Below are 57,671 nucleotides of genomic sequence, written 5' to 3'. Positions count from 1 at the left end.
CTGAATGTTGAAGTAAGCAAACGTTTGTTAAATGATCGATTAAAAGTTTCAGTTGGAAGTAATTTTGGCTTAGATGGCGAAACAAGACAAAATGAGAATATGACAAACATTGCAGGAGATATAACAATCGATTATAGCTTATCTCGCGATGGACGATATATGTTGAGAGCCTACCGAAAAGATGAATACCAAGTTGCATTACAAGGACAAATTGTAGAAACAGGAGTTGGTTTTATCATCACATTAGATTATGATAAATTCAAAGAAATTTTCGAGAAAAAAAGAAAAAACAGAATGCATAGAGCAAATAGAAAAACACAAAATAAAGAAGTGAAGCCATGAAAAAATCAATCCTAAGCTATATAAAAATTATTATTTGTTCAGGTACTTTATTAGGTGTTTATTCTTGTAGTAACACACGTTTTCTAAAAGAGGGCGAAATGCTTTACACAGGTTCAAAATTAACTATTGAAGGTGATTCATTAAACAAAACTGATAAAGCTGAATTAAAAAGTGAACTCGAAAAAAATATTATTCCAAAACCAAACTCAAGCTTTTTAGGACTTCGTCCTCGTTTGTATATTTACAATATAACGAGCGAACCTAAAAAACAAAAAGGACTAAAATATTGGTTAAAATATAAAGTTGGACAAAAACCTGTTTTATTGAGTGATGTGGACATCGAATTCAATAAAAAAATTATGGTTAATTATTCCGAAAACAAAGGTTATTTCAATGCTAAAGCGCAAGGAGATACAATTGATCATGATAAAAAAGTGGAAGTAAATTATGTTTTACAACCGCAAAAACGCTATTACATTAATCATGTTAATTTCCCTAAGGATACAACTTTAGCTATTAACAAAGAAATTACTAAAACAGCCGCAAAGACTTTATTAAAAGACAAAAAACCTTTCGATTTAGATGTTATAAAAGCAGAACGTGAACGAATTGATGCACGATTAAAAGAAAATGGATATTATTTCTTTCATCCTGACAACATTATTGTGCAAGCAGATAGTACAGTTACAAAGAAACAAGATGTAGAACTTTTTGTAAAACTAAAAGACAAAACACCCGAACTAGCCAAGCAACAATATAGCATAGATAAGGTGATTGTTTTTCCAGATTATAACATTCGAGAAGAACGAAGAGGATTATATAAAATGCCAATGGAGAATGATTCTCTAGCAAAATATGAGCAAAATGGATTTTACATGGTAGATTCTAAAAAGACTTTTAAACCAAAAGTTTTTGATCGCGCTTTGTATTTCAAAACTGGAGATATTTACAACCGAGCGAACCATAATTTAACATTGAATCGATTAATCAATATGGGCGTTTTCAAATTCGTGAAAAATGATTTCATTATTTCAGATTCTATCAACCATAAATTTGATGTTTATTATACTTTAACTCCACGCGAATTTCAATCTTTACGATTAGAAGTTTTAGGACGAACAAATTCTGCAAATTATGGTGGTGGTGAATTAAATTTAAACTGGACACATCGTAATATTTTCAAAGGTGCAGAACAGCTTAAAATGGCTTTATATGGCGCGCTAGATATGCAATTAGGCGGACAAAAAGATGCCAATAATATTTTCAGAGCAGGTTTCAACACTCAACTTTCAATTCCGAGAATCGTTGCACCTTTCAAATTTCATTCGTCAAGTGCTTTTGTTCCAAGAACCAATATTGAGATTGGATACGAATATCAGAACAGATCTAGATTATATACTTTACACAATTTCAATACTTCTTTTGGTTATGCATGGAAAGAAAATGCGCAGAAAGAACATAATCTAAAAGTTTTTAATGCCACTTTAGTCTTTCCTGAGAATGTGACAAATGAATACAATGGTAAAATTTACGATTCGATCGGAAATATTATTAACCCTAGTTTAAAACGTGTGGTAGACAAACAATTAATTTTTGGACCGCAATATTCTTATACCTACACCACAACCATGTTACCATTAAAAAGTACGTTTTATTACCGTGGTTTAGTAGATTTGGCAGGAAATTTAACAGGATTAATTACTGGAGCAAATGCAAAAAAAGACAAACAAAAAGAAATCTTCAACATACCTTTCAGTCAATATGCAAAAATGGAACACGACTTCCGTTTTTATCATAAATTTTCAGAGAAATCATCCATTGCAACACGCTTTATTGGCGGAATAGCATATCCCTATGGAAACTCTGAATTTGTTCCTTATTCCAAACAGTTTTTTGTTGGAGGAAGTAATAGTATTCGTGCATTTAGAGCGCGTACATTAGGACCAGGAAGTTATGATCCTCACAATCAAAATTCGAATTTCTTTTTTGATCAATCAGGAGATATTAAGCTTGAACTAAATGCTGAATTTAGACAAAATATATTCAGTTTTTTTAATCTAGCTTTGTTTGTTGATGCAGGAAACATTTGGTTAATTAATGAAGATGAAACACGTCCAGGATCTAAATTCTCAAAAGATTTCATGAGTGAAATTGCTGTTGGAGCAGGTTTAGGGCTTCGTCTTGATTTTAATATCCTAATTTTAAGATTAGACTTAGCTACTCCTTTACGCATTCCTTATTATGAAAAAAACGACCGTTGGACATTTAATAAAATCGATTTTAGTGATAAAGAATGGCGAAAAGATAATTTGATTTTAAACATCGCTATTGGTTATCCATTCTAAATTTTATTATAAAAAAAGAGCGTCAAATGACGCTCTTTTTTTATAATAATTCTAATGATTTATTTCAAATCAAAACGGTCTGCATTCATCACTTTGTTCCAAGCTTTAACAAAATCATGTACAAATTTTTCTTGTGAATCTGCTGTTGCATAAACTTCAGCTACAGCACGCAATTCTGAATTAGAACCGAATACTAAATCGGCACGAGTTCCTGTCCATTTTGGAGCGCCAGTTTTACGATCAGATCCCATGTAAAGTTCTTTTGTTTCATCTGTTGCTTTCCAAACTATTCCCATATCCAATAAATTTACAAAGAAATCATTTGTCAACTGACCTGGACGATCTGTAAAAATACCATGTTTAGAACCATCATAATTTGCATTCAACGCACGCATTCCTCCAACTAAAACAGTTAATTCTGGTGCTGTCAATGTCAACAATTGAGCTTTATCGATTACGAATTCTTCTGTAGGTACATTTCTTCTTACATTTTTACGGTAATTTCTAACACCATCAGCAATTGGCTCTAAGTATGCAACAGATTCTACATCAGTTTCTTCTTGCGTAGCATCTCCACGTCCCGCAGCAAATGGAACAGAAATCGTAAATCCAGCCTCTTCTGCTGCTTTTTCAATCGCTGCATTTCCTCCTAAAACAATTAAATCTGCAATAGAAACTTGTTTTGATGAATTAGATAAGTTGAATTCTTCTTGAATTTTTTCTAAAGTTGTTAAAACTTTATTCAATTGAATTGGATTATTACATTCCCAATTTTTCATTGGTTCTAAACGTATACGTGCACCATTTGCTCCTCCACGCTTGTCTGATCCACGGAATGATGAAGCCGAAGCCCAAGCTGTTGAAACTAATTCAGAAATACTCAATCCTGATGTTAAAATTTTAGATTTCAAATCAGCAATATCATTTTCATCAACTAATTCGTAAGTGATTGCTGGAATCGGATCTTGCCAAATAAATACTTCTTTCGGTACATCTGGACCTAAATAACGAGAATGTGGTCCCATATCACGGTGTGTTAGTTTGAACCACGCTTTACGGAAGGCATCTTCAAATTCTTCTGGATTATCTAAGAATCGACGTCCTATTTTTTCATAAACAGGATCCATTCTCAATGCAATATCCGAAGTTAACATTGTTGGTCTCAATTTTTTTGAAGCATCATGTGCATGTGGAATAATTTCTCCAACATCTTTCGCAACCCATTGATGAGCTCCTGCAGGAGATTTTGATAATTCCCATTCAAATCCAAATAAATAGCTTAAAAATAAATTTGACCATTCTGTTGGTTTACTTGACCAAGTTACTTCAAGTCCTGATGTAATAGTATCTGCTCCGTTTCCTGTTCCATATGAGTTTTTCCAACCTAATCCTTGCAATTCTAAACCTGCAGCTTCTGGTTCTGGTCCCACATGATCTGCAGGAGCAGCTCCATGTGTTTTCCCAAAAGTATGTCCTCCAGCAATTAAAGCCAATGTCTCTTCATCATTCATCGCCATTCGAGAAAATGTATCACGAATATCTCTTGCTGAAGCTAATGGATCTGGATTTCCATCTGGTCCTTCTGGGTTTACATATATCAATCCCATTTGTACCGCAGCCAAAGGATTTTCTAAATCTCTATCACCTGTATAACGGCTATTTGGACCATCACTTTCTTCTAACCATATTTTTTCAGATCCCCAATAAACGTCCATGTCTGGTTCCCAAACATCAGCACGACCACCGGCAAAACCTAGTGTTTTGAATCCCATAGATTCTAAAGCAACATTTCCTGTTAAAATAATTAAATCGGCCCAAGAAATTTTACGCCCATATTTTTGTTTGATTGGCCAAATTAAGCGACGAGCCTTATCCAACGATGCATTGTCTGGCCAAGAGTTAAGTGGTGCAAAACGTTGTTGCCCTTCTCCTCCTCCACCGCGACCATCTTGTACACGATAAGTACCAGCACTATGCCATGCCATACGAATGAAAAATGGTCCGTAATGTCCAAAATCTGCAGGCCACCAATCTTGAGAATCTGTCATCAAAGCCTTTAAATCTGCTTTTACAGCTTCTAAATCTAATGTTTTGAATTCTTCTGCATAATTAAAATCTTCACCCATTGGGTTCGATTTATTTGAGTGCTGGCGTAAGATATCCACTTTTAATTGGTTTGGCCACCAATCTTGATTTTGTGTTCCTTCTCCTGCAACTGGTTTAGTCATTGTTCCATTATGAAAAGGACATTTAGAAATGTCTCCTCCTTGATTTTCCATATTACTAATTTTTTATATTTTATATTTCACTATCCTTTTGTAAATATCATAAATATAATCATTTGTAGCATCAATTAAAAATCAAATTGTTTTATCAATCGATAAATTTATCTTATAAATAATATAAATTAAATAGTTATTTATTATATCTTATCAAACAAAATGTCCTATCCCATTATATAAAAATGATAAAATGACATTTCATCACCTAATGCTCCTCATTTCTGGTATGGATATAATCTATCCACCAATCGTCTAATAAATCGAGAATAGGAAGTAATGTTTTACCTAATTCACTCAATTTATATTCTACACGTGGTGGACTTTCAGCATATGTTTTTCGACAAATGATTCCATCGCGTTCTAATTCTCGTAATTGAATTGTTAAAGTTGTTTGTGCCATATTTTCCATCTCACGGCGCAATTCGCCAAAACGTTTTGAACAATCAGTAGAAATCGCTTTTATAATAAGCGCTTTCCATTTTCCTCCAATTATTTTAAAGATTCCATTTGTATCACAACAACAACTATATTTTTTTATTTTTTTTTCTTCCATAATGTCTTCATAACGAATATTAGTACAAAAAAAGATACTAAGTACAGTATTTGTAACTACTTGATTTATTGAAAATACAACATTAAATTTAACCAATTCAATCAACAAAAAAAGTAAATAATGACATTAAAACTAAACGAAATTTTCAAAATATTTATCCTATCCATTGGTATTTTTTTATTTGTATTAGATCTTTTTATTATCAATGTTTCTTTACCAAGTATTCAGAAGAGTTTACATTTATCAAACAGCAAAACACAATGGATCATTATTTTATATATCATCGGTTATGCGAGTTTACTCATCAATGCAGGAAAAATGGGAACTTCCTTTGGGCGAAAAAAACTATACCTCATCGGAATGATTGGTTTTACCTTTTCGTCATTTGTCTGTGGAATATCGAGTAATTTCTATTTACTTCTAGGTGGACGATTATTACAAGGAATAAGTTCTGGCTTGATGGTTCCACAAGGAATCTCGTTAATTACAATGCTTTTCGAGAATCAACAAAAAAGAACAATTGCTCTTGGAATGTATGGAAGTATAGCGGGAATAGCTTCTGTTTTAGGGCAATTTTTAGGTGGTATTTTACCCGATTTGAATTGGATTGAAGAAAGTTGGCGTTTGATATTTTTGGTTAATATTCCGATAGGTTTAATGGCGATTGCAGCAACAGCTTTTTTGATTTCGAAAGATAAAAACCTCATCAAAGAAAAGGTTTTTGGAAAAGAAATGATTCAATTATTTATTCTACTTATCTTGATTATCTATCCATTAATCGTAGGACCAGAACTAAACTGGCCATGGTGGACACTTTGTTTAGTCATCTTATCACTTTTAATAGGAATAGCATTTATCCAAATACAAAAAAAACGTTTTCAAAAACACTTGCCTTCTCTTATAGATTTTTCTCTGTTCAACAATCGTATTTATAATTTGGGATTATTAGCTGCATTGGCTTATTATATGGTGCAAGATGCATATTTTATTATCAATTCCAATTACTTACAGAATATCCGCGATTTTACGCCAACCATGACAGGAATCGCATTTGTATACCAAGGAATTGGTTATGTAATAGCAAGTCTTATCGTAAGTCGTTGGGTTGATAAAATGGGACGATGGATTATTTTAGTTGGTTTAACCTTTATGGTATTTGGTCTTGTAGCACATATTTATATGTTCAACCAAGTTCATATCACAGTTACAGAAGTACATCTGGTATTTTTCTTCTACGGAATAGGATGCGGAACCGTTCTTCCATCCTTAATGACATTAGCACTTCGTGATTTGAACAAATCATTAATAGGAATTGGTTCTGCTTTATATCTTACAGTACAACAAATAGCCATTTGTCTAGGAATTGCATTTATAGTTGGTTTATATTTCAATCACAACAAACAATCATTTTTAAACTTTAATCAATTATCAGGAGCTTATGGCTATGCAACTTTGGTATCTATTATTTTATTAATCTGTGTAGGCTATATTATCAACAAATTATTTTCAAAAACGAAAGATCAAACAATCACTAAATCCTAACTATTAAAAACTTTAAATTAGTTTTCATCTTCTTTCATCTTTCTCTAAAAGGGGAATATTATCCCCTTGAGAAAGAAAGTAGATGATTCCAAGTGAATACAAAACTTATTATTCCAACAATCTTAATCATTAACAAACAAATTAAAAACATCTCGTATATCATCTACTTTATTATTGCTATTTATTCTTCTTCACCACTATTTTTCATAGCTGTCAAAAGATTATAAGCGCCTTTCGATACATAAATTTTCCCTGTATTTTGAGGAGATTTTATTTCAATCTTTTTATTGGCGGCTATTCCTATTTCAACTGGAACCAAACGGAATTGATTTTTATTTTGTCTTTCGAATACATAATCTTTTCCTTCGAACTGAACGACAGCTTCCTCTGGCAGAACATTTGCATTAAGAGAATTCACTTGCAATTCGATATTAAAATACATATTCGCTGTTAATCGAGTTCCGTTTGCATTTGTAATTCGAGCAAAAACATCTACTGTTCCATCTTCATTCACTTGATTTGAAATAGACGTAATCTGTGCATCCAATTTCTGATCTGGTTTAGCATTCGTATACGCTTTTAGGAATTGACCAAGCTGAATGCTACTCAAATCTTTTTCAAATACTTTGATATTTAACAAAGAACGATCAGGATTGATAATTTCTAACATCGCATCTGCAGGAGAAACATATTGCCCTGTATTGGCATAAACCTGACTAACCATTCCACTTATCGGCGCATAAACATTGATTGTACGTTTGATATTACTCAAAGAAACGGAAGAAGGATTAATATTCATTAACCTAAGTTTTTGCTCCAACGAACTTTTCTTCACCATTAGCGATTGACGAGTTGCCTTTGCTTGTTGCATTACTTTATCGCTTGCTGCTTGCTCAGCATTCAAATCTTTTTGACGAACATAATCGGCGCTCGCCTGCTCCAACAATGCTTTTGTTGTTAAATAATCTTCTTGCATTTGGATATATTGTGGATCTTCCAAAACAACCAAAACTTGTCCTTTGTTCACATAATTTCCGGGGATTAATGCAATTCGTTTTACATAACCTCCAAAAGCATTCGTTATCGAAATTGTATTTTCTGGAGTTACAGCTGTTCTCGCATTTAGACGAATAGTAGCTGGTAAATTCTGATGCTGTAAGGAAGCTGTATCAAGTACAAAATTTTTCAATTGAGCATCTGTCAATTTTAATATAGATGTAGAAACCGTTGTTTCTTGTGCAACTTCATTTTTTGTTTCTTCTTTGTTACAACTCATCACAACAAGAGAAGTACAAAGCATTAAGATATATTTTTTCATATTAATTTTCGGTATAAAAAGTCATTGCGGCATAAGCCTGATTACATAAATTCTTTGCTTCTAAAAACTTTGTTTTTACTTCGATGATTTGATTATTCAAAATCACCCAATCCAAAAAATTAATCTCACCTTCCAGCAATTGTCGATTAATTGTTTTTTGCAAATCATGAGCAGCAGGAAGTTGACTTTGCTCAAAATCAGCTACAATTTCTTCGTAGGTTTTTACTTTATTTTTCAAAATATCAAAATCTTGCTCCAACTTTGTTTGTTGTAAAGAATAAGCTTGTTTTGCTAAATCAATTTTAACTTTTGACGCTTCGATAGACGAATTAATTCCTCTATTAAACAAAGGTAAACCGACTCCTATTTGAAATGAATTGTAACGATTTTGATTCAAATCAGAAAAACTTTGGTTTGAATAACCAACCGTTAAAACGGGAATTTTTTTCGATTTTTCAACTTCAGTTTCCAAAGTTGATAATTGAATATTCTCTTCTGCTAACTTTAATAACGGATGAGTATTCGAGATCGGCAAGAACGAAATTTCAATCCAATTTATTCCTTCTTTAGTTGGATAAATTTTGAGTGAAGAATTGGTTAAAAACTGAATTTGTCTCGAATCATTTTCCAATTCATTTTCGACTAATTTTAATTGATTTTGAATCGACTTTAGCTGAATAATTGCTGTTGAAACCTCACTACGATTCGATTCTCCTTTCTTCAATCGTAAATTCGCTTTCTTCAAAAACGCTTCATATATCGTTTCATTTTCTTTCAATAAATCATATTGCGATTCTGTATTTTGCATATTCACATACAAAGCAGCCAATCGTTGTTTTATCTCAACCTTTGTCAACTTTTCAGTTGCTTTCGAAGCATTTATAAATTGTTCATTCAACGCTTTTTGACGAGTAAAAACCACTGGAAATTGAAACGATTGCGAAATACTAAACTTATTATCAAATTTACCCGAATTCACTTGTCCTAATTCTGTAGAAATATCCAAAGGAGAAAGCGAGCGATTAGCAAATACATTTTTCTCGTGATAAATGGTATTCAATTCAGCTTGTTTAATTTCAAGATTATTCGCTTCTGCTAATTTCAAGACTTCATCAAAACTTGTACGTTCTTGTGCATAAACTGTTGTTCCAAAGCAAGCGAAAAGCAATAAGAAAGCTGTTGGAATTGATTTATGATGAGTTGATTTCTTTTTAAAATGAATTTTTTCGAACATAACATATAATATTGGTAAAACAAAAAGGGTTAGAAAAGTTGCGCCCATCAATCCGCCGATAACAACCGTTGCCAACGGACGTTGCACTTCTGCTCCAGAACCATTACTAAGCGCCATTGGTAAAAAACCTAAAGAAGCTACAGCTGCTGTCATTAGCACAGGACGAAGTCGTGTTCGTGTTCCCATGATTACAATTCGAGTTGTGTTTTTTATTCCTTGTTCTCGTAAACGATTGTATTCAGAGATTAAAACAATTCCGTTTAAAACCGCAATTCCGAAAAGTGCAATAAATCCAACTCCAGCACTGATACTAAATGGCATATCGCGCGCAGCTAAAAATAATATTCCACCAATTGATGAAAGCGGAATAGCTGTGTAGATTAATAAACTTTCTTTGATAGATTTGAAAGCGAAAAATAATAAGACAAAAATCAAAACCAAGGCAACTGGAACAGCGATTCCTAAACGAGCTTTCGCATGATTTAGATTTTCAAATGCACCACCATAAGTTGTATAATATCCTGTAGGAAGTTTTATTTGTGCATCAACCTTTTGTTGCAACTCTTCTACAACACTTTCTATATCGCGTCCTTTTACATTAAAACCAACAACAATTCTGCGTTTAGCATCTTCGCGTTGAATTTGATTTGGCGTATTTTTATATTCTACTTTTGCCAATTGATTCAAAGGAATCTGAATTCCAGAAGCAGTAGGAATCAATAAATTTCGAATATCTTCTATATTCTCGCGTTTGTCTTGTGCAAGGCGAACAACCAAATCAAAACGTTTTTCACCTTCGAAAACCATTCCTGTCGATTGTCCTGCAAAAGCCATATTAATAATTCGGTTTGCTTCGTCAATACTCAATCCATATTGTCCTAATAAAGCGCGATCAAATTCTATTACAACTTGTGGAACGCCATTAATTGGTTCGATATACAAATCTTGCGCACCTTTTACACTATTGATTATTTTTCCTAATTTCTCAGCATTAGTAGCTAAACTATCTAGGTTTTCACCAAATATTTTTACCACTACATCTTGTCTTGCTCCTGTCATTAATTCATTGAAACGCATTTGAACAGGAAACTGAAATCCGGTAGAAAGTCCTGGAATCTCCTCTAAAGCTTGACTCATTTTATCAGATAATTCGGGGAACGTTTTTGCAGAAGTCCATTCTTTTTTAGGTTTCAATACAATAATCATATCCCCAGCATCCATTGGCATTGGCTCGGTAGGAATTTCACCACTTCCTATTTTGGTTACCACCATTTCAACCTCAGGAAAACGTTCTTTCAATATTTTCGCCGCTTTGTTTGTATATTCTATCGTTGTGGTAATATTACTTCCTGGTAAAATACGCGCTTCTACAGCAAAATCGCCTTCTTCTAAAGCTGGAATAAACTCTCCACCTAAACGAGACATCACAAAAACAGCAACCAAGAAAAGAGCAAGTACTACAGCTAAAATAATCGAACGAACTTTTAAGGCTTTGATTAAATATTTCTGATGAAAAACCTCAACCTTTGCCATTACACGATCAGACAAATTTGGTTTTACTTTTTTGTTTTTACTCAAGAATAAACTGGTCATCATTGGCACATAAGTCAAAGAAAGAATAAAAGCGCCAATCAATGCAAATGCAACTGTTTGTGCCATTGGTTTGAACATTTTTCCTTCTATTCCTTGTAAAGTAAAAATTGGTAAATAAACAATCAGAATTATAATTTGACCAAACACAGCCGAATTCACCATCTTTTTAGCTGAAGTTCCTACGGTTTGATCCATTTCTGTTTGAGTTAATTTATTCTTCAACCCAAATTTTTTGTGATGTGCCAATTGATGCATCGCGGCTTCAACAATAATTACAGCGCCATCCACTATCAATCCGAAATCTAATGCACCTAAACTCATTAAATTACCTCCAACTCCAAAAATATTCATCATAATAATGGCGAATAACAAAGCCAAAGGAATCACAGAAGCTACAATAAATCCTGCACGTAAATTTCCTAAGAAAAGAACCAACACAAAGACAACAATCAAAGCTCCTTCAAGCAAATTGGTTTCAACTGTATGTATGGTATTATCCACCATTTTTTTACGATCCAAGAAAGGCTCTATTACCACACCTTCGGGCAACGTCTTTTTTATTTCTTCGATACGTTCTTGTACATTTTTTACAACCTCGTTACTATTTGCGCCCTTCAACATCATCACAATAGCTCCAGAAACCTCTCCAGTGTCATTATAAGTCATCGCACCATAGCGTGTTGCAAATCCAATTTTTACATCAGCAACATCTTTCAATAGAATTGGAGTCGCACTTTGTGAACGTTTAACCAAAATATTCTCAATATCTTCTGTTTTACCAATCAAACCTTCAGATCGAATAAATAAAGATGTTGGTCCTTTTTCGATATAAGCTCCTCCTGTATTTTGATTATTTTCGCTCAATGCATCAAACAGATCATTGATTGTTAAATTAAAAGATTGTAAACGTTGTGGATCGATTGCAATTTCATATTGTTTTAGTTTTCCTCCAAAACTACTCACATCGGCAACTCCAGGAACACCCAACAGTTGACGACGAACAATCCAATCTTGTATTGTTCGTAATTCGATTTCATCGTACTGATCTTCATAACCTTCGGCAGGACGAACTACATATTGATAAATTTCGCCCAAACCTGTAGAAATTGGACCAAGTTGAGGTTCTCCAATTCCATCTGGAATCTCGTTCTGAACTTGTATCAAGCGTTCGCTTACTTGTTGTCGAGCCCAATAAACATCTGTGTTATCATCAAAAACTATGGTTACTAATGATAATCCAAAACGAGAAAAACTACGAATTTCTGTAATTCCACCAATATTTGAATTGGCTTGTTCGATAGGAAAAGTCACTAAACGCTCGATATCTTCTGCACTAAATGAAGGCGCTACAGTGATAATTTGAACCTGATTAGATGTGATATCAGGTTGTGCATCAATAGGTAATTTTGTTGCATCGTAGATTCCAAATATCAACAATGTCAACGAAAACAAACCCACGATAAATTTATTCTTGATTGAAAAATCAATAATTTTATTTAACATCGTAAAATTGTATAGATTAAAAATATGCTAGATACAACTTGTAAATAGCTGAAATGAGACAAACTGGTAAAAATCAATTTGTCTTAAAATCTAAAAAAATTACGCTTGTTTAGGCGGTTGCCAAATGGAATCTAAATAACGTGTACACAAGAAATCTTCATTAAAATACTTGATAGATGTTGTTGAAATCTCTTTGTCTAAATGTAAAATATTAAATAATTTTATTGGAGCGAAAAAAAAGTCTATGTGAACAAATTCCACTTTCATGAAAGGTAATTTTTGATCAGTTTCCCAATCTTCGTCAATTTCATGTCCACCATAATGATGAACTAAGAAAAACTCCATTTCATCAAAAAAATCTCCTCCTTTATCGTGCTCAATAAAATGAGAAACAAACACAGGCAATTTGTATAACTGACAAAATTGAGTAGCTGTCGTTAAATACAAAAAAATTAGAAGTTTCGTTGCCCATATTTTCACAGGTCAAATGTACATGCTATTTTATTTGATTTCAAATTTTATTGATAAATATCATCCCTAACATTATTCATACAAATAATCTATAAGTTTTGCCTTGACAAAAATGTTCTTGGTGAAAAGTTTCTGTCATTTTCTAACCACAATAGGAACATAGGTTTTATTAAATTATACTGTCTACGCTTAACGTTTTACGTTTTTATTCTTTTTCAATATTCAAATTTACTTTTTAAAAACAGATTCTAAAAACTGTCCTTGCTGAAGAGTCGAGTGTCAATTCGGTGTAATGAGCGTTAAAAATGGTTTACTGTTCGCATTTCACATGCGAATGATTTAAAACATTTAGCGAGTAGCCGTTATTGACCGACTTGGAAGCACAGACTTGATTTTTTTTGTTCGTTTTTTCATCAAGGTTCCCCGTAGGGCATATGAATTCATTTGAAAACAATAATAAGTCATGAATAAAAAATGAACGTAATAAAATAATTAACTACTAATAATCTTCTTGTTATCGTAAATTCAATTTAGAATATCTAAACAAGCACTTCTGCTAACATCGGTAACTGTTGCACAACATCAATTTTAGATACAAAAACACTATAAATAACAACCTCTTTAGAAGCGATTTTATTGAGGTTTTTTGTTTTTACGTGAAACCGTAGTTTATTGTTAAAAACTTAATTGAATATTTAGTAGTAATTTTATATAACTAAACTATATTTTAGTTAGTGTAGAATAGTAATCAAAGAGATAATATCTATAAATAGCAAAATATGAATGTACAAGAGTTTCTTGTATTTTTTAGAAAAGAAATACCCCATTTGCAAAGTACTGAGAGTGCATTTGATGATTATCAAAAAAAGCATTTAATATTTCATGAACTAACATCTAATTTTCATGACAAGGCAAAACAATCATATTTTGAACAAACTAATAAATTGATTGACAAGAATGATTTTCAAAAATACTATGGAATAGGAACTTTATCAGAATTTGCCTATTTGGGATTATTCGGAGAGAAAGATGAAGTGGAATTTTCTAATCTCATTAGAAAATTAACAAACAAACTTGACATCACTGATAATGAATCTGAAATTAAGGAAATATTAGACTTTATTTATAGCTTGACTGATTTTATATTACATGAATATTATCCAGAAGAAGGAGGTGAATTACGAAGATCAATTATAGAACTGAAAATAAAAATATTAGAAATTGAAAAGTATGATCATGAGAAAATTGGAGAACTTATAATACGTTTCTTAGACTTAATGATATAAAATAACATATTTGTAAAATTCTATAGTAAATAATACTGACTTTCGTTTTGTTTGGAGAACTTGAGATGTATTGCAAAATTATTGAAGACAAATAACAATAAATATAAAACCTCGCTAAGTGTTTTTAAGCGAGGTTTTTTGCTTTTACACAACAAGGTATAACTCTTATTTTGTCGTCTATATTTTATAATAACAAAATAGCCTATTTCTTCGGGGTTTGTTCGAGTGTCCTTCGACAATGGTTCGAGAAAAAGTATGTTTTGTCGAACAACAGTCGAACAACGGTCGAAGGATTGTCGAAGGATTGTCGAAGGATTGTCGAAGAAGGTAGGTTAAAACACAGCTTTATTTAGGTGTAATATTTTTTGCGTGAAACGATATAATTTGATGTTATTTTATAATACCACAAAAGGCAAACGTTAGTTTGCCTTTTGTGGTATTATATATTATGTAATAGCAAGACTTCAGGGATCGAATCTCTCTTATTTTCCATTATAAATAGATTTACTTACTATTTTTATTTCTCCATTCATTTCTTTTAAAATCCAGTAACTTGAAAGTTCAAATGTTAAGTCAATAATATTAAATCTATTTAAATCTGCTTTTAAACCTGTTTTTTTAATGGGTATAATTTGATCTTTTTTTGAAAGTATAAAAATAATATTATTATCAATAATAGTAATATAAATATTGGAATCAGATTGAATAAATTTTGATATTCTTCCACTTGCTAATTTTATTTCACTTTCTTTATTAAAATCAATATACCAAACTTGTCCATCTCTAAGGTAATATTTTTTCAAATCAATTAATTCAATGAAGCTTATCAAGTTATTATTTTTAATAGTTACAATTTCAGCATAAATATTTTCTTTACTCTCTTGACCGAACACTCCTACCCCTATACTTAGAAATAAAACAACAGGAATTACTTTTTTTATAAAACTTTTCATAATTATTTTTTTCTTTTTGGTATGGTAATAATAGCTGTATTTAACTCTATCCCATTTTCATCATACGTTTTATATTGTTTATCATATCTAGTATAAATTCTGAATGTAGGTTCGCAAGATTGGTATTGTTGTACCCTATAAACACTACCTCAACTTCTAGATTATTATTCAAACCTGCATAATTACGTGCAGAACTGAAATAATAATCTTTTGCATTTACAACCACTTTTTCTTTTTCCTTATCTTACGTATATTTTCATTAAAATTACTCTAATTTTCATTCTTAAAACATATAAGAGGATTAACTCCTTGAGATGTTCTCTGTATTAAATCAAATTTATTCAAATATTAATCTCTAAACTATATTTACTCAATTTTAATAACTTATAATCATTCCCATCTTACAAAAAATAACTTTCAATCACAATATGAATTTTGTATTTTGCATTCTAATATTTCAATATTATTTTAACTTCATTTTAGATAATGGTATTTGAAGCCCTACTTTCACACTATGCATATTCACGAAAGTTTTAAAACGTTTTATATTCGAATTACTAAAAAATAACTCTCGTGTCAGTAATTCATATTCTCTCATACTATTCACAACCATAACCAGAATAAAGTCGACTTCTCCTGTCACATAATAACATTGCTGAATTTGAGGAATATGACTAAAAGTTGATTTTATTTCATCGATGAACTCAATTTTATCTGTATTCAATTCAATTTCTACGAATAATAAGATGTCTGAAGCAACTTCTTCAGGATTAATCACCGAAATATCTGCGATAATCACTTTTTCTTCACGCATTTTTTTTATTCTACGTTGAACTGCTGCAGCCGAAAGACCTATTTTATAGCCAATATCACGTTGAGAAGTCATATTATCTTGCTGTAAAATTTCTAAAATTTGAATATCAAATTGATCTAAATTCATAAAAAAACCTACTAAAATTAAACAAAATTGCAAAACCTCCTATAAAATTAAAGTTTTTCACCTTACTATTTAAATTATTTTTACAACTCAGTAAAGAATTCAAATCTATTATTAATGAAAAACGCTACACTTAAAGGATTTTTATTTGCAATTATAGCAGCTGCTTTATGGGGAATTTCTGGAACATTCGGACAGTTTTTGTTTCAACAACGTGGAATCAATGTCGAATGGATGATTACGGTAAGATTACTCGTTTCAGGGTCTCTTTTATTGATTTATGCTGCAACTAAAAAAGAAACCAATGTTTTTGAAATTTGGCAAGATAGGAAAGATGTTATTCGATTATTAGTTTTCTCAATTACAGGAATACTTATGGTTCAATACACCTATTTTGCAGCGATCAAACATTCTAATGCTGCGACTGCAACTGTTTTGCAATATGCAGGCCCTGTTCTTATCGCAATTTATCTAGCATTAAAAAATAAGAAAATCCCTCGTATCATTGATTTTATAGCAATTATATTTGCCGTTTTAGGAACATTTTTATTGGTCACGCACGGTAAATTAGATACACTTACAATTTCCACTACGGCACTATTACTAGGTCTAGCATCTGCTGTAGCTTTGGCGATTTACACATTGCAACCTATTCCTTTATTACAAAAATATAATTCCGCGATCATTATGGGATGGGGAATGTTAATCGGTGGATTTATATTTTCTTTCGTTAAAGCTCCTTGGTCTATTGACGGAGTTTGGGATGATAAAACGTATCTGTACACAACTTTTATTGTAATATTCGGTACGCTTATTCCATTCTATTTGTACCTAACTGCTGTACAGATTATTGGTGGTCAAAAAAGCAGCTTACTCGCTTCTGCAGAGCCCCTTTCGGCTACGATTATCGCGATACTTTGGTTAAATATTTCATTTGGTATGATGGATTGGATCGGAAGCTTGTTGATTATTTCTACAATCTTTCTATTAAGTTATGAAAAAAAGTAAAAAAACTTCTTAACGGGTAAAAGATAAAACCTCGAAAAAATCGAGGTTTTATCAAGTACAACTAGCTAACCAAACTTAATCAAAAGGAAATGCAATAATTGACGTTTCCCCCCATGTACCACCTAATTTATCCCACATGGAATTAGTTGGAAAGTCTCCAATCTTTTCAGCTTCATTGGTTACCAAATAATATTTTTTTGCTTCAGAAGAAGCGTTTTTTATAATAGTAGAACCTTTAGCAATACCATAATCTAACGAATAATTACCTCCGAAAATTTTTCCAAATAAGACGTCCTGAGATAATAAGTATGTTCCATTTGTATTTTCGGCCCATGAAAACTTAGCATATACGCCAGAAGATGGACTAGCTGCATTAAAAGCTCTTAACAGTAGATTAGATCGAACAATCCATTCTCCAGGACCAAGAATGATATAACGACCAGTGTAATTGAGTGTTGTCGTAAAAATAAGTCCACTGTAAGAGCCTTCTATTTGTGATACAATTACAGAATTTCTTTTTTTCCATTTCGCATCACCATTTTGATCAGAAACTAATCTGTAATACTGTCCTTCAGTACCATCTTTCAAACTGAAACCAGCATTTATATTACTTTTAATATCAATAGAAACACTAGGATTCTCTACTCCTATCCCTAGATTAGCATTCTCTAGTATTTTTACATCATTACTAATTTCATTTATAGAAGGAGTTAAAGATTTATTATCAGCTTTACCATCAACCATAAAAATACCTGTAGGATATTCTGTGTTTATTCCAACTTGAGCGTAAGAATAAATACAGAAAAAAAATAAAACTATTTTTTTCATTTGTATCATTTAATTTGCTGGATAAGCGATTATAGAATTTTCAGCCCATGAAGAGCTCCCTAGATTTTGCCACACTCCTTCATAATCCCCTGTTACAGTAGGAATATTATTAAAAAGATAATATGTTTTTTCAGAAGAAGAAGTGTTATTGATAAGAGTTGTCCCACTAGCTAGACCAAATGAACTGATTAATGTGCCTGAATTTAAATTACCAGTCCCGCCACTATAAGTATAGTTCGGTTGTGTACTACTCCATGACAATCTTACCCAAACTCCCTGTCCTTCATTAGGATTTGGATGAGCAGCTAATATGACATTTGTAAAAATCAACCATCTTCCAGGAGGTAATGTAATTGAAGTTCCTGTGTACATAATTTGATTAACAGCTGTAGATATCCCTGTTGATGACCAATTTGCTAAAACTGGTTTTTGAAACGCTTTCCAACTTCCGTTTCCGTAAGCATCTGAAGTCAAGACATAGCCTTCTCCTTGAGAACCGTCATTTAATTTAAATGCTGGTGAAGAAGTGGATACAACTTCTAATTTTCTTATTGGTGCTGTAGTACCTATCCCAACGTTACCTTCTCGAGTAATAACAAAATCGTTTAATTGTTGTTCTTTACTTGGAGCTCCTTCTTTGTTGTTGTCTTTTTTACCATCTACATTAAATACTCCTTGCGGATTATTTGTATTTATTCCTACTTGAGAAAATAAGTGGGAATTAAATGATAAAACAACGAGAAGTGCTAAAGTTTTCTTTTTCATAGATTAGTTAAATTAAATATGTTTAATAATTTTAAATTATTGATTAAGGTTAATTGAATTTTATTCGTTTTTATTAAATCTTAAGGATAGAAATATAAAAACTGTTGCATCTATTGATTCGATTTATAGCTCATATTCTTCATAGCCGTAGGCCATTTATTATTCTCGCCATAGTTATATTGCAATGCTCTGTTTATCATTTCTTGTATTTTCTCTCCACTACGAAGGCCAACAATATAAAGGGCTGCATCTATACCAGAAGTTATTCCTGATGAGGTAATTACTTTTCCTTCGTCTACAAATCTAACATCTCGAATAAGTGTTATCTGCGGAAATTTTTTACTAAAATCATCTGCAACAAAATAATGGGTTGTAGCCTTTTTATCGTTTAAAATACCACTATAGGCGAGTAAATATGATGCCGTACATATAGAGACAATTTTAGTTGAAGGATTACTATTTTCTTTTCGTATAAAATCAGCTAATACCTTATTATTTTCTAATCCTTCTATTATTTTCATATTGGCACCAGGTATAATAATATAGTCGGCAGCAGGAAAATTATCCAACGTATAATCGGTTGTTACCTTTAGTAAATCATTTTCAGTCGATATATTTTTAGAATGAAGTCCTACTGTATAAATATTATATTCTCCATGCGTTTAACTTTTAGCTTTACTAAAAACCTCCATAGGTCCAGAAAAATCTTGTAACACGACATTATCATATAAAAGAACAGCAATATTTAGTGTATCATTTTTCATGTCTGGAGATGAGGGATTTTTAATTTCTTGAGCACTTAAATTAAGATGAACAAGAAGAATCAAGATTAAATATTTCATAATAAATTTGTTTACACTTATTCGATTCACGAATAGTTTGTATGCATTATTTCCAACAAATATAGACTTGAAATCTCCGTTAAAAATGTAAAAGAATGCTTTTATTATGTAATTCGAGCAAAGCACTTATTACAGCTAAATAATTAATTATTAAATGTTTAAATTTTATAAAATAAGAATTTATTTCGAAACATAGCAATCATTCGAAAGAAGAGAAAAAGAGGAAAAATTACTATAATATCAGCCTGAATTATTAGTTTATTCCAGAAGACTTTTGGTATTAAGGAAACCAATAGCTGCCCAAAATGAAGGCAAAATTTAGAAGTGAATAATATAGAAACATTATTGAAAAAAGTCTTCCAATCAGATAAATATTGACAAGATGTAATAAACTTGTATTTAATTTAATTTCTGTTTATTTGATAATTCTTTGATAAACTCAGAAGGAGATATTTTCGTAATAGATTTAAAAACTTTAGTAAAATGACTATGTGTTGAAAAGCCTGAAATTTCAGCCAAATAACTAATTTTATAATTTAAATATTCTGGATTATTATATAATTTTTCTAGAATATACTTTATTCTTAACTCATTCAAATAGTCGTTAAAATTTTTATTTCTATGTTTTTTTATAATATAATTGGCATATTTAGAATTCGTTTCTAAACTGGATATAAAATTTGAAAAAGTAAACTTTTTTGAAGTGTATTCTATCCTCTTTTCAAAATGATCTAATTTCATTAACAATTCCTTTTCCTTTTTGATGGACATTATTGATGAATTATTTTCATTTCTGTCAATTGCATCCAAATCTACAGCATGTCGATTGTGATGATTGTTTTCTAAATTAGCAATTGTCTTTTCAAAGTTGCGTTTTATTTTTTTTCGATTTACTCGATTCATGTAGACGATCAATAATAAAAGTATCGAAATAAAGACAATGAAAACGATAAAAAGGTTTCTATTGGTCGTATATTTTTTTTGATTTTTTTCTAGGTTTCTTACGGAATACGAGTTAAATTCTATCAACTTTTGCTGATTTATTTCATTAATTTCATCATAAAATTTCTGTCTTTCAACTTTATCATAAATTCCATAATTTAAACGCTCTTCATTAATTTTAAGAATTGAATTTGGTAATTTTTTTATTTTGGCAATACGATAAGCTTTATCAAACCATTCCTTAGATTCCTGATATTGCTTATTTTCGGCAAAAATCATGGCTTTTACAAGATATTCCAAGTCTAAAAGGTAGTTATCATTGATTGGAATATTTTTCACTAATGAATTTATTTTATCATGGTAATAAACAGCTTCATTGTAGTCATTATTTTTAAGGTAGTCATAACTTAAGTAACTGTATGACATTGCTAAAAATAATTTATTAGAATCATTATTTTCTAATTTTAATATATTTTCTACATAATCAGAAATTTGTTTTCTGTAAACAATTGCATCTTTATAATCTCGCTTCTTTTCGCTACACATTGCATTCGCTTGCATAAACATGAATCTTACAGAAGGATCACAAATTTTATTTGATATTTTTTTTAATTTATTCCATGCATTATTAAATTCTTTGTCAATTTTTAAATCTTTATAAATCAACATTTGTATAAAATTAGAAACAAATGAATCATCATTTAAGTCGCAGTTATAAAAAAAAGAATCGGCTTTTTTCAGATAAAATAAAGATTCTGAATACTCCATACTTTTGTATTTAGCATCGCCCATTCTTAAGTAAGCTTTCCCTTTTTCACAATCATTTGTAGAAATTTTTAACATTTCCTCGCCAATTGAAAATGAATCTTGCGCTCCCTTATCCTTTTTCTTACTTAAAAATTCAATTTCTTGACTTATACTCTCACTACTTTGAGAAAAAACGAACGTGCAGATGAAAAAAATGAAAATAAACTGAAATTTAAACATTGGTATTTTAATCTAAAATATTTTCTATAAATAACAATAATATTAAACGTTAGAAGTACTATTTTGTGTATCAAACTTTTGTAAAAGTAATCATCTTTACTTTTAAATAAACGAATACGAAATTATTTTTTTAGTTTATTTATCATCTCAACAGAAGAGTTTAATATGAAAATTTCTTTTAAACAAAATGACTTTTTTATATAACCAGAATACTAAAACATAAAAACCCTCCAATTAGGAGGGTTTTATTTTACAAGAAATTTATTGTAGATATTTTAAATATTATCAATATTATACCTTTTCTCAAACTGGAAATTTATTTAGGGATCCTTTTATTATCTACCAATAAAAAAGCCTTCTATTAGAAGGCCTTTACTTTCATTTTTTTATTATTTTATGTGTACTTTCTTTATCATCTACTATAATTTTTAAAATATAATTTCCCTTAGGTAAATGGCCAATACTAATCTTTTTATTTTTTGTTTTTAGTAATATTTCTCCACTTGTACTATATAAAATAGAATTAATCTCTTTTTCAGTATTTATATTAATAAAATCTGATGTAGGATTGGGATATACTTTTAAGTTTAATTGATCGATTTTATTTTCAGGTATTTTTAAGTATTCATCAGGTAGAGTGATTAAGAACACCACTGGTTTTAAATCTTTACTAAGTCCTTCTCCAACTATGTGTTTTCCATTTTCAGATATAGCTAAAGGTAAAGAAAACTTAATACCAAGATCATTATATTTTAAAGTATTTTTTACAAAATCGTTCAGATTTATTCTTCCTTTTTCTTTTATCCAAATAAATCCTTCTCCTGATAAAGTACCTTCAGTATTATCTCTATTATAGCCTAAAATAATACTTCCATCATAGTTAGAAGCGGTTGAATATCCAACAAAATATTGAGAAGATTCAGGTACATTAGGATAATCTATTATTATTAACCCTTCTTCTTTATTCCATATACATCCATAATATCCTATTGATCCAAGTAGCCATTTTCCATTTCCGGATATTGCTACAAATTCCTTTAGAAATTTATTATTTTCTACTTCCACAATTACTTGTTTTCCTTCTTCCCAAAAAGTTCCAACTCTTTGTCCATTTTTTAAATCTTGCCAACCGGCAAAGATTTTCCCATCATTACTCACAGCATTAACTCTTGAAGGTCGTTTTTCTATCGAAGAACCAAGGTCAACGATTCCCTCTTCCTTATTCCAATAAATTCCTCTTGACTGTTCATTATCATATTTCCCAAGTCCAACAAATATTTTTCCGTTAGGAGTCATATTCCATAAATTAGAAGCTTTCATTTTTCCTGGTATAGAACCAAAATACGTCCATTTATCAGTTTCAATATTATAAGATGACATTTCAATATTATTTGTTTTTGGATTTATTGATGTTACACCAATAATTTTACCATCACTAGATATTGCAGGTCTTCCTGAATTACTAATATCTTCTGGAAAGGTATTTAGTGTTTTAAATCCTTTTTCTTTATCCCAAAAAAAATTTCCTTTTTGAGTAAACATCACAATTTTATGCCCATCATTAGACACACCTGAAGGAGTAGGTCCGTAGCCTATAGAATAGACTTGTGCTGTACTATATAAACTAAAAAGTGTACTAAGTAAAATAAATAAATTTCTTTTCATATCTTTCTTTTTTTAAAAATATGAATTAATAATTGATTTTCAGATACATATAAAATAATTAACATTTAAACTAACTAGTGAAACCCGTTTTACATTTTAAATAATTTGCGTTTTTATCTTATTAACATTTCGATTAAAGTATATTTTATTAATGTACTGAATCACATTGAGTGCAGTAATTTTAGCTAGAATTCTGGTTTTAAATCCCTCATAAGTTTTTGCATAATTTCGTCTAATCATTAACTGATTGCATAGTTGAAAAAATAAAGTTTCAATTCTTTTTCGATACTTTTTGAATGGGTAAAACTGAGGTTTATAATCTTTTTGATTGAATCTTTTCGGTGTTTCTAATCGAATATTAACTTCATTAAATAAGTCAATTTGAATTGTTTGTAACAAACAATCTTTATCTACAAGTGACATACAATCAGATAGTTAAAATTTTATATCTTTCAAAAAATTTAGATCTTCTACGCTGAAAAATTAAAAGTGTATCGTATGATATTTTTCGTAGAACTTCCAATATTCTTTCGTGATTAAAATGTACAACGGGTTTTAGATCTTATTTTATAATTTTTTCGAATAAATCTAATTCATTATTATCATCAGATGAATAGATAGATAAAAGGATATAATTCTTCTTTTCTAAAGATTGAATAAAAAATTTAGAGTTTTTAAAAATACCTAATGTAGTATATTCATTATTTAGAATCATGTATAAATATTTTGAGTTACACTCATATAAATTAGGAGAAATCTGTCTATAATTTTGAACATAAATATTTATATTTTCTAACCTCGGATAATAATTTACATTAAAAATTCCACTTGGTGAAGAAATAAAATTAGATACTAAATCTGTATCAAAATTTTTAACTTCTGACATAACAGAATCATTCCCAATTTTTATATTAAAATTAAACTTATCTGTTATATAATATTTTGTAAAAAATAGATTAGAATTAGATGTTTTTCCGCCTACTGTATAAAAAATATACATAGAATCTTTTCTTTCATTTATTATTTTAAGATCATCATAAATATTTTTATTCAAATCTAGTTCATATCCTTTTGGTATATTATTAATTGATAATCGATTAGAATCAATTTCCAGGAATAAAAAAATTGATATGAAAGCTATAATTGGTATAGAAATAACAACAAGTATTATCAATTTTATAATATTTTTTTTCATAATAATGTAATTCAAAACTATTTTTTAAGGATTTTATAATATTTATGGATTTTGCATAATTTTCATATTTTCTTGTTTTACAAAATTATCTGCTTCTTTCTGACTCATCACTTGACCTTTATTAGGTATTTTTATTTTTTCCTGTTTTGATGCTTCTCTAAAGTTTATCGCTTTAAATGACGTTTCATATTTTTCTCCTTGCATAGCAGATATAGCATTTAATTCTAAAATAGCTCCAGGTAATCCATTAAAAAATACAGGACCTACTTTTGACTTTATATCTAGAGAATACCATGCGACAATATTATATCCCATATATTCAGTTGTAGCTTTTCTCACTTTTAAACCTAAGATACTTTTAGATTCTTTCTCTATAGTCCATTTATATTTGGGTAAACTATCAATAATTAAGATTTTTTTATTAACAAATTCATCTTCAATTCGATAATTATTTCTTAAAATATCAATATATATTTTATCTGTTATTGTACTTAAGTTAAAAGAGTCTATTCCTTGACTATTATTAATTTTCTCTGTTTCTTTAAAAAAAGAATGTTCTTAGTTGAATAATAATTCATAATATTTAATAGTAGAATTATTATTCTCTAAGTCTATTTTCATTTTTTTACTAGCATTATCAATATATATTTTATCATATGTTTCATATTCTATTTTTAATAAATTTTGAGCAGATAATAATTGAAAACTAAAAACAATTAAAATAAACATTTTATTCTTCATCTTTTTTTTATTAAAAATACGTTTTTTTTATTCAACATTACTTAAACAATAAGCCATATAATTTAGTTTTGTTTGTATATTTGAAATTGATTTTACGACAGTAAACTATATTTAACAAAGTAAAATATAGCGTTATGCGACAGCTTATGATAAACCACGCTATCAAACAAAATAAAAATGGGATTTGGATTTAATCTGTTCTTCGTGTTTATCTTAATTCCTTTGACAGTAATCTTTTTGTCAATTTGGTTAATAACAAAAAAGAAATTTATTGGTAAAACTTTAGGAATAATTTGGATTGGAATTTTTTGTCTTGTAATGGTAGCAAGTTTAATTCAATGGTTAACATCTAAAACAAAATTAAATAAAAAAGATTTCTATGGAGAGTATATAATTAATCGAAATTATTTTCCTGGGAAACAAGCAGATTGGCAATATGAAAACTTCAGGTTTGAGATTAAAAATAATGATTCAATTTATTTTTACATAACTGATAAAGAAAATGTTATAAAAACCTATAAAGGCGTAATTTCAACAATCAAACCATATAATTCTGAACGCTTAAGAATTCATATGCAACAACCAACTCATCATATTTTATCACAAAATCCAACTATATATCGAAGTTCTTGGAGTTTCTATTTAGTATTTAATTCTCAAAAATTAAGTAATGTATATTTCAAAAAAGGTAAATGGAAATCGATAAATACTGATAAGTAAATCGTATACATCAGTAGCTGTTGTGCAACTCCTATTTTAGATACAAAAGCACAAAATAATACAAATAGTAATCTGTTTAGAAGCATTTTTAGAGAGTTTTTTTGTTTTTGCACAACAAGGTATATCTCTTATTTATATTTGTTTTTTTTCAATAACAAAATAGCCTATTTCTTCAGGGTTTGTTCGAGTGTCCTTCGACAATGGTTCGAGAAAAAGTATGTTTTCTCGAACAACAGTCGAACAATGGTCGAAGGATTGTCGAAGAAGATAAGTAAAAACACAGCTTTATTTAGATGTATTATTTTTTGCGTGAAACGATATAATTTGAGAGAATTTTATAAAATAACAAAAGGCTAAGGATTATTCGCCTGAAATGCAGGGTTAAATGAGAATTAAACTTATATCCATTTATTTAGACAAAAGCTGCTTCATTTTGTTATTTTTATTAAATTTACCTAAGGCTCACAGCTTTGGCTTCTTTTCTATCTAAATTGAATTTTTTTTCACTGTTGTCTAGCCCCTAAATATTAGCTGTAAAAAATTAACCAACATTTCTAAAAACTCATGAAAGAAACAAAATTCAATATTGCAATATTAATTGATGGTGATAATGCACAACCAAAACTATTAAAAGAAACAATTGAAGAAGTTTCCAAATATGGTAAGGCTACAATAAGACGAATATATGGAGATTGGACTTCTCAAACAATGAGTTCTTGGAAAAGTTTAATTAATCAACATTCAATAAATCCGATTCAAAAATTTTCATATACATCTGGAAAAAATTCTACGGATGGCGCTCTAATAATAGATGCGATGGATATTTTACATAGTAAAAATGTAGAAGGTTTTTGCATAGTTTCAAGCGATAGTGATTATACAGGTTTAGCAAAACGCATAAGAGAAGAAGGGTTATTTGTAATGGGAATTGGAGAAAAGAAAACGCCTGAATCTTTTGTTCAATCTTGTGATATCTTTACGTATACAGAAAATATAAAACCTAAAATTCCAAAAGTTCAACCTAAAAATATAAAAGAAGAAAAACCTAAAACCAAGGAGTCTAAAGGTGAAAAAGTAACAAAAAAACCTATTCCAAAAAAAGCAAGTTTTTTATCTGCAAAGGATGAAAAAACGATTTCAAAAGCTTTTGATATTTCAACTGATGAAAATGAAATTGCCTATATTTCTACAATTGGAGGAAATATTATAAAAATAGACCCTAGTTTCGATACCCGAACTTATGATATTTATTCGTTATCTAAATTATTTGAGAATTTAGATGAATATGAAGTTATCGAAAATAAAGTTGGCGCTTTGAATCATCCTTTGGTAAAAAGAAAATAACGCTAGTATAAATAATAATATCTTCAAAAGCTATTTTACGGAGGTTTTTGTTTTTTCAGGAAACTCCTAAATCCATATATTTTGAGGTTAATTATACAATAACGTATTTTTATAAAGGTTTTTGTATATTAGTCTTTGTAAAAAAATATTAACTGTAATCTTATAAAAATCGTTGTGAATAAAATATTTTATAGCATTATCATATCATTTTTTACTTTTATTAATGCTTATTCTCAAAATATCAATTTAGACGAATATGATATTTACATTGGTGACACTTTAATCTCAAAAGCTGATTTCATTGAAAATAGTTCTAATTTAAATGAAAATCAATCTCAAAATTTAGAATTTAAACCAATTACTAATGGTATTAAGAAAGCTTACTATTTAAATGGAAAATTAGCTTCCTCAGGAAAAATTGAAAATTTTAAAGAAAATGGATTCTGGGAATATTGGTATTCGAATGGTAATAAGGCTCGTTAAGGAGAATTTATAGATGGAAAACCTAATGGAACTCATAAATATTGGTATGAAAATGGTCAATTAAGAGGAATTGGAAATTGGAAAAACGGAGTTTATGATGGTGTTTGGGAAATGTACAATGAAGATGGTAAAGAAAAAATTATTCAAACATATAAAAATGGTAACCAAATAAAATAAAACTACAGCTTACATAGGTAACTGATACAAAACACAAAATAGTACAAATAATAACATCTTTAAAAAGCGATTTATTGAGGTTTTTATTTCTAAGTGAAACCATGTTTTTTTTTGCAAAAAAGCTTTCATATATTTTACTTCGTAATTAACATGTCGTACAACATTCTAAACCCAATACATTGAAAAAAAACTTTTTTATTTTAATCATCACTTTGTTATTAAGCAATTTAGTTAATGCTCAATTTTTTTCTAGAACTTTAGAAGAAAACACAAATTTGAAAAAATACAGTTCGGTAATTGAACAAATACATTCTGGTAGAAAAGATTATTGGAAGTTTGAATACGTATTAAAAAATGGAAAAGTTGATATTTTCAAATCATTTTTTAATGATGAACTTAGATCAGAACTAAAATTGATTTACGATGAAAATTCTAATCTAAAATATGAAATAATAACATTCAATATTAATCATGGCAAGAAAATGGACACTATCCCATTAAATGCAACATACAATCAGAACAACCTAAAAATTGAAGATAGTAACTCGAAATATTTTTACAATAAAAACAATCAACTTTTAAAAAATGTATCAAATTCATACAAAACATCAAATGGGACTAAAGGTTGGACAATAGAATATAATTACGATAATTTAGGAAATATTTCAAGTTCAAAAAAAACATTAATCTTGGATGGAGTTGAGAATATAGATGTGGAAGAATTTACTTACGATAAATGTAAAAATATTAAATCAATCAAACGAAAATCAATTCCTGAAAAAGAATACCCTATTATAATGATTGGAGCAAAAAGTAAACATAAGCAAGAATTTTTTGAATACGAATATAATTCTGATTGTTTGTGGACCAAAAAATTTTTAATTGTTAATGATAAAAAAACATTAATTGCAGAAAGAGAATTTATATAGAAACGTCATAAAACTTTGCTAACTGTTGCGTAACTCTAATTTTAGGTACAAATTCACATTTTAGTTGCTTTATTATTTTTTTACATGAAATAATATAACTTTATAAAATAAGAGAAAGAAAAATAATGTTACATTTTATGTAAAACCATACTTTATTACGAAATATTTTTTAGATATTTCAATCAACAAAATCCATATATCCTATGAAACACAAATTATTACTATGTTCATTCTTTTTTAGTTATGCCATTTTTGCACAAAACTGTGAAGAAATTAAAAAAGAAAACGATTATTTAAAACAAATCCTACATATCAACACAGCCGAATACAAAACGGAATTTGATAATACTGAATTTACAATTACCAAAATTCAAGGAGACACAAAACAACAAACTGTTACTTTTACAATATTAGTCAATAACAAAGATGTCAATAAATCTATCTCAATGTGGGATTTTACAACAATAGATTTAGAAGGCGATGAATACAAAAAACAAGATTTTGCAGAAACTAAAGGTTTAAATTCACTTGGAAGTAATACTTTTAGTACAAATGTTCCAAAAAAAATACAACCTATTTTAGTCAAAGTTCCTACAAACACTCAGTTCTTTAAATTATTCAAATTCAATTACTCTTCTGATATTCTAAATGATTACAAAACAATCGAATTTCGAGATCTAAAGATAGAATGGAAATAAACATAATAAAACTTTAATAGGTGGATTACCTCATCACATAAATTTTGAATGTATAAACGAATTGAATAATTATGATAAAAAAATATATTTTCTTTCTTTTAATTACGTTAAGTCTTTATACATTCTCTCAACAAAACGATGATATTCTTCGAAAATCTACCTACTATTTTTCAATAGATACAAAAGGTAATTTGAATGGAAATGGAGCAACTTTATAAAAAATAAAATAGACGAATCTCAATTTTTTCTTTTCATAAGGTTATGTTTTTTTTAATTTACTTACTTATCCACAAAAATTAAATATTTACTACTTCCACTCGCATTTATAATTTTATACATAAGTAAGGAATAATAATTTTAGGCTAATCTCTGGTAACTTCATTTGTAAAAAACTTGTTTCAATATAACAACATATCTAAAATACTAATCTATTTATACAAATATTATTTTCTTTTATATTTTATTGAATAAAATTTCATAACGACATGTTTAGTCGTTTAAATAATATATATTTGAGTATAAAATTTAACAAAACAAAATTAATTATGACAGAAAAAAAAGTAGTTTACATTGATCTTGATGGTGTTATTGTTGACTTAATTGATCAAATGCACATAGAACTTGCAGAAACCTCAAAGATTTATAAAGAAAAAACAGATATTATAGATGATTCCGAAACTATTTTTATCAATTCCAAACCAATTCCTCATGCATTAGAATCAATTGCTGAATTAGAGAAATATTATGATGTATATATTCTATCTACCGCTCCTTGGCACAATGTGCATTCATGGTCACAAAAGAGATTATGGGTTGAGAAATATATGCCTACAATGTTTAAAAAATTAATTTTAACGCATCATAAAGAACAATTAATCGGTGATTATTTAATTGATGATCGACTTAAAAATGGTGCAGCAGAATTTAAAGGTAAACACATTCACATTTTCTCTGATCAATATCCAACTTGGCAAAGTGTATTAGATGAATTAATTAAAAATAGAAACTAAATATAATAATATGAATAAAAAATTTCAAAATCTTCCAACTGATAGTGAAACAACTATTTTAACAACTATTGAAGCAAAATTCGATGAATTTGACTGTGTTTATCAAATTTGGGTTTACAACGCTATTCAAGCTTCTTCTTTGATTTTTTACAAAAATGACATTAAAGATTTAACCAATGAAGAATTAGAAAATCTATTGAGAACTTCTCCTTTAATGACTGATCATACATCTGAAATTACCTTTTCTTCAACAAGTGATGATTACACTTTTATGAACTTTAACTTTGAATGTTTAGATTAACGAAAGAATAATTGTTATTGAAAAAAATAAATACAATAAATTTAGAATTCCTCGATAACAAATTAGAATGCAAACTACTCTTTGATAATGTTCCAAATCACTTAAAACCTTCTTGGTTTGCACTAATTTTAACCTATTTTGATTTTTACATCAAAACTACTCCTCAAGTTATCTCTGACTTAATCCAAATTATTGATGATGAAAATAGTTGGTACAAAGCTAAACAACAAGCTTTTGAAATTGCCAAATACAGAATCAAAAATAAAGATAATTCTATAGAATATTATTTACGTTTAGCTGAAAAAATCGCCTATTTCACAAATGACATTTTAGAAAATAAAGCAATTTTTGATGTAAAAACATGTTACGATTTTATTCAGTTAGCGAATACTGCTGGACAATATTGTTCAGAAAATCACTTTATCATTTATGATTTAGAATCTGGTTTTACAATATTTCGTTATGAGAACAAATTAAAAGAGTTAATCAAAACAACAGAAGATTTTCAGATTTTCAGAACTATTGAACATGTTGTATGGCGAGAATGGGATCCTTTAGATCTCAATACAAGATGGTTAAGACATGAATATTTAATGTATTTACATGTAATTTTCATAATGATAAAAGGTAACCAAAACGTGAATGTGATTGCGAAGCATTTGCAGAGATTAGAAAAAAGTCAATTCTATAACAACCGAAACTCGTATGGAGAATTGAAAAAATTAGCAAGAATGATGATGAAATAACCTCATCATATAATTTATAAATGGTTTCTCTACAAAAACAGCCATTTACATAGGAATGCAAACAGCTGTTATTAAAAATTGGTTGTAAGTTAGTGTAAATGCTGTATAGTTTTTTTCGAAATGAAATAGCATTGTATTAGTTCATTTCTTCTTTTTCTTGAAGCAATAATTTTTTAAATAATATGAAGAATAGAACAAAGAAAATTAAATAAGAAAGATTAAATCCGGCTGCGCTTATCCAAGCTTTTAACAAAGAATCTGGTAAGGCTAATTTTATTGGCATTTGATACAATGTTAGAAAAACTGGAGATATAAATCCCGCCCATCTTGGCAAACTGGTTTTTCCTAAAAACACCATTATAGAAAATAACAGCCAGCCTAGTAATAATACAATAATAGCTGTTCCCCATGTTATATAAAGTACTTTTGTAAAATCTGCTGCTAATCCAATTAGATAAGGATGAGCTGCTGCATCAGTATGCAAAATGGCTTTAAATATTTCTCCATTAAAATAAAAAACAGCATGTCCCAAAGGCATTAAAACAACACTAATAATTAAAATAAAGTAAGTTAACCATGCATAAGGTTTTGTTTTATTTTTGAAAAACTGAAACGACAACCAGATTCCTGGTAAAAATAAAAATGCAGACATAGAAGCAATCAAAGCTCCAAGCATTAAACGTTGCGATGATCCTTCTACCATTAATATAGCCAAGCTTGAATCGAGTTGTTGTGCATATGTTTCTGATAACAAAGGATAATCAGCAGGATTTGTATTGAATCCTACAATCAAAATATCTCCAATTACCCAAAGTATTGATGCTATAATTGCAGCGATAAAAGACCATTTAATTTTAGTTGAATATTTCATGTTTACTAATTTATATAACAGATATTTTATTATTAAGAATAATTCTAAATAATTATTACATTTGACAAATGTAGGTGGAAAATTCTGTCACAATGTTTCAAAAAAGGATTAAAAAGTCCGCAAAAAATTGATCATGGCTTTACGATTATACGACGTTAAAAACAACCAAACCTTAGTTGAAAAAGAATATGCTGATTCTTATTTAGACATTGATAAAAATGCTCTAAAAGAAACTACAACGTATTTGAATTCCTTTATAGGAAAAGGTTTTTATCGAGAAATTTCTTTCGATGGAGTTCATATTGGATTTGGGGATATGCATTTATCTCATAAATTGCTATTGGGTTTTGAAACTGATTTTGAAACAATTGAAATGCACTTTGCATTAAAAGGAAAAAATACTGCACAAACATCTAAATTTGACCGAAACATTAGTTTTGACTCGCATACTCACAATCTTATTTATACAAATGGTTTATGCGGGAAAATGCAATGGAAAAGTGATCATTTTCAATGTTGTGAAATCAACCTAAGTAAAGAATTTTTTAACCGATTTTTACCTTACGAAAGTCAATTGTTTCATAAATTCAAAAATGCAATCGAAAAAGGAAGTTCAAGTTTGCTTCAAGAACAACATCATCAAATTACTCATCAAATGTATCAGATTTTAGAACAAATTATATATTGTGAGAAACAAGGATTGTTTAAGCGCATGTTTTTAGAAGCAAAAGTAATTGAGTTGTTATTGCTTCAATTGGAACAATTTCATACCGAATCGCCATATAAAGGAACGTTGAAAAGGAAGGATATTGATAAAATATATGTTGTGCGAGATTTTATCGTCAATAATTTGAATAGCTCTTATTCTTTGATTGATTTGGCGCATGAAGCTGGGACAAACGAATTTATATTGAAAAAAGGGTTTAAAGAAATTTTTGGAACCTCTGTATTTTCTTTTTGGTCAAACGAAAAAATGGAATATGCTAAAAACTTACTTACCGAACAACGTTTTACAATTAGTGAAATAGCTCATTTGGTTGGATACAAAAACCAGCGCCATTTTTCTTCTGCTTTTAAAAAGAAATTTGGCATATCTCCTAGTCAATTGTATAAATAATTACTCTATAAAAATTCTCTTTAATACTAGAAACAAATACAGTTTCTACCATATAAAAATAGCTCGATATTATATCGAGCTATTTTTATAAGATATTAATTTTTATTTATTAGTTATTTATCGTTCTAAAATTAATTTAACGTCTATTTTTTATTAAACTGATATTCAATATTACTCCAAAAAACAAATTCACCTTCTAATGTTAACTCTTTTGGAGAAGCAACTACTAAAGGAAAAATATCGTTGTAACTTACTTTACCATAGTTATGTATTTTTGAATATAATGATGCTCCAGTTTCCTTATCAATTAAGCTATAAGTTTGATAGTTTTTAAAGATCTTTAAAGATTTTTTAGCTTGATCTTGATATCCCAAAACAATTTTTTTAGTCCCATATTCTATTAAGATATTATTTCCATCTTTCGTGTATTTGTGCTTTTCGATCGAAAGATTTTCATTTATAATAATCGAATCTTTTTTTAACTCGATCGTCTTTATAGAAGGATTTTCATAAGGAAACCATTGTTTTTTGAAAAAATCATCTGCTTCTGATGGATATTCATTTCCATTTTTACCTTTATAATACTTTTGATCTAGAATAGTAAATGTATCCGAATAGGTATAAATTTCTTTACTTTCAATTTCTGGATCAGGCTTTTCTGGAATTACAGGTTTTACAGTTATCGAATCGTCATCGTTGTTACTACATGAGAAAAGAATAAATACACTTGGTATTAATAATAAATATTTCATAATTAATTTTATAGTATAGGGTTGTTTATGAGCTAAGTTTTCTAGAAAAAGTTTACATACCAACTTGTTCCAATTATCATTGAGTAGATTAAAACATTAATAGTCGGTAGACAAATGCAGTTGTAGTAGAAAGCAAAGCTACATTGTTATAAATTATTTTTTGTTGATTAAATTATACAATAGCTTTTTATTATTCAGAAAACGCAACTTTCTTTCTTTTGTTGTAAACTCTTTCAATTATTTTTATAATCTTTAAAATAGTATGAGTTATTAAAATTCAATACCAATCAAATGAATATAAGAAAGCTAAACTTAATTGGTTCATTGCAAATTCATTTTATATTTCTTTAAACTTACTCCATGATATCTTTTAAAAAACTTATTGATATGGCTTTCATCTGTAAATCCAAATTCGTCAGCTATTTCATGCACGCGTTTATCACTAAATCGTAATCGATGTTCTATTAATCTTATTCGACAAGAAGATATATATTGTTGGATTGATTCATTGCATTGTTTTCGAAAATAATGTCCGAGATAATTAGGTGAAAAACCAAACTTTTCTGCGATTACACTAATTTTTAATACTTCTGGTTTACAAATATTTGTTTGTATATAATCTAATATTTGCATCAAACGAATGTCTGTTGTTAATGAAATTTCTTTTGGATTGATAATCGCTATATTTTTAGCCACAATAACAATAATAGCATTAACCAAATGATGTATTAATTCTTCTACATACAAACTTTGATGTTCAATAATCATTCGTAAATTATTTATCAAAGAAGCCACCATTATTTTATCATCTGCATTAAGGATTATAGATCCTGCCAAATGAGAAGTGTAATACAATAAACAAGATATATGTCCTCTATTTTTGAATTGATGATGATTAATATACTGCTCTCCAAAACGAATAACCATAAATTCGCAAATGCCATTTACATCAAATTCATGACAATCATTAGGAGCTAAAAGAAATAAATCGCCTTGAAAATAAGCAAATCTATTTCCATTCACAGCGTGATATCCTGTTCCAGAAATCACATATATCATTTCAAAAAAATTATACTGTCTATCACGAAGTGGACATTCATCTACTTTTTCATAAAATACTTCGAGTGATTGATAAATATTCTCTTTTGCCATCGTGTAAATGTACTTAAATAAGTACTAAATGTACCTGTTTTAAATTCATCTACAGGTATATTTTTGTTAAATCAAATCAATAAAAAAATGAAGAATATTAAAAATATAGATTCTGAGCTTTGGCAAGCAATATCAAATAGTCCATATAATAATATTAATTATGAAGAATTATTAGAAAAAAATCCTTCCATAATTAGAACAGAAGAATTAAAAATAGCTAATGAAGAAGATTCTTTAAACATTCCTGAGCAGCTTCAACTTGAAAATATCAAAATTCCTTCACGTGATAAAACAAGAAAAATTAACATAAGAACGTATCAACCTAAAGATAAAAAAGATTTACCAATACTGGTTTATTTTAATGGCGGAGCTTTTATATACGGCACTCCAGAACAATATGATTTTATATTCTTTAAATTAGCTTTGGATGTAAATATGATAATTGTTTCGGTAGATTATCGCTTAGCTCCAGAAAATCCTTTTCCAGCGGCTATGGAAGATGGTTATGATGTTTTACTTTGGTTAAACGATCATGCTGATCAAATCAATGGAGATAGAAATAAAATATTAATTGGCGGAAGTAGCGCAGGTGCTACAATTGCAGCATCTATAGCACATTTAGTTCGAGATAAAAAAGAGCTAACTATTCAACATCAATATTTATTGTATCCACCTTTTAGCCATCTGTTAGATACTTCTTCAATGAAAGAATTAGCAAATGCTCCTATGCAAACTAAAAATGCGGCAAAATGGATGTGGAAACATTACTTAAAGGGACAAGAAATAAATTTTCCAAAGTATGCCGTTCCACTTTTAGAAAATAACTTTTGCGACTTGCCAAATGCTACAATCATTATTTGCGAATATGATCCATTAAAAGATGAAGGAAAATTGTATGCTCAAAAATTAAGGGATGCAAATGTATCCGTGAATTTGTTGGAAATAAAAAAAGCTACACATGCTTTTGATTTTTTTGATTGTCAGCTCTCAAGCAATTTTTATAAACAGCAAGTCAAAATATTTAAACAAATTTTAAAATAATATGAGAATCGTCGTGATTAATGGACATCCAGATAAAGAAAGTTTTAATAGCGCTATAGCAGAAGCATACATTACATCCGCTTTAAGTTTAGGTGCTGAAGTTCGATACATAAAGATTGGGGAATTGGATTTTAATCCTAATTTACAATTTGGCTATCGTAAACGAATGGAATTAGAACCAGATCTTGAAAAAGCATTAGAAGATTTATTTTGGAGTGAACACCAAGTATGGATTCATCCTATCTGGTGGTTAGGAATGCCTGCAATAATGAAAGGCTTTTTTGATCGAGCATTTATACCAAGCATTGCATTTAAATTAAATAAAGATGGACATAACGAAGGTTTATTGAAAGGAAAAACAGCTAGAATAATCACAACAGCTGGCGATTTATCTGAAAAAGAATATGAAGACATTTATAAATCTAGTGGTCATATTCAATTACAAAAAGGTATTCTAGAATACTGTGGCGTGTTCCCGATACAAAGTAATTTTATTGGTCCTCTTATTAAACTCAATGAAAAAGATCGAAATAATTGGATTGATCAGGTCCAAAATTTTACAAAAATTGATTTGAAAACAGATTCAAATATACTTCTACACAAATAGACATTTGTCTTCATTTATCAAAATTAAGAAAAGTCTTATTTCAAGTTTTTTCTTAATTTTTAATGATAAATTGACTTGATAAAAAAGTTTTTATTTATTCAAAAATGCTTCAACTATTTTTCTTTCTTGATCTCCAAACTTCAATATTTTAGAATTACTCTCTATCCCCTACTATTACAGATTTTGCTCCAAGTTTTTTCACAAAAGAAATAGTTAAGTTTATGCCATAAATTTTTCACTTTATATGGCTTCTTAAACCAAATATTCTATCCTATTTAAGCTTGATTCATTTGGGCTACCGATTTGTTTTTTATACATTTGTAAGTATAGCTTTTCTTAGTGATTCATTTTTCACAAGATCTCAACAAGATTTGATAACCATCAAAACAGTTTGTTTTATCTCAATTTATTTATGCTAAATTTAGAGATAAGACAATTTCATTTTTAATCATATTCCCCTAACTTTTTTCAAAAAATACAAGGTTAAGGGAACCTAATTTTTTAAATATTCAGTATGATAAAATATCCAAAAATTAAAACTACATTAACCAAAGGAGTTGTTATTCCAAGTTTGATTTTCATTATAGGAATTTGTCTGTTATCAGCCATATATCCTAAACTGACAGAAAATCTACTTAACACCATCAAAGACTTTATTTTTGTTAACCTAAATTATGTCTACGTTTGGTCAGTTACAATTTTTGTGATTTTCCTAATCTATCTAATGTTTAGTAAATACGGAAATATACGATTGGGAAGAAATGACAGCAAACCAGAGTATTCTTTCTTTTCATGGATTTCGATGCTATTTGCTGCAGGTATGGGTATCGGATTAATGTATTTTAGTGTTGCCGAACCAATGCAACATTATTCTAATGAAATTTTTGCAGGAAAGTCTCAAGTTCAACGAGCTAAAGATGCACAGCTGTATACTTTTTTCCATTGGGGAATTCACGCATGGGCTATTTACGGAATTGTTGGGTTATCTTTAGCATATTTTACTTATCGTTATCGTTTACCATTATCACTCCGTAGTTGTTTTTATCCTTTGTTAAAAGATAAAATAAAAGGACCTTGGGGAAATACAATTGATGTGTTTGCCTTATGTAGTACATTTTTCGGTATTACAACGACTTTGGGTTTTGGTGTTGTCCAAATTAATTCTGGTTTAGAAACATTAGGTGTGTTACCAGGAAATAGTTTTATTTACCAAGTACTTATTGTAGCTGTTTTGGTTTCATTGTCTATTATTTCTGCAGTAAGTGGTGTAGACAAAGGTGTTAAGATATTAAGTAATATTAATATCGTGAGTGTTGTGATACTTTTATTATTTGTTTTATTTCTTGGACCTACCGTTTATTTAATTGGAAGTTTTACAGAAGGAATAGGAAACTACCTCAACAATTTCTTTAGTTTAACATTTGATACACATGTTTATGAAACTGGAACACAACAGTGGTTTTATGATTGGACTATTTTATATTGGGCTTGGTGGATTTCTTGGTCGCCTTATGTAGGACTTTTTATTGCTAAAATTTCTAAAGGACGTACAATACGTGAGTTTATTGCTGCTGTTCTTGTTATTCCTACTTTGTTCAACTTTATTTGGATGTCCGTATTCGGAAATAGTGCCATATGGTTCGATTTTAATGTCGCAAATGGTGCCTTAAGTCAATTGGCTTCTAATCCTGATGCCTTAATGTTTCGTTTTCTAGAATATTTGCCTTTGACCAAAATCATTAGTTATTTAGTCATTGCGATTATCATTATTTTCTTCGTTACCTCAGCCGATTCAGGGATATATGTAATGAATAGTATTGCAACCAAAAATGCGCGTCATTCTCCAAAATGGCAAACCATTGGTTGGGGTATTTTATTAGCCGTATTAGCTTTAATGCTACTTAATGCAGGAGGGTTAAAAGCTTTACAAAGTATGACGCTGATTACCGCTTTACCTTTTTCAATTATCATGCTCTTATTTATCGTTAGTTTAGTCAAAGGATTATCGATTGATCAAAAATATTATGAACGTGAATTTTCAGTTTCTACCATTCCTTGGTCGGGAGCAGCTTGGAAACAACGTTTAAAACAAATTATTTCTTTTAATGATAAAAATTCTGTTAATGATTACATTGAAACAACTGTAGAAGAAGCATTTTCTGATTTACAAAAAGAGTTCGTTAGAAATGGAATTGAAGCAAAAGTTAATTATCATAAAAATCCTCAGAGAATTGAAATTGAAATTCCTTATGATGTTGTAAATAATTTCGTTTATGGTGTAAAAAATCAAACAAAAACAGTCTCTGATTATTTATTAAATGAAGATAATCTACCAGATGTAGATGATAACAGAACATATTATCCCAAATCGTATTTTGGTGATGATAGAGAAGGTTACGATGTACAGCTTTTTACAAAAAATGAACTTATCTCTGATGTCTTAAAGCACTATGATCGTTTTATTGAAATTATTTCGGAAGAAAAAAATGAAATGTTTATTAGTAGCAATACAAATCAAAGATTAAAATAATAAGGAACTAAAAAATTCTAGATAAAAGAAATGGATTTTTACATAACACAATTAAATTCAATATTATAAAACAAAAAAAGCACCTTTAAAAAGGTGCTTTTGTGGTCCCACTTGGGCTCGAACCAAGGACTTGCTGATTATGAGTCAGCTACTCTAACCAACTGAGTTATAGGACCAGAGAATAAAAGAAACGTGTTCCTTTCTCGTGGGTGCAAATATATAAAAACTCGTACATAAAACACAAGTTAAAAATAAAAGTTTTTTAATATTTTTTACAATACATTCAATTACAATATAATAATATTGTATTTATTTTAATCTACTCTATTTATATTGATGAAAAGATAAATTAATCATTTTATCTACTTTACATAAAAGTTATTCTTGAATAGAAAAAAACCTCCAAATGGAGGTTTTGTATTTTAATTATAATTAACTATCGCCAACTTTTATATTGATTAATCAGACCATTGGTAGAAGAATCATGAGTTGATATTTTATCATCTTTTTCTAGTTCTGGTACAATACGATTAGCAAGTTGCTTACCAAGTTCTACACCATATTGATCAAAACTAAATATATTCCAGATTATACCTTGAACAAAGATTTTATGTTCATACAAGGCTATCAATTTTCCTAAAGATCTAGGCGTAAGTTTCTGCAAAAGGATAGAATTAGAAGGTCGATTACCTTCAAAAATTTTATAATTCTTTTGACGATTAATTTCATCTTCAGATTTTCCTTCCGAAACTAACTCTCGAAGAACTTCTTTTTCATCTTTACCATTCATCAATGCTTCTGTCTGGGCAAAGAAATTTGAAAGTAAAAACTGATGATGATTACCAATTGGATTGAGACTTTGAGCTGTAGCAATGAAATCGGCAGGAATAAGTTTTGTTCCTTGATGTAATAGTTGATAGAAAGCATGTTGTCCATTTGTACCTGGCTCTCCCCAAACAATTGGGCCGGTTTGATAATCTACAGAATTACCATTTCTATCTACATATTTACCGTTACTTTCCATATCGCCTTGCTGAAAATAAGCTGCGAAACGATGTAAGTATTGATCATAAGGCAAAATTGCTAATGTTTCAGCTTTATAAAAATTGCCATACCAAACCCCTAACAACGCCATGATTACAGGTATATTTTCATTAAAAGATGTATCTCTAAAATGTACATCAGCCTGATGAGCACCAGCCAATAATTCTTGAAAGTTTTCGAAACCTATTCCCAAACTAATTGATAAACCTATTGCAGACCACAATGAATAACGACCACCAACCCAGTCCCAGAAAACAAACATATTTTTTGGATTAACACCAAATTTCATAACCTCAACTTCATTGGTACTCAAGGCAACAAAATGTTTTTCCACATCTTGGTTGTGTGCACCAGAATTTATCAACCAATCGCGAGCACTTTGTGCATTGGTCATCGTTTCTTGTGTCGTAAAAGTTTTAGATGCAACTAAGAAAAGAGTTGTTTCTGGATTTAGTTTTTTCAGTACTTCCGATAAATGTGTACCATCAATATTAGAAACAAAATGAATATCCAAATGTGTTTTATAAGCTTTGAGTGCTTCGGTAACCATTACAGGACCTAAGTCTGAACCGCCAATTCCTATATTGACAACATCAGTTATTTTTTTACCTGTATATCCTTTCCATTTTCCTGAAAGTACATCGTTGGTAAAATTTTTCATTTGATCTAATACGTCATGAATTTGAGGAACAATATCCTTTCCTTCTACCAAAAGGCTTGCTTCTCTTGGTAAACGCAATGCTGTATGCAATACTGCTCTGCCTTCTGTAAAATTAATTTTTTCACCTGAAAACATCTGCTCAATAGCATCTTTTAATCGAACTTCGTTGGTTAATTCTAATAAAGTATCCATTGTTTCACGGACAATTCTGTTTTTAGAATAATCGAAAAGAATATCGTCCCATACAATAGAGAAAGAAGAGAAACGATTATCATCATTAGCAAAAAAATCTCGCATTTGAAGATCTTTTGTCTCTTGAAAATGTGTTGTTAGCTTTCTAAAAGCGGTCGTGTTTTTAAAAGAAATATTCGGTAACATTTGTTTATTTTTTATGAGACAAAATTACCATTGAAAATCACGATTGTTGTTACCCAATTAAGACTAAGACTTATACATTTGCGACAACTGTTCTTGTAAATCGGTAGGTGTTTCGTTTAATTTAGCTCGCACAAATTTATTTAATGCGGCAGGAGAATTAAATCCAAGTTCAAAAGCTATTTCTTTGTGTGAATAATTGGATAGTAATAACAATTGCTTAATCTCATTCATTATCCTAGCATGAATAGTTTCGATAGAAGTAAGACCAGCAATTTTTTTAGTAATTTCATTCAGTTTTTTAGTCGAAATACGCAATTTTTCTGCGTACCAACTTACAGTACGTTCGGTTTTGAAGTTTCTTTCTAGTAATTCTAAAAATTTACCATAAAGCATCGTATCATCGTTGCTAACCTTATTATTTCCCCATTTGGTATGTACAAATTCTACGAGCTTTAATAACGTAATTTTGATGTAGAAACGAGCTTGTTCTTTTTTAACTGAAGTCAGATCATTATACAATTTTTCGATCTGTTCTAGTAATAAAATAATTTCAGAAGTTTCCTCTTTTGGAAGTTCAATATAATTTAGTTTGATTGAAATATTATAGTTATAAATATTCAATTCGTTTTTTAGAATATCGGAACAAAATAAGACTTCGTCAAACAGCACCATTTTCCCTTTAAAGTTTTCACTGATCTGTTCTTTGGAAGATAATTGACCAGGAAAAATTACAGAAATACTATTTTCATTCACATTATATAAACGATCTTCTACCTGCATTTTCATTTCTCCTTCCTGTACAAATAACATACAAAAATGGTCTTTAGTATGAGGTTCGCGATATTGTTCTAATCCTTCTTTGTCCAAATCAAAAATATGAAAGGGTGTTATTGCCCTTTCATATTTGTTCTGTATATCTTTAAGATGATGTGTAAACATACGTCTTTAAAATGAGTTATTTCTTCTTAAGCTGAGTCGCTGCTGCTTCGTCCACCAAAAATAGAAGTTCTCCATTGGATGGATTTAACAATTGTGATGGATATTGAGAAAAATTAGATTCACCTTCGATTACTTGTTCCAATGCTTCTGCTTTCGATTCACCAAAAGCGATAACCAAAAGTTGCTTAGCTTGATTAAGTAAAACAGCCGTCAATGTTATTCTGTACATTTCCTGCGGAGCTAAATAATAAGCCGATACCCATTTTTCTTTTTCATCTAAAACTTCGGTTCCTGGAAATAAAGATGCCGTATGTCCATCATTCCCCATTCCTAATAGAACAAGATCAAAAGCACCTTCGCTTCCTAATTTTTCCTTTAAAATTGATTCATATTCCAAAGCATAATCTTCTGGTCTAATTCCTTCTTTATACATCGGAAAAATATTCTCTTTTAATACCGGAACGTGATTTAACAAGGTTTCGAAAGACATCTTAGCATTACTCAATTCGTCATCAAGAGAAACCCATCTTTCATCTCCCCAAAATACATATACTTTACTCCAATCAATCTGATTTTTATAATGTTCTTCTGTTAAAAGTTCATATAAACCTTTTGGAGAAGAACCACCAGTTAAAGCCAATGTAAAAAAACCTTTCTCATTTATTGCATCGTTTGCAATATGTATAAGTTGATCTGCCGCATATTGGTAAATATCTTCTTTCGATGGAAATATTTTAATCATTTTTTTAATTTTTATCCGTTATATTAGAATTATCAAGCCAAAAATGACCTTGTCTTTTCAAAAGTTCATCCGCTGCTTCTGGTCCATTTGATCCAACTGGATAAGTGTACATTTCAGAATCATTTCCGTTTTGCCAAGATTCTTGAATGGTTGAGATAACATCCCACGCTTCTTCCACTTGATCTGAACGCATAAAAAGTGTAGAATCTCCGTCTAAAGCATCGAGTAACAAAGTTTCGTAAGCTTCGGGGGTATCTGGCGCACATTCAAAATAATCAAAGATCATTTCTGCAGGTTTTAATTTCATATCCAAACCTGGCTTTTTAGTCATAAATAACAATTTTATGCTTGTTTCAGGTTGAATGTCAATTGTTAATACATTCGGAACTAAATTGCTTTTACCATTTTTAAATGTCGTATTTGGTACGTCTTTAAAATTAATCGTTATATACGATTTTTTCTCCGCCATACTTTTCCCTGTACGCATATAAAATGGTACTCCTTTCCATCGTTCGTTATCTACATAAAATTTCATTGCTACGTAAGTTTCCGTATTCGAATGTGGATCTACTCCTTTTTCTTGCAAATAACCAGGTTTCATTTTCCCGTTAAGTTCACCTTTGGTGTATTGAGCTCTTACTGTGTAATGATTCACATCTTTAGCATCAATTCTTCTAACACTTTTTAGTAATTCAACTTTACGATCTCTGATTTCTGTAGATTCGAATGTTTTAGGAGCTTCCATTGCCACCATACACAATATCTGCATCAAGTGGTTTTGAATCATATCTCTTAATGCACCCGATCCATCGTAATATCCTCCACGGTCTTCAACACCAACAGTTTCTGCAACAGTAATCTGTACCGAATCGATATATTTATTGTTCCAAAGCGGCTCGAACATAATATTTCCAAAACGGAATGCTAATATATTCTGCACATTTTCTTTTCCTAAATAATGATCGATACGATAAATCTGCTCTTCTTGAAAAGTTTTTGCTAAAAGATTATTAAGCTCTACAGCTGTAGCTTTATCATAACCAAATGGTTTTTCAATAATCAATCGATCTTGCTCTACATGTTCTGCTAGATGATGATTTTTAAGACTTTTAGATACTTTATCAATGAAACTAGGTGCGATAGATAAATAGAACAATCGGTTTGCACGTACGTTCCATTTTTTATCTAGATTTTCTACTTTTTCTCTCAATTGATTGAAAGAATCTTCTTGATTAATATCAAATTGAAGAAAATATATTTTTTCTTTAAAAATTTGCCATTTTTCTTCCGAAAAGTCCTTGATTCTAGAAAACTCTTTGATATTTTCTAAAATATAATCTTTGAATTCATCTTGTGATTGGTTATTCCTCCCCAACGAAATGATTTCAAATTCATCTGGCATCCAACCTTCAAGAAATAAATTAAAGAAGGCTGGAAATAATTTACGTTTAGCCAAATCTCCTGTTGATCCAAAAACTACAATTGAAGTTGGCTGTTTATGATTGTTATTCATTTCATTTAATTTTGTTGATCCCATTGCGTATGGAAAACACCGTCTTTATCTACTCGCTCATAAGTGTGTGCACCAAAATAATCACGTTGTGCTTGTATAAGGTTTGTAGGTAAATGTTCTGCTCTATAAGCATCGAAATAAGACAACGCATTCATAAATCCTGAAGCTGGAGTTCCTTGTTCAATAACATCTTTTAAAAGAGTGCGAATACTACTTTGCGTACTGTTAAGTTTTTCTGCAATAGCTTTATCAAGCAAGATATTTGGCAAATCTGCATTAGTTGCAAAAGCTTTTCTAAAATCTTCTAACAATGTAGCGCGGATAATACAACCTCCTCTCCAAATTTTACAAACTGTTTCTAAATCCAATTCATAACCATACGCATCTGATGCTACTTTTAATTGAGCAAGACCTTGTGCATACGTAGAAATGATAGCGAAGAAAAGCGCTTCTTTTATATGTTTAATATCTGCAATTGGTGCATTTGCATTATTGTCCCAAACCAACACTCTAGACGCTTCTATACGTTCTGGTTTATATTTAGAAATATCTCTCATATTGACAGCTGCATCAATTACTGGAACTGGAACTTGCAAATCCATTGCGTTTTGTGATGTCCATTTACCTGTTCCTTTTGATTTCGCCCAATCTGAAATTAAATCTACAAGCAGCTTTCCATCTTCTTTTTTCTTTAAAATATCTGCTGTAATTTCGATTAAGAATGAATTAAGTTCTTCTTTATTCCACTGTTCGAAAGCTTTTTGTATAGTTTCATTATCCAGCTTATAAACTTTCTTCATAATATCGTAGGTTTCTGCAATCAATTGCATAATACCATATTCAATACCGTTGTGTACCATTTTTACATAGTTTCCGGCAGACCCGTTTCCTAAAAATTCTACACAAGGTTGTCCGTCTACTTTAGCTGCAATAGCTTCGAAGATTGGGCGCAAGCGCTCATAAGCTTCTCTATTACCTCCAGGCATCATACTTGGACCTCTTCTTGCTCCACTTTCACCTCCAGAAATACCCATTCCAAAGAAATGGATTCCTTTAGCAGAAAGCTCTTCATATCTTCTATCTGTATCTTTGAAATAGCTATTTCCTCCATCAATAATAATATCTCCTTCATCCAATAAAGGGCTTAAGGTTTTGATAACACCATCTACTGGATTACCAGCAGGAACTAATAACATTATAGCTCGCGGTTGTTCAAGAGATTTTACAAAAGCTTCTGCTTCTACCGTTGCAAAAATCTGATGTCCTTCTTGAGCTTCGTCCTGTAGAGAATCTACTTTTTCTTTATCTAGGTCTAATCCTGCTACTGCATAACCGTGATCAGCCATATTTAGAAGTAAATTTCGACCCATAACCCCTAAGCCTACTATACCAAAATTATATTTACTCATTCTTTAATTTTTTTCAATGTAAATTTATATCATTCAAAATAGTGAAGCTTCATCTTAATCATTAAATTTTACATTAATTTTAAAAAAATAAAAACTTCAACAATAGGTAAAAATCTTTTTTAGATTGTTACCCGAAAAAATATTATTTGCACAACTCTGAAGTATTAACATCAACTAATTAAAAACCATTGTTCTAAAATAATTTTATACCAAAAAGTCTCCTCCTAAGAAAAAAAGAGAAGACTTTGGAGTTATATTTTTGCAAATAATTATGCTAATATAGCATCTTTTAATGCTTTTGCTGCTACGGCTGGATCTTCAGCTCCATAGATAGCACCTCCAGCTACTGCTACTGCCGCACCTGCTGCAACAACATCTTTAATAGTATTGATGTTAACACCACCTGCTACAGAAAAAGGAACTTGAGACTTTTTACCTTCTTCAATAAGTGTTTGAACAGAATATCCAGGTAATGCTTGTTCATCTAAACCTGCATGTAATTCTACAAATTCTACACCAAATGCCGTTACTTCTTTCGCGCGTTCTACACGATTTTTAACACCAATAGTATCAACAACTACTTTTTTACCAGCTTTTTTAGCTGCTTCAATCGCTCCTTTGATTGTAGCATCATCCACAGCTCCCATTACAGTAACTAAATCAGCTCCAGCGTTAAAAGCCATTTCCGCTTCTAAAGCACCTGTATCAGCTGTTTTCATATCTGCGAAAACCAATTTATCTGGATGAGCAGATTTCATAGCTGTTATTACTTTCAATCCTTCAGCTTTAATTAATGGTGTTCCTAACTCAATAATATCTACATAAGGAGCAACTTTTGCTGCTAATTCTAATGCTGCTTCTGTTGTTAATAAGTCAATTGCGACTTGTAATTTTGTCATAATATGAAATTTTAAGATTTAAATTTTGTTTAATTATTCAAGATTGGCGTGTTTTGGCCAAAGATCTTCTTTTGTTAATCCGGATTTTTGCCACAACAACATAAATACAGCATCTAAAACCAATAGTATAGTTTGTTCAAATAAGCTACCTGCATATTGTTGAGATGTTGCTTCACCGAAATCTGTTTTTACCGCGGCTTTTATTACTATGAATTTGTCCGCAATCGTTGCCAATTTGCTATTTTCGTCTGCAGTAATTGCAAAAATTCTAGCATGTTGTTTTTTAGCTTTTTCTGCTGCGATTACTAATGTAGAAGTAGTTCCAGAGCCAGAACCAACAATTAATAAATCTCCTTCTAAAATTGCTGGAGTTGTAGTTTCCCCTACAACGTATACCTCAAAACCAAGATGCATAAAACGCATTGCAGCCATTTTTAAAGCTAATCCTGTGCGCCCTGCTCCAACAAAAAACAATCTTTTTGCTTTTTTAATTTCTTGTTCCAACGCAATTAATGCTTCTTCGTCAAGATATTGCAACACTTCCTCGTTTTCTCTCAGTATTGTGTTTAAGTTTTTTATACTATTGTTTTCTGTATTCATCTCACTCATCTTTATAAGATTTGTTATCTCTTATACTTTTACTGATGCAAATTTACAGCGCTTGATTGCCTGCAATGTTATACAAACATTCCTATCTGATATACATTTGCGACTGTTGAGGTATTTGCTTTTTGTTTGAAGAAAAACAAGATCATTTCACATAAATTATAAGAGAAGAACTAGGTTTATAAATGAAGAATTCGAAATAAATTGAAGATTAATATTCTTAATTATTAGAAGATTTTGATTCTAAGAATAAGATAAAATAAAAGATAGAACCAAATGTTTATCTCTAACGATAAGAATTTTTCTATTTCTAAATCTATGAAAAATGTAAATAAAAAATAGCCACATCTAATTGGATGTGGCTATTTTATATACAAGTTGTTATAATTTTTATCAGTCTATTCATTCAAAGATTATATAGAATCTAATTTATGTTTTGTTAATTCATTTTCTGTATTACCTGTATTAAGAGTTGATGCAGGCTCAAAGAGCATTACTAAGACATCCTTTTCAGCAACAGGTTTGTGTTCTATACCTTTCGGAATTATAAGAAATTCGTCTTTATGTAGCGTTATAGTTTTATCTCGAAATTCAATTTTTAATATACCGTCCACTACAAAAAACATCTCATCTTCGTTGTCATGTTTATGCCATACAAATTCACCATTAAGTTTGACAAGTTTTACATGTTGTCCATTAAGTTCGCCTACAATTTTTGGTGACCAATGTTCTGAGAAAAGCGAAAATTTTTCAGATAAATTTACTTTGTCCATTTTTCTTATTTTTAATTTAGTTGTCTATATCGAATTGGTAATTTCTTATTAACAAAAAGAAAATTTACTTTTTGAATTATCCTAAACTTCTTTTCAAAATAACCCAACAGTTGAACATTAGGTTTCCCACAGAAACTATACCAAATAGTATTCGAAACCTTATAACGTTCAGACATTAAATTTACTATTATCATTTTTAAAATCAGAGAGTTGAATATGATAATTTATTTTATATTCTAAAATTAAGATTTGTATGTATAATTTTTTTACTTACTATTATAGACATCTAGTTGAGTACCTAGATTGATAGAAAATTATATTTGGATTACAAGGATATGTGTCAATTGAGAAAATTGAAAACAAAAAAAGCACCTTTTAAAAGGTGCTTTTGTGGTCCCACTTGGGCTCGAACCAAGGACTTGCTGATTATGAGTCAGCTACTCTAACCAACTGAGTTATAGGACCAGAGAATTAAGCAATAAAAAGGAAGCTATCACCTAATTCGAGTGCAATATTAACGCTATTTTTTTAAACTTCAAAATTATTTTACATCTTCACAAAGCTCTATTAATACACCATTCGTTGTTTTGGGATGCAAAAAAACAATTCGCTTATTGTCTGCACCCAATTTTGGCGTTTCATTAATAAAAGTAAATCCTTGATTTTTAAGACGCTCCACTTCTACTTCGATATTATCAACGCCAAACGCAATGTGATGAATTCCTTCTCTATTTTTTTCTAAATATTTTTCGATAGCACTATCATTTTTTTCAGAACCGACCAATTCAATCTTAGATTCTCCTACTTCGAAAAAAGAAGTTCGAACACCTTCAGATGCTACTGCTTCTTCTTTATAAGGTGCTTTTCCTAATAATTTTTCGAATAATTCATTCGATAATCCCAAATCTTTTACAGCAATTCCCAGATGTTCTATTCTCATGTATATTGTTTTGAGTAAAGATAAACTTTTCTAAAAATTTATATTTAAAATTTAAAGAGTTTGTTGTAATATTGAACTATGAGTTTTTATGAAGATGGGAGTCAATATCTCCGCAAAGGTCAGTATAGAAAAGCGATTGATTATTTCACATTATCGATTAAGCGTCAAATAGAAGTGGCAAATTCATATTTCGGTCGTGGATTGAGCCAATATTACATGAAACAAAATACAGATGCAATCAAAGATTTTGATAAAGCAATTGAATTAGATGATAAAAATCCAAACTTCTATTTCTACAGAGGAATGGCTAATTTTAATCAATATAATCCAACAAAAGCAGCTGAAAATTTTGATAAAGTGATAGAAATTGATCCCAAAAGTTTTGTAGCTTATCATCAGAAAGGTTATGTTTTGATGAATTTAAATAAATACACAGAAGCAATAGAATGTTTCAACAAAGCTTTAGAGATTAATCCTGATTACGAATCATGTTATCACAACCGTGCTTTTTGCTACGATCAATTGCAACAATTGGATAAAGCAATCGAAGATTATTCGAAAGTAATCGAGATGAAACCTCATTTCTTATCGTATTACAACAGAGGAAATACTTATTTTGTATTAAATGATTTAGAAAATGCTTTAGCAGACTTTAATCAATCAATCGAATTAAATCCTAATCATTTCTTATCTTATTACAACAAAGGAGCAATCTTAGAAAAATTTGAGAAAGAAAAAGAAGCAATCGAAGAATATAAAAAAGCATTGCAATTGAATCCAGAATTTTATTTGGCTTCAGAAAGATTAGCACAATTAGAAAATCAACAATAAAGTATAGAAATCGTTTCATTTTGAAACGATTTTTTTTATGCTTCAGTTTTCTTAACGTAAATCAATGTCAAGTTTTGCGCTGTGTTTTTACTTTGCTTCAAAATTAAGTTGTTATGCAAGTACAAATAGTTGTTTATGGTAAAAACAAAGAAATTCTGGATACATTAGAACGTGTGATCAACAAGAACCAAGATTGGAAAGCATTTTGTACTAATTCAAAAGAAGAATTACAATCGTATATTTCGACAAATAACATTCAAATTATATTATTTAGTAGCGGAATTGGTGCTTTGGAGATTGCAGAATTAGAAGAATGGATAAGCACTTTTTTCCCTACAATAAAACAAATTCATCATTATGGTGGAGGAAGTGGTTTATTGAAATGCGAAATTGATAGTGTTTTAGCCGGAATAAATCCTATTTGCAAAGCAAAAGTAAATGTCATCGTTTAGATAAAAAAAGAGCTTTTCAGGATTTACTGAAAAGCTCTTTTTTCTTAAATATCTTTTACAATCCAATAATCTCGAGAAATCCCAACATCATTGCGATTAATTTCTATTTCGTCACAAAAATCTAAAAATAATTCATCCAACGTTTTATCAATTTTCGGCGTAGAACCAAAAACTTTAGTCAAGATAGGATTGGTTTCATGTTCTAATAATTTTCCTGTAAAATTCTGAATATTATTTTCTTTAAAGCCAATAAATGTGCTTGGAGCAAAAACAATAACCTCATCTACATCGATCACCAAAAATGTTTTCGATTTTTTGATTAGCTGAATAGTTTTTTCCTTTTCTTCTTCCGTTCCTACTTCTAAACCTTCCAAAAAGAATTCTACATTATCAAAAACTTCTTCTTTATCCTGAACAAACTCCATTTTATAAATTTTAGCAAAAATAAATAAAATTTAATCTTCTTTCAATAAGATTTCAACTTCTAAATATTCATGATAATTCCGAACAAAATCATGTTCAAAATCAATATCTTCTAAACGCATTTGAATTCCTTTTTTATCAACATCTATATAATCTAAAATCGTTTGAACATTATAAATTTCTAAATTATGAAATGTTGGATACAAGGTTATTTGCTTTAGCGTAAGCGCCATTATAAAACAATTGATTCCATTAAAATTAACACCAATATCAGCGAAATTTTTGTAGAAAGAAATCAAATTCGTTTTAAGTTGTAGATTGTAATTAAAACTTTTTAATTTAAAATTTTTTAAAACTAATCGATTGGTTGTTTTCAGTACAATTTCTTCTGTTATTTGAAGATTTTTACTCAACAATTCTAATATATTTTTATCTTCAACAAATTGATATAAAATATTCAAATAACGTTTTGCTTCCTCAAATTCAAACAATTCCAAATTCACTAAAATTGACAGAAAAAGAAAGCGTTCATTGCTCGGATAAACAATTTCAACTTCTTTTAAATACTTTTGCGCTTCCTCAAATTTTAATTTGTGAATATAATATTCGGCAATGTAAAAGTTGGCTGCGAATAAATAATAATCTTCCTTTTTGGCTTCTAAAAGATATAAAATAGATTCTTCATTAAAATTCAGATTTCGCTGCACAACACCTTTTAGAAAAAGTGCTTTTTTATCTTTTGGATATTCGTAAAGTAATTGATTTAGTAAATCTTGCGCTTTGATTAATTGTTGAATCGGATTGTGAATAAATGAAAAACTTTTCCATATTGGATATTGATTTTCAAGACTTTCATCATCAAGAATCAAGAAAAAAATATCGTTAAAAAGTTTATTATAATCCACAGTATAAGTTTTAGTCATGCTAAAATTAAGCTATTTTTAGGTAAAAAATACGAACAAACTAAAAAAAACAGTTCCAAATAGAACTGTTTTTTAGTAAATATTATTTTTGAAAATAAAACATTTCGATAGATTAATTCGACTTCTAAAACTGTTGTCTTTTTATTTTTCCACTTTCTGTTCGAGGAAATTCTGCAAGGAAAATAATTTCTTTAGGAACTTGATATTTGGTTAACTCGGCTGAAGAAAAATCAAAACTTCTTTCCTTTCCTTCTACAACTAAAACCAATTTTTGCCCTAACAATGTATCTGCTTTTGAACTAATATAAAAATCGGAAGTAATAAAAGGTTTCAGTTTATTTTCGATTTGTTCTGGAAAAAGTTTTATTCCGCCCGAATTAATTACATTATCTGCTCGTCCAATCCAATTAAATTTACTTGTTTCTGTTATTTCAACTATATCATTGGTTACAACTTGCAACTCATCATATGGCGTATCAATAACTAAACATCCGCGTTCATCTTGCGAAATTTTCACTTCTTCGAAAGCTTCAAAAACTTGTTCTGCATTCGGATATTTTTTATTCGCTACTTGTTTAAAAGCAATATGCGTAATCGTTTCTGTCATTGCATACGTTTCGTAGATTTCATTTTCAAAAGAATATAATTCTTCTTTTACTTTCTCCGAAAGCGGCGCTCCTCCAATGATTAACTTCTTGCATTTGGAAACAAAATCTAGTGAATTTTCTACTTGCATTGGCGTTAATGCAACAAAATCTATTGTTGAGAAATGTTGAGAAATTCCATTATTTATATCGTCCAAAGAAATATGTGAAGTAGGTTGTAGACAAATTAATTTTAAACCAATTTCTACAGCTCGAACCAACATCAATTTTCCTGCAATATAAGTAACTGGCATTGCCAATAGTGCTGAATTTCCTTTTTCTAAATGCAAATATTTTCCTGTCATATTAGCACTTTTTCGCATATTCTCTTTGGTTAAGAGAATCTCTTTCGGTGTTCCTGTAGAACCCGAAGTATGAGCAATCATTATATCTGAATCAGAAAACCATTCGACTAAAAAATCTTTTACAGATTGTTCGAATTCATTGCTTACTTGAATGGAATTGACATCAAAATTGGGTTGAGAAAAATCTAAATACAACATACTATTTATAATAACTTACACCTGCATTAATTTCGACATCTAATGCATTGTTTGATGGTGGAATTGGACAATTGTAATGTTTGCTGTAGGCACAATATGGATTATAAACCTGATTGAAATCTAATATAATTTCATTGGTTTTTGTTCCTAAATCTTTTGTACTCAAATCTAAATATCTTCCTCCTCCATAAGATGTGACACCATTTGTTTCGTCCATAAAAGGTAAAAACAAACTATCTTCATATTTCTTCATAATCGGAGAAGATTGATAAACCGTTAATGTTTGTTCCACATCATCTATTGTAAAAGTTACTGTTCCGTATTCTTTATAATTTTTAATCTTCTTCGCTGAAGTTGGAAACGGAATTACTTTTCCATTTTTAATAGGCGTAAATTTTGCTTTTACTCTATATTTTTCATTAATTGGAAAAAATGTAATTCCTTTGAAATTTGTTTTTTCTTCGTCAATCAATGGCGATGTTTCTGGATTTGTATAAAAAGTAGCCAATTCTGCTTGATATTTTTGAATCGCAGCAACATCAAAAGTTTTCTTTGTTGTTTGACAACTCATTAAAACGATTGTTGCAAAAAATGCAATAAGTAATTTATTCATCATAATTTGTTTCGAAATAAATATTCGCCTCTTAGTTCTAATCGACTTGGGAAATTATTTGTAAACAAACCTCCTGTTCCCAATCCTTGTGGCATTTCTGGATATAAAATTGCTGTCCATTGTGCAATAGCATTCAACCCAATATTACTTTCTAATGCAGAAGTAATCCAAAATGGAATCTCATATGTATCTGCTGCATTTATCCATTCTAATGAACCTCTTATTCCGCCAACTAAACTTGGTTTTAAAATAATATATTGAGGTTTTATTTTTTCTAAAAGTTTGAATTTTTCTTCTTCATGAACAATACCAATTAATTCTTCGTCTAACGCAATTGGTGTTGGCGTAGATTTGCATAATTCTGCCATCAAATCGATTTGTCCGGCTTTTATTGGTTGTTCGATAGAATGGATATGCAATTCGGCTAATTGTTGTAAGACAACTTTTGCTTCATCAAATGTAAATCCTCCATTTGCATCAACACGTAATTCTAATTCTTCTGCCGAAAAATCTTGTCTTAATTGTTGAATTATTTTATGTTCATTTTCCCAATCAACACCAATTTTCAGCTTAATACATTTAAAACCGATTGCTAATTTTTCTTTGATTTGTTCGCGCATAAAATCAATAGAACCCATCCAAATCAAACCATTTGTCTGAATCCCATTATCTCCTGTAGAGAAAGCCGATTCGTATAAATTTGGGTTTAATTTATCTGTATAATGATCATTATATCGATTGATCGAAAGACTTTGAAAAGCCTGTTCTACACCAAACTGAATCGAAGGCCATTCGCGTAATTCTCGCCACAATTCATCAACACCTAAACCGATATGGTCACAAACCCATTGTAATTTTTCTTCGTAATCTGGACGATCATCAAAACTCAATCCTTTAAACAATCCACATTCACCAACATATTCTTTTCCATCTTCTTCTATTGTAAAAAGATATGTCAACTTTTCTGTCAAAACACCGCGCGAAGTTCCGCTTGGATTTTTGAATTTCAAGATATAAGGTTCAAAACTTGCTTTCATACTCCAAATTTAATTAAATATGATCATCTTAAAAAGTAGGTTTCACAGAAAAATATCATATTAAAGTTATTTTTAATTTAAATCATCAACTAACAAATTATCAATTATTTTTTAATCTTATTTTTATTTATTTACTTTGTAAATCAAAGTACTTTAAAAAATTAATGTTTATGAATTTATACAAAAAAGGATTTTTGAGTTTGGGAAAAACTGCTCTATTTTCTGTGCTTCTTTTTCATTCGTGTCAATCAGAAAAAGGAATGAAAATTTCTATTCATAATAAGTCAGATTTTACAATTGAGAAACTAGATTTTTCAACTCAAAATTCATCAATTCATTTAGAAAAATTAAATGTTGGTGAAACAAAAAAGGATTTTCTGAATATGCAAAATATTGAGAAAATTGATGGTGAATACCAACTTAAATTCAGCATGAACAACCAATCTGAAATTATAAAAACTGGCTATTATACAAATGGAATTCCTTTGCAGGATAAAGTTGAAATAACAATTAAAAACGATACTGTACTTTTTAATTATTAAATTTATTTTCGAGAATGAAAACTTAGACGAATTACTCAAAACAAACTGATTTTCAAATTTTTTTTTCACTTTTAAGAATTATTTCACATTTAAGGATGTAACTTTTTAATAAATCGTACGTCTTACTTGTAAATAACCTAAAATATGAAAAAATACTTTCTTCCAATTATTTGCCTTACAGCAATTAATATGTATGCGCAACAAGAAGTAAAAGGTACTATACAATATTCTAATCAAACTCCAATTGCTTTAGCCGATGTTATCATTTTTCAAGATGATAAAATTATAGACGAACTATCGACGAATGAAAATGGACTTTTTACGACCACTTTAGAAAACGGAACTTATGTACTAAAAGTTGAAGAATCTGGACAACTTTTACATTCACAACAAATTATTATTCAAGACAATCAAGAGATTGGACTTATCATTGTTCCTTTAAAAGAAACAGAAATTACGTTGAATGAAACTGTTGTAACTGGACAAAAGAAAATGATTGAAAAAAAAGTTGATCGTCTTATTTTTAATGTTGATCAAGCTGAAGGTGCTAAAGGAGGAAATGCTTTGGATGCGCTAAAATTAGCTCCTCGCATTAAGGTTGATGAAAATACTGATGCTATATCTATCATTGGAAAAGGATCTGTTACAGTAATGATTGACGATAGATTAATGCAAATGAGTAGCGATCAATTGGCTAATTATTTAAAAACAATTCGTGCCGAAGATATCGAAAAGATAGAAATTATTACAAATCCTTCTGCTAAATATGATGCCACTGGTAATAGTGGAATAATTAATATTGTTCTGAAAAGTGCTAAAGCAGAAAGTTTGAACGGTTCTTTATCTTCAACTTATAATCAACAAAAATATCCAGGATACAATTTGAATGGAAATATCAATTTCAGAAAAGATAAATGGACTGTAACTGCAAACATTTACAATGGATCTGGAAGTTGGTACAACAAATCGAAAGGAAGAATTTATTATACAGATGAAACTTGGATCAGCGATGGATTTAATAAAAATGAGAACACTTACATCGGAGGAAAAGTTGGTGTCGATTATCAGATAAATAATAAACTTATCACTGGTTTTAATCTTAATTTATCTAAAGGTGATGGAACGTATGATAATTTTGAAACAACGGGCATTTACAAAATAAATGAAAATCAACCTTCTCGTTACATTACATCTGACCGAAATGGATCTGATTGGGACTGGAGCTATGTTGGTCTTAATTATCACATCATCAAAAAATTTGACACCGATGGAAAAAAATTAACATTCGATTTCGATTATTCTAATAATCCTTTCTCTGAAACATCAAAAACGATAAGCAGAGAATACAACAGCGTTTGGGAAGAAATAACAGATAAATACCAAGATAATATTACTTATACAGACCAAAAATCTAATCGCTACAATGTTAGTTTGGATATGGAACATCCTGTCAATTCGTGGAAAATGAATTATGGTACTCGTTTACGTTGGGCAAAAGATGATGCAGAAAATAATCGTTATGCTAAAACGAACAAAAAAGATGATAAATACAACGATGGATTTCAATACAACGAAAACATCTTTGCATTATATTATTCGATAGAAAAACAATTCGCAGAAAAATGGACAGCAAAAGCTGGTTTGCGTTATGAGCATGCAAAAGTAGAAGGATTAATCAAAAAAGAAGATTTTGAATATTCAAAAACGTTTGAAGGATTGTATCCAACAGCTTATTTGATGTATCAAGCAGCCGAAAATCATTCATTTACTTTTAATTATAGCCGCCGAGTAGAACGTCCTTTTATTTGGTATTTGAATCCTTTTGAAATAAAAGGAAATGATTATAATATTTCTGTTGGTAATCCTGATTTAACACCTTCTAATTCAAATAATTTTGAACTGGAATATGCATACAAAGATTTGACTGTTACAAGTATTTATTACAAGAATTCGAATGATATTTTTGAACAAGTAAATATTTATGATCCT

The 57,671-nt window shown here is 29.7% G+C and carries 56 protein-coding genes, 2 tRNA genes and 2 pseudogenes (2 of these 60 cut by a window edge); 23 read left to right on the top strand and 37 right to left on the bottom strand.

Going from position 1 to position 57,671, the window contains the following annotated elements; genetic code table 11:
* A protein-coding gene (locus ACMHJW_RS09790; protein WP_413533229.1) for a translocation/assembly module TamB domain-containing protein crosses the window boundary here: on the top strand, positions 1–342 show its final stretch. It extends 4,713 nt beyond the left edge of the window; only the last 342 of its 5,055 coding nucleotides appear in the window; its start codon lies off the left edge, out of view; its stop codon occupies positions 340–342.
* Positions 339–2,687 carry a BamA/TamA family outer membrane protein gene (locus tag ACMHJW_RS09785; RefSeq protein ID WP_413533228.1) on the top strand — a complete coding sequence of 783 codons (2,349 nt, stop codon included), beginning with the start codon at positions 339–341 and terminating at the stop codon, positions 2,685–2,687. The genes ACMHJW_RS09790 and ACMHJW_RS09785 overlap by 4 nt, the downstream gene beginning before the upstream one ends.
* Positions 2,688–2,746: 59 nt before the next feature.
* Here ACMHJW_RS09785 and katG read toward each other — a convergent pair whose 3' ends face one another.
* Together katG and ACMHJW_RS09775 are read right to left on the bottom strand one after the other, a co-directional pair.
* On the bottom strand, positions 2,747–4,966 hold the full coding sequence (katG, locus tag ACMHJW_RS09780) for a catalase/peroxidase HPI (protein ID WP_413533227.1): 2,220 nt from the start codon (positions 4,964–4,966) through the stop codon (positions 2,747–2,749).
* Positions 4,967–5,174: 208 nt separating this feature from the next.
* The gene (locus ACMHJW_RS09775) at positions 5,175–5,522 is read right to left on the bottom strand and encodes a winged helix-turn-helix transcriptional regulator (protein WP_413533226.1); all 348 of its coding nucleotides are present in this window, start codon (positions 5,520–5,522) and stop codon (positions 5,175–5,177) included.
* Positions 5,523–5,642: 120 nt separating this feature from the next.
* Here ACMHJW_RS09775 and ACMHJW_RS09770 point away from each other — a divergent pair, with 120 nt between their 5' ends.
* Positions 5,643–7,064, top strand: a complete 1,422-nt coding sequence (locus ACMHJW_RS09770; protein ID WP_413533225.1) for an MFS transporter — start codon at positions 5,643–5,645, stop codon at positions 7,062–7,064.
* A 181-nt stretch (positions 7,065–7,245) separates the two neighbouring features.
* On the opposite strand, the gene ACMHJW_RS09765 is transcribed toward ACMHJW_RS09770, so the two are convergent.
* From ACMHJW_RS09765 to ACMHJW_RS09755, 3 genes are all read right to left on the bottom strand, one after another.
* On the bottom strand, positions 7,246–8,382 hold the full coding sequence (locus ACMHJW_RS09765) for an efflux RND transporter periplasmic adaptor subunit (RefSeq protein ID WP_413533224.1): 1,137 nt from the start codon (positions 8,380–8,382) through the stop codon (positions 7,246–7,248).
* Position 8,383: 1 nt separating this feature from the next.
* On the bottom strand, positions 8,384–12,712 hold the full coding sequence (locus tag ACMHJW_RS09760; RefSeq protein WP_413533223.1) for a CusA/CzcA family heavy metal efflux RND transporter: 4,329 nt from the start codon (positions 12,710–12,712) through the stop codon (positions 8,384–8,386).
* Between the two features lie 99 nt (positions 12,713–12,811).
* A complete protein-coding gene (locus tag ACMHJW_RS09755; protein WP_413533222.1) occupies positions 12,812–13,111 on the bottom strand; it encodes a hypothetical protein in 300 nt (99 codons plus the stop codon).
* An 851-nt stretch (positions 13,112–13,962) separates the two neighbouring features.
* Here ACMHJW_RS09755 and ACMHJW_RS09750 point away from each other — a divergent pair.
* Complete coding sequence (locus tag ACMHJW_RS09750; RefSeq protein ID WP_413533221.1) at positions 13,963–14,469, top strand: hypothetical protein; 507 nt, start codon at positions 13,963–13,965, stop codon at positions 14,467–14,469.
* A gap of 482 nt (positions 14,470–14,951) precedes the next feature.
* Here the strand turns inward: ACMHJW_RS09750 and ACMHJW_RS09745 are convergent, their stop codons facing one another.
* The 3 genes from ACMHJW_RS09745 to ACMHJW_RS09735 all read right to left on the bottom strand — a co-directional run bounded on the left by ACMHJW_RS09745 (position 14,952) and on the right by ACMHJW_RS09735 (position 16,362).
* Entirely contained in the window at positions 14,952–15,422 is a 471-nt protein-coding gene (locus ACMHJW_RS09745) for a hypothetical protein (protein ID WP_413533220.1), read from the bottom strand.
* Between the two features lie 46 nt (positions 15,423–15,468).
* Positions 15,469–15,648, bottom strand: coding sequence for a hypothetical protein (locus ACMHJW_RS09740; RefSeq protein ID WP_413533219.1), 180 nt, complete (start codon positions 15,646–15,648; stop codon positions 15,469–15,471).
* 237 nt (positions 15,649–15,885) lie between these two features.
* Entirely contained in the window at positions 15,886–16,362 is a 477-nt protein-coding gene (locus tag ACMHJW_RS09735) for an Lrp/AsnC family transcriptional regulator (RefSeq protein ID WP_413533218.1), read from the bottom strand.
* Positions 16,363–16,476: 114 nt separating this feature from the next.
* Here ACMHJW_RS09735 and ACMHJW_RS09730 point away from each other — a divergent pair, with 114 nt between their 5' ends.
* The gene (locus tag ACMHJW_RS09730) at positions 16,477–17,367 is read left to right on the top strand and encodes a DMT family transporter (protein ID WP_413533217.1); all 891 of its coding nucleotides are present in this window, start codon (positions 16,477–16,479) and stop codon (positions 17,365–17,367) included.
* A 75-nt stretch (positions 17,368–17,442) separates the two neighbouring features.
* Here the strand turns inward: ACMHJW_RS09730 and ACMHJW_RS09725 are convergent, their stop codons facing one another.
* From ACMHJW_RS09725 to ACMHJW_RS09680, 10 genes and pseudogenes are all read right to left on the bottom strand, one after another.
* Positions 17,443–18,195, bottom strand: coding sequence for a hypothetical protein (locus ACMHJW_RS09725; protein ID WP_413533216.1), 753 nt, complete (start codon positions 18,193–18,195; stop codon positions 17,443–17,445).
* Positions 18,196–18,204: 9 nt separating this feature from the next.
* Positions 18,205–18,960, bottom strand: a complete 756-nt coding sequence (locus tag ACMHJW_RS09720; RefSeq protein WP_413533215.1) for a hypothetical protein — start codon at positions 18,958–18,960, stop codon at positions 18,205–18,207.
* Positions 18,961–19,070: 110 nt separating this feature from the next.
* Positions 19,071–19,604 carry a DJ-1/PfpI family protein gene (locus tag ACMHJW_RS09715; protein WP_413533350.1) on the bottom strand — a complete coding sequence of 178 codons (534 nt, stop codon included), beginning with the start codon at positions 19,602–19,604 and terminating at the stop codon, positions 19,071–19,073.
* An 18-nt stretch (positions 19,605–19,622) separates the two neighbouring features.
* Positions 19,623–19,802, bottom strand: coding sequence for a hypothetical protein (locus ACMHJW_RS09710; RefSeq protein WP_413533214.1), 180 nt, complete (start codon positions 19,800–19,802; stop codon positions 19,623–19,625).
* A gap of 399 nt (positions 19,803–20,201) precedes the next feature.
* Positions 20,202–21,587: a helix-turn-helix domain-containing protein gene (locus tag ACMHJW_RS09705; protein WP_413533213.1), complete on the bottom strand. Its 1,386-nt coding sequence runs from the start codon at positions 21,585–21,587 to the stop codon at positions 20,202–20,204.
* Between the two features lie 522 nt (positions 21,588–22,109).
* Entirely contained in the window at positions 22,110–23,396 is a 1,287-nt protein-coding gene (locus ACMHJW_RS09700) for a T9SS type A sorting domain-containing protein (protein WP_413533212.1), read from the bottom strand.
* Between the two features lie 96 nt (positions 23,397–23,492).
* Positions 23,493–23,870, bottom strand: a pseudogene (locus ACMHJW_RS09695) (transposase); the annotation flags it as partial.
* A gap of 88 nt (positions 23,871–23,958) precedes the next feature.
* Positions 23,959–24,591 (bottom strand): hypothetical protein, encoded by a 633-nt coding sequence (locus ACMHJW_RS09690; RefSeq protein WP_413533211.1) that lies wholly within the window; start codon positions 24,589–24,591, stop codon positions 23,959–23,961.
* A gap of 42 nt (positions 24,592–24,633) precedes the next feature.
* Positions 24,634–25,131: pseudogene (locus ACMHJW_RS09685) on the bottom strand (GLPGLI family protein); the annotation flags it as partial.
* Positions 25,132–25,149: 18 nt separating this feature from the next.
* Positions 25,150–25,332, bottom strand: coding sequence for a hypothetical protein (locus ACMHJW_RS09680; RefSeq protein WP_413533210.1), 183 nt, complete (start codon positions 25,330–25,332; stop codon positions 25,150–25,152).
* Between the two features lie 177 nt (positions 25,333–25,509).
* Between ACMHJW_RS09680 and ACMHJW_RS09675 the strand changes: the two genes are divergently transcribed.
* The 10 genes from ACMHJW_RS09675 (at position 25,510) to ACMHJW_RS09630 (ending at position 31,740) form a co-directional block, all read left to right on the top strand.
* A complete protein-coding gene (locus tag ACMHJW_RS09675; RefSeq protein WP_413533209.1) occupies positions 25,510–26,052 on the top strand; it encodes a hypothetical protein in 543 nt (180 codons plus the stop codon).
* Between the two features lie 564 nt (positions 26,053–26,616).
* Positions 26,617–27,396: an NYN domain-containing protein gene (locus ACMHJW_RS09670; RefSeq protein ID WP_413533208.1), complete on the top strand. Its 780-nt coding sequence runs from the start codon at positions 26,617–26,619 to the stop codon at positions 27,394–27,396.
* A gap of 174 nt (positions 27,397–27,570) precedes the next feature.
* The gene (locus tag ACMHJW_RS09665) at positions 27,571–27,879 is read left to right on the top strand and encodes a hypothetical protein (protein WP_413533207.1); all 309 of its coding nucleotides are present in this window, start codon (positions 27,571–27,573) and stop codon (positions 27,877–27,879) included.
* Positions 27,880–27,888: 9 nt separating this feature from the next.
* A complete protein-coding gene (locus tag ACMHJW_RS09660; RefSeq protein WP_413533349.1) occupies positions 27,889–28,056 on the top strand; it encodes a hypothetical protein in 168 nt (55 codons plus the stop codon).
* A gap of 179 nt (positions 28,057–28,235) precedes the next feature.
* A complete protein-coding gene (locus ACMHJW_RS09655; protein ID WP_413533206.1) occupies positions 28,236–28,985 on the top strand; it encodes a hypothetical protein in 750 nt (249 codons plus the stop codon).
* Between the two features lie 203 nt (positions 28,986–29,188).
* Positions 29,189–29,683, top strand: coding sequence for a hypothetical protein (locus ACMHJW_RS09650; protein WP_413533205.1), 495 nt, complete (start codon positions 29,189–29,191; stop codon positions 29,681–29,683).
* 71 nt (positions 29,684–29,754) lie between these two features.
* Complete coding sequence (locus tag ACMHJW_RS09645; RefSeq protein ID WP_413533204.1) at positions 29,755–29,901, top strand: hypothetical protein; 147 nt, start codon at positions 29,755–29,757, stop codon at positions 29,899–29,901.
* A gap of 327 nt (positions 29,902–30,228) precedes the next feature.
* Positions 30,229–30,693 carry a 5' nucleotidase, NT5C type gene (locus ACMHJW_RS09640; RefSeq protein WP_413533203.1) on the top strand — a complete coding sequence of 155 codons (465 nt, stop codon included), beginning with the start codon at positions 30,229–30,231 and terminating at the stop codon, positions 30,691–30,693.
* A 10-nt stretch (positions 30,694–30,703) separates the two neighbouring features.
* Positions 30,704–30,994, top strand: a complete 291-nt coding sequence (locus ACMHJW_RS09635) for a hypothetical protein (RefSeq protein ID WP_413533202.1) — start codon at positions 30,704–30,706, stop codon at positions 30,992–30,994.
* A 17-nt stretch (positions 30,995–31,011) separates the two neighbouring features.
* Entirely contained in the window at positions 31,012–31,740 is a 729-nt protein-coding gene (locus ACMHJW_RS09630) for a hypothetical protein (RefSeq protein ID WP_413533201.1), read from the top strand.
* Positions 31,741–31,876: 136 nt separating this feature from the next.
* On the opposite strand, the gene ACMHJW_RS09625 is transcribed toward ACMHJW_RS09630, so the two are convergent.
* A complete protein-coding gene (locus ACMHJW_RS09625; protein ID WP_413533200.1) occupies positions 31,877–32,611 on the bottom strand; it encodes a DUF6796 family protein in 735 nt (244 codons plus the stop codon).
* Positions 32,612–32,744: 133 nt separating this feature from the next.
* Between ACMHJW_RS09625 and ACMHJW_RS09620 the strand changes: the two genes are divergently transcribed.
* Positions 32,745–33,728 carry a helix-turn-helix transcriptional regulator gene (locus ACMHJW_RS09620; RefSeq protein ID WP_413533199.1) on the top strand — a complete coding sequence of 328 codons (984 nt, stop codon included), beginning with the start codon at positions 32,745–32,747 and terminating at the stop codon, positions 33,726–33,728.
* Between the two features lie 143 nt (positions 33,729–33,871).
* On the opposite strand, the gene ACMHJW_RS09615 is transcribed toward ACMHJW_RS09620, so the two are convergent.
* Positions 33,872–34,480 carry a hypothetical protein gene (locus ACMHJW_RS09615; protein WP_413533198.1) on the bottom strand — a complete coding sequence of 203 codons (609 nt, stop codon included), beginning with the start codon at positions 34,478–34,480 and terminating at the stop codon, positions 33,872–33,874.
* A 321-nt stretch (positions 34,481–34,801) separates the two neighbouring features.
* Positions 34,802–35,632 (bottom strand): helix-turn-helix domain-containing protein, encoded by an 831-nt coding sequence (locus ACMHJW_RS09610; RefSeq protein ID WP_413533197.1) that lies wholly within the window; start codon positions 35,630–35,632, stop codon positions 34,802–34,804.
* Between the two features lie 87 nt (positions 35,633–35,719).
* Between ACMHJW_RS09610 and ACMHJW_RS09605 the strand changes: the two genes are divergently transcribed.
* From ACMHJW_RS09605 to ACMHJW_RS09595, 3 genes are all read left to right on the top strand, one after another.
* Positions 35,720–36,673: an alpha/beta hydrolase gene (locus ACMHJW_RS09605; RefSeq protein ID WP_413533196.1), complete on the top strand. Its 954-nt coding sequence runs from the start codon at positions 35,720–35,722 to the stop codon at positions 36,671–36,673.
* A gap of 1 nt (position 36,674) precedes the next feature.
* A complete protein-coding gene (locus tag ACMHJW_RS09600; RefSeq protein ID WP_413533195.1) occupies positions 36,675–37,280 on the top strand; it encodes an NAD(P)H-dependent oxidoreductase in 606 nt (201 codons plus the stop codon).
* 514 nt (positions 37,281–37,794) lie between these two features.
* Complete coding sequence (locus ACMHJW_RS09595; RefSeq protein WP_413533194.1) at positions 37,795–39,810, top strand: BCCT family transporter; 2,016 nt, start codon at positions 37,795–37,797, stop codon at positions 39,808–39,810.
* A 102-nt stretch (positions 39,811–39,912) separates the two neighbouring features.
* Here ACMHJW_RS09595 and ACMHJW_RS09590 read toward each other — a convergent pair.
* The 11 genes from ACMHJW_RS09590 to mce form a co-directional block, all read right to left on the bottom strand.
* Positions 39,913–39,986, bottom strand: a tRNA-Ile gene (locus ACMHJW_RS09590).
* Positions 39,987–40,246: 260 nt separating this feature from the next.
* Complete coding sequence (gene pgi, locus ACMHJW_RS09585; protein WP_413533193.1) at positions 40,247–41,893, bottom strand: glucose-6-phosphate isomerase; 1,647 nt, start codon at positions 41,891–41,893, stop codon at positions 40,247–40,249.
* Between the two features lie 63 nt (positions 41,894–41,956).
* Positions 41,957–42,760 (bottom strand): helix-turn-helix domain-containing protein, encoded by an 804-nt coding sequence (locus tag ACMHJW_RS09580; protein WP_413533192.1) that lies wholly within the window; start codon positions 42,758–42,760, stop codon positions 41,957–41,959.
* An 88-nt stretch (positions 42,761–42,848) separates the two neighbouring features.
* Positions 42,849–43,574 (bottom strand): 6-phosphogluconolactonase, encoded by a 726-nt coding sequence (gene pgl, locus ACMHJW_RS09575; RefSeq protein WP_413533191.1) that lies wholly within the window; start codon positions 43,572–43,574, stop codon positions 42,849–42,851.
* Positions 43,575–43,578: 4 nt separating this feature from the next.
* Positions 43,579–45,087, bottom strand: a complete 1,509-nt coding sequence (gene zwf, locus ACMHJW_RS09570) for a glucose-6-phosphate dehydrogenase (RefSeq protein ID WP_413533190.1) — start codon at positions 45,085–45,087, stop codon at positions 43,579–43,581.
* Between the two features lie 5 nt (positions 45,088–45,092).
* The gene (gndA, locus tag ACMHJW_RS09565) at positions 45,093–46,496 is read right to left on the bottom strand and encodes an NADP-dependent phosphogluconate dehydrogenase (protein ID WP_413533189.1); all 1,404 of its coding nucleotides are present in this window, start codon (positions 46,494–46,496) and stop codon (positions 45,093–45,095) included.
* A gap of 269 nt (positions 46,497–46,765) precedes the next feature.
* Positions 46,766–47,395 carry a 3-hexulose-6-phosphate synthase gene (gene hxlA, locus ACMHJW_RS09560; RefSeq protein WP_413533188.1) on the bottom strand — a complete coding sequence of 210 codons (630 nt, stop codon included), beginning with the start codon at positions 47,393–47,395 and terminating at the stop codon, positions 46,766–46,768.
* 33 nt (positions 47,396–47,428) lie between these two features.
* Positions 47,429–47,995, bottom strand: coding sequence for a 6-phospho-3-hexuloisomerase (gene hxlB, locus ACMHJW_RS09555; RefSeq protein ID WP_413533187.1), 567 nt, complete (start codon positions 47,993–47,995; stop codon positions 47,429–47,431).
* Positions 47,996–48,414: 419 nt separating this feature from the next.
* The gene (locus tag ACMHJW_RS09550) at positions 48,415–48,774 is read right to left on the bottom strand and encodes a cupin domain-containing protein (protein WP_413533186.1); all 360 of its coding nucleotides are present in this window, start codon (positions 48,772–48,774) and stop codon (positions 48,415–48,417) included.
* 391 nt (positions 48,775–49,165) lie between these two features.
* Positions 49,166–49,239, bottom strand: a tRNA-Ile gene (locus tag ACMHJW_RS09545).
* Between the two features lie 76 nt (positions 49,240–49,315).
* Entirely contained in the window at positions 49,316–49,714 is a 399-nt protein-coding gene (gene mce, locus ACMHJW_RS09540) for a methylmalonyl-CoA epimerase (RefSeq protein ID WP_413533185.1), read from the bottom strand.
* A 78-nt stretch (positions 49,715–49,792) separates the two neighbouring features.
* Here mce and ACMHJW_RS09535 point away from each other — a divergent pair, with 78 nt between their 5' ends.
* Both ACMHJW_RS09535 and ACMHJW_RS09530 read left to right on the top strand, forming a co-directional pair.
* Positions 49,793–50,545 carry a tetratricopeptide repeat protein gene (locus tag ACMHJW_RS09535; RefSeq protein ID WP_413533184.1) on the top strand — a complete coding sequence of 251 codons (753 nt, stop codon included), beginning with the start codon at positions 49,793–49,795 and terminating at the stop codon, positions 50,543–50,545.
* A 113-nt stretch (positions 50,546–50,658) separates the two neighbouring features.
* The gene (locus ACMHJW_RS09530; RefSeq protein ID WP_413533183.1) at positions 50,659–50,997 is read left to right on the top strand and encodes a hypothetical protein; all 339 of its coding nucleotides are present in this window, start codon (positions 50,659–50,661) and stop codon (positions 50,995–50,997) included.
* A gap of 44 nt (positions 50,998–51,041) precedes the next feature.
* Here the strand turns inward: ACMHJW_RS09530 and ACMHJW_RS09525 are convergent, their stop codons facing one another.
* From ACMHJW_RS09525 to ACMHJW_RS09505, 5 genes are all read right to left on the bottom strand, one after another.
* Positions 51,042–51,422 (bottom strand): hypothetical protein, encoded by a 381-nt coding sequence (locus tag ACMHJW_RS09525; RefSeq protein WP_413533182.1) that lies wholly within the window; start codon positions 51,420–51,422, stop codon positions 51,042–51,044.
* Between the two features lie 30 nt (positions 51,423–51,452).
* Positions 51,453–52,325, bottom strand: coding sequence for a tetratricopeptide repeat protein (locus ACMHJW_RS09520; protein ID WP_413533181.1), 873 nt, complete (start codon positions 52,323–52,325; stop codon positions 51,453–51,455).
* 142 nt (positions 52,326–52,467) lie between these two features.
* Positions 52,468–53,490 carry an AMP-binding protein gene (locus ACMHJW_RS09515; protein WP_413533180.1) on the bottom strand — a complete coding sequence of 341 codons (1,023 nt, stop codon included), beginning with the start codon at positions 53,488–53,490 and terminating at the stop codon, positions 52,468–52,470.
* 1 nt (position 53,491) lies between these two features.
* A complete protein-coding gene (locus ACMHJW_RS09510) occupies positions 53,492–54,103 on the bottom strand; it encodes a DUF1684 domain-containing protein (RefSeq protein ID WP_413533179.1) in 612 nt (203 codons plus the stop codon).
* Positions 54,103–55,140: an o-succinylbenzoate synthase gene (locus ACMHJW_RS09505; protein ID WP_413533178.1), complete on the bottom strand. Its 1,038-nt coding sequence runs from the start codon at positions 55,138–55,140 to the stop codon at positions 54,103–54,105. The genes ACMHJW_RS09510 and ACMHJW_RS09505 overlap by 1 nt, the downstream gene beginning before the upstream one ends.
* A gap of 170 nt (positions 55,141–55,310) precedes the next feature.
* Between ACMHJW_RS09505 and ACMHJW_RS09500 the strand changes: the two genes are divergently transcribed.
* Together ACMHJW_RS09500 and ACMHJW_RS09495 are read left to right on the top strand one after the other, a co-directional pair.
* Positions 55,311–55,682, top strand: coding sequence for a hypothetical protein (locus ACMHJW_RS09500; protein WP_413533177.1), 372 nt, complete (start codon positions 55,311–55,313; stop codon positions 55,680–55,682).
* Positions 55,683–55,826: 144 nt separating this feature from the next.
* A protein-coding gene (locus tag ACMHJW_RS09495; protein ID WP_413533176.1) for a TonB-dependent receptor domain-containing protein crosses the window boundary here: on the top strand, positions 55,827–57,671 show its 5' portion. The gene runs 537 nt beyond the window's last position; 1,845 of the gene's 2,382 nt are visible here — the first part of the coding sequence; the start codon lies at positions 55,827–55,829; the stop codon falls past the right edge of the window.

The sequence above is a fragment of the Empedobacter brevis genome (assembly GCF_965118635.1).
GTDB classification, from domain to species: domain Bacteria; phylum Bacteroidota; class Bacteroidia; order Flavobacteriales; family Weeksellaceae; genus Empedobacter; species Empedobacter brevis_A.
Note: the sequence above shows the minus strand (reverse complement) of the source record. Positions and strands in the feature narration are given on the sequence as shown.

Excerpts from the sequence above, each read along its gene's own strand:
- ACMHJW_RS09730 (WP_413533217.1), top strand. The coding sequence starts at position 16,477 with ATGAAAAACGCTACACTTAAAGGATTTTTATTTGCAATTATAGCAGCT.
- ACMHJW_RS09765 (WP_413533224.1), bottom strand. The coding sequence starts at position 8,382 with ATGAAAAAATATATCTTAATGCTTTGTACTTCTCTTGTTGTGATGAGT.
- ACMHJW_RS09680 (WP_413533210.1), bottom strand. The coding sequence starts at position 25,332 with ATGAAGAATAAAATGTTTATTTTAATTGTTTTTAGTTTTCAATTATTA.
- ACMHJW_RS09595 (WP_413533194.1), top strand. The coding sequence starts at position 37,795 with ATGATAAAATATCCAAAAATTAAAACTACATTAACCAAAGGAGTTGTT.
- ACMHJW_RS09625 (WP_413533200.1), bottom strand. The coding sequence starts at position 32,611 with ATGAAATATTCAACTAAAATTAAATGGTCTTTTATCGCTGCAATTATA.
- ACMHJW_RS09600 (WP_413533195.1), top strand. The coding sequence starts at position 36,675 with ATGAGAATCGTCGTGATTAATGGACATCCAGATAAAGAAAGTTTTAAT.
- ACMHJW_RS09635 (WP_413533202.1), top strand. The coding sequence starts at position 30,704 with ATGAATAAAAAATTTCAAAATCTTCCAACTGATAGTGAAACAACTATT.
- ACMHJW_RS09645 (WP_413533204.1), top strand. The coding sequence starts at position 29,755 with ATGATAAAAAAATATATTTTCTTTCTTTTAATTACGTTAAGTCTTTAT.
- pgi (WP_413533193.1), bottom strand. The coding sequence starts at position 41,893 with ATGTTACCGAATATTTCTTTTAAAAACACGACCGCTTTTAGAAAGCTA.
- ACMHJW_RS09670 (WP_413533208.1), top strand. The coding sequence starts at position 26,617 with ATGAAAGAAACAAAATTCAATATTGCAATATTAATTGATGGTGATAAT.
- hxlA (WP_413533188.1), bottom strand. The coding sequence starts at position 47,395 with ATGACAAAATTACAAGTCGCAATTGACTTATTAACAACAGAAGCAGCA.
- ACMHJW_RS09615 (WP_413533198.1), bottom strand. The coding sequence starts at position 34,480 with ATGAAATATTTATTATTAATACCAAGTGTATTTATTCTTTTCTCATGT.
- ACMHJW_RS09735 (WP_413533218.1), bottom strand. The coding sequence starts at position 16,362 with ATGAATTTAGATCAATTTGATATTCAAATTTTAGAAATTTTACAGCAA.
- ACMHJW_RS09530 (WP_413533183.1), top strand. The coding sequence starts at position 50,659 with ATGCAAGTACAAATAGTTGTTTATGGTAAAAACAAAGAAATTCTGGAT.
- ACMHJW_RS09515 (WP_413533180.1), bottom strand. The coding sequence starts at position 53,490 with ATGTTGTATTTAGATTTTTCTCAACCCAATTTTGATGTCAATTCCATT.
- mce (WP_413533185.1), bottom strand. The coding sequence starts at position 49,714 with ATGAGAATAGAACATCTGGGAATTGCTGTAAAAGATTTGGGATTATCG.
- gndA (WP_413533189.1), bottom strand. The coding sequence starts at position 46,496 with ATGAGTAAATATAATTTTGGTATAGTAGGCTTAGGGGTTATGGGTCGA.
- ACMHJW_RS09605 (WP_413533196.1), top strand. The coding sequence starts at position 35,720 with ATGAAGAATATTAAAAATATAGATTCTGAGCTTTGGCAAGCAATATCA.
- ACMHJW_RS09770 (WP_413533225.1), top strand. The coding sequence starts at position 5,643 with ATGACATTAAAACTAAACGAAATTTTCAAAATATTTATCCTATCCATT.
- ACMHJW_RS09745 (WP_413533220.1), bottom strand. The coding sequence starts at position 15,422 with ATGAAAAGTTTTATAAAAAAAGTAATTCCTGTTGTTTTATTTCTAAGT.
- ACMHJW_RS09690 (WP_413533211.1), bottom strand. The coding sequence starts at position 24,591 with ATGAAAAAAAATATTATAAAATTGATAATACTTGTTGTTATTTCTATA.
- ACMHJW_RS09710 (WP_413533214.1), bottom strand. The coding sequence starts at position 19,802 with ATGAAATATTTAATCTTGATTCTTCTTGTTCATCTTAATTTAAGTGCT.
- ACMHJW_RS09785 (WP_413533228.1), top strand. The coding sequence starts at position 339 with ATGAAAAAATCAATCCTAAGCTATATAAAAATTATTATTTGTTCAGGT.
- ACMHJW_RS09550 (WP_413533186.1), bottom strand. The coding sequence starts at position 48,774 with ATGGACAAAGTAAATTTATCTGAAAAATTTTCGCTTTTCTCAGAACAT.
- pgl (WP_413533191.1), bottom strand. The coding sequence starts at position 43,574 with ATGATTAAAATATTTCCATCGAAAGAAGATATTTACCAATATGCGGCA.
- ACMHJW_RS09510 (WP_413533179.1), bottom strand. The coding sequence starts at position 54,103 with ATGAATAAATTACTTATTGCATTTTTTGCAACAATCGTTTTAATGAGT.
- ACMHJW_RS09775 (WP_413533226.1), bottom strand. The coding sequence starts at position 5,522 with ATGGAAGAAAAAAAAATAAAAAAATATAGTTGTTGTTGTGATACAAAT.
- ACMHJW_RS09505 (WP_413533178.1), bottom strand. The coding sequence starts at position 55,140 with ATGAAAGCAAGTTTTGAACCTTATATCTTGAAATTCAAAAATCCAAGC.
- ACMHJW_RS09610 (WP_413533197.1), bottom strand. The coding sequence starts at position 35,632 with ATGGCAAAAGAGAATATTTATCAATCACTCGAAGTATTTTATGAAAAA.
- ACMHJW_RS09760 (WP_413533223.1), bottom strand. The coding sequence starts at position 12,712 with ATGTTAAATAAAATTATTGATTTTTCAATCAAGAATAAATTTATCGTG.
- ACMHJW_RS09640 (WP_413533203.1), top strand. The coding sequence starts at position 30,229 with ATGACAGAAAAAAAAGTAGTTTACATTGATCTTGATGGTGTTATTGTT.
- ACMHJW_RS09720 (WP_413533215.1), bottom strand. The coding sequence starts at position 18,960 with ATGAAAAAGAAAACTTTAGCACTTCTCGTTGTTTTATCATTTAATTCC.
- hxlB (WP_413533187.1), bottom strand. The coding sequence starts at position 47,995 with ATGAATACAGAAAACAATAGTATAAAAAACTTAAACACAATACTGAGA.
- katG (WP_413533227.1), bottom strand. The coding sequence starts at position 4,966 with ATGGAAAATCAAGGAGGAGACATTTCTAAATGTCCTTTTCATAATGGA.
- ACMHJW_RS09675 (WP_413533209.1), top strand. The coding sequence starts at position 25,510 with ATGGGATTTGGATTTAATCTGTTCTTCGTGTTTATCTTAATTCCTTTG.
- zwf (WP_413533190.1), bottom strand. The coding sequence starts at position 45,087 with ATGAATAACAATCATAAACAGCCAACTTCAATTGTAGTTTTTGGATCA.
- ACMHJW_RS09535 (WP_413533184.1), top strand. The coding sequence starts at position 49,793 with ATGAGTTTTTATGAAGATGGGAGTCAATATCTCCGCAAAGGTCAGTAT.
- ACMHJW_RS09500 (WP_413533177.1), top strand. The coding sequence starts at position 55,311 with ATGAATTTATACAAAAAAGGATTTTTGAGTTTGGGAAAAACTGCTCTA.
- ACMHJW_RS09650 (WP_413533205.1), top strand. The coding sequence starts at position 29,189 with ATGAAACACAAATTATTACTATGTTCATTCTTTTTTAGTTATGCCATT.
- ACMHJW_RS09725 (WP_413533216.1), bottom strand. The coding sequence starts at position 18,195 with ATGAAAAAAATAGTTTTATTTTTTTTCTGTATTTATTCTTACGCTCAA.
- ACMHJW_RS09750 (WP_413533221.1), top strand. The coding sequence starts at position 13,963 with ATGAATGTACAAGAGTTTCTTGTATTTTTTAGAAAAGAAATACCCCAT.
- ACMHJW_RS09525 (WP_413533182.1), bottom strand. The coding sequence starts at position 51,422 with ATGGAGTTTGTTCAGGATAAAGAAGAAGTTTTTGATAATGTAGAATTC.
- ACMHJW_RS09620 (WP_413533199.1), top strand. The coding sequence starts at position 32,745 with ATGGCTTTACGATTATACGACGTTAAAAACAACCAAACCTTAGTTGAA.
- ACMHJW_RS09700 (WP_413533212.1), bottom strand. The coding sequence starts at position 23,396 with ATGAAAAGAAATTTATTTATTTTACTTAGTACACTTTTTAGTTTATAT.
- ACMHJW_RS09705 (WP_413533213.1), bottom strand. The coding sequence starts at position 21,587 with ATGTTAAAAATTTCTACAAATGATTGTGAAAAAGGGAAAGCTTACTTA.